The 57,193-nt window shown below is 67.2% G+C and carries 51 protein-coding genes and 1 pseudogene (1 of these 52 cut by a window edge); 34 read left to right on the top strand and 18 right to left on the bottom strand.

The window, feature by feature from the left end; translation table 11 throughout:
- From ilvD to H0X90_RS31750, 5 genes are all read right to left on the bottom strand, one after another.
- Positions 1-863, bottom strand: partial view of a dihydroxy-acid dehydratase gene (ilvD, locus tag H0X90_RS31770; RefSeq protein ID WP_012493271.1) — the beginning only. Its footprint begins 997 nt before the window's first position; 863 of the gene's 1,860 nt are visible here — the first part of the coding sequence; its start codon is at positions 861-863; its stop codon lies off the left edge, out of view.
- A 303-nt stretch (positions 864-1,166) separates the two neighbouring features.
- Positions 1,167-2,189 carry an Ldh family oxidoreductase gene (locus H0X90_RS31765; protein WP_006495060.1) on the bottom strand — a complete coding sequence of 341 codons (1,023 nt, stop codon included), beginning with the start codon at positions 2,187-2,189 and terminating at the stop codon, positions 1,167-1,169.
- The gene (locus H0X90_RS31760) at positions 2,182-3,774 is read right to left on the bottom strand and encodes an aldehyde dehydrogenase (NADP(+)) (protein ID WP_077190342.1); all 1,593 of its coding nucleotides are present in this window, start codon (positions 3,772-3,774) and stop codon (positions 2,182-2,184) included. Before H0X90_RS31760 ends, H0X90_RS31765 begins: the two co-directional genes overlap by 8 nt.
- Positions 3,775-3,844: 70 nt before the next feature.
- On the bottom strand, positions 3,845-5,470 hold the full coding sequence (locus H0X90_RS31755) for an APC family permease (RefSeq protein ID WP_059723214.1): 1,626 nt from the start codon (positions 5,468-5,470) through the stop codon (positions 3,845-3,847).
- Between the two features lie 226 nt (positions 5,471-5,696).
- The gene (locus H0X90_RS31750; protein ID WP_006484863.1) at positions 5,697-6,617 is read right to left on the bottom strand and encodes a dihydrodipicolinate synthase family protein; all 921 of its coding nucleotides are present in this window, start codon (positions 6,615-6,617) and stop codon (positions 5,697-5,699) included.
- Positions 6,618-6,868: 251 nt separating this feature from the next.
- Between H0X90_RS31750 and H0X90_RS31745 the strand changes: the two genes are divergently transcribed.
- The 4 genes from H0X90_RS31745 to H0X90_RS31730 all read left to right on the top strand — a co-directional run bounded on the left by H0X90_RS31745 (position 6,869) and on the right by H0X90_RS31730 (position 10,705).
- Positions 6,869-7,801 (top strand): 4-hydroxyproline epimerase, encoded by a 933-nt coding sequence (locus H0X90_RS31745; RefSeq protein ID WP_069352286.1) that lies wholly within the window; start codon positions 6,869-6,871, stop codon positions 7,799-7,801.
- Positions 7,798-8,925, top strand: coding sequence for an FAD-binding oxidoreductase (locus tag H0X90_RS31740; protein ID WP_006495056.1), 1,128 nt, complete (start codon positions 7,798-7,800; stop codon positions 8,923-8,925). Before H0X90_RS31745 ends, H0X90_RS31740 begins: the two co-directional genes overlap by 4 nt.
- Before the next feature lie 281 nt (positions 8,926-9,206).
- Positions 9,207-9,440 carry a 2Fe-2S iron-sulfur cluster-binding protein gene (locus H0X90_RS31735; RefSeq protein WP_006495055.1) on the top strand — a complete coding sequence of 78 codons (234 nt, stop codon included), beginning with the start codon at positions 9,207-9,209 and terminating at the stop codon, positions 9,438-9,440.
- A complete protein-coding gene (locus H0X90_RS31730) occupies positions 9,437-10,705 on the top strand; it encodes an FAD/NAD(P)-binding oxidoreductase (protein WP_077190344.1) in 1,269 nt (422 codons plus the stop codon). The genes H0X90_RS31735 and H0X90_RS31730 overlap by 4 nt, the downstream gene beginning before the upstream one ends.
- A gap of 50 nt (positions 10,706-10,755) precedes the next feature.
- Here the strand turns inward: H0X90_RS31730 and H0X90_RS31725 are convergent, their stop codons facing one another.
- A complete protein-coding gene (locus tag H0X90_RS31725) occupies positions 10,756-11,700 on the bottom strand; it encodes a LysR substrate-binding domain-containing protein (protein WP_006495053.1) in 945 nt (314 codons plus the stop codon).
- A gap of 166 nt (positions 11,701-11,866) precedes the next feature.
- Here H0X90_RS31725 and gtdA point away from each other — a divergent pair, with 166 nt between their 5' ends.
- The 8 genes from gtdA (at position 11,867) to H0X90_RS31685 (ending at position 18,353) form a co-directional block, all read left to right on the top strand.
- A complete protein-coding gene (gtdA, locus tag H0X90_RS31720; protein ID WP_077190345.1) occupies positions 11,867-12,910 on the top strand; it encodes a gentisate 1,2-dioxygenase in 1,044 nt (347 codons plus the stop codon).
- Between the two features lie 87 nt (positions 12,911-12,997).
- Entirely contained in the window at positions 12,998-13,696 is a 699-nt protein-coding gene (locus H0X90_RS31715) for a fumarylacetoacetate hydrolase family protein (RefSeq protein ID WP_006488722.1), read from the top strand.
- A gap of 34 nt (positions 13,697-13,730) precedes the next feature.
- Entirely contained in the window at positions 13,731-14,372 is a 642-nt protein-coding gene (gene maiA, locus H0X90_RS31710; RefSeq protein WP_077190346.1) for a maleylacetoacetate isomerase, read from the top strand.
- 32 nt (positions 14,373-14,404) lie between these two features.
- Positions 14,405-15,613 carry a 3-hydroxybenzoate 6-monooxygenase gene (locus tag H0X90_RS31705; RefSeq protein WP_034202470.1) on the top strand — a complete coding sequence of 403 codons (1,209 nt, stop codon included), beginning with the start codon at positions 14,405-14,407 and terminating at the stop codon, positions 15,611-15,613.
- An 80-nt stretch (positions 15,614-15,693) separates the two neighbouring features.
- Entirely contained in the window at positions 15,694-17,055 is a 1,362-nt protein-coding gene (locus H0X90_RS31700; RefSeq protein WP_058903010.1) for an aromatic acid/H+ symport family MFS transporter, read from the top strand.
- Positions 17,056-17,154: 99 nt separating this feature from the next.
- On the top strand, positions 17,155-17,505 hold the full coding sequence (locus H0X90_RS31695) for a metalloregulator ArsR/SmtB family transcription factor (protein WP_034202469.1): 351 nt from the start codon (positions 17,155-17,157) through the stop codon (positions 17,503-17,505).
- Positions 17,495-17,929, top strand: coding sequence for a YeeE/YedE family protein (locus tag H0X90_RS31690; RefSeq protein WP_077190347.1), 435 nt, complete (start codon positions 17,495-17,497; stop codon positions 17,927-17,929). The genes H0X90_RS31695 and H0X90_RS31690 overlap by 11 nt, the downstream gene beginning before the upstream one ends.
- 1 nt (position 17,930) lies before the next feature.
- Entirely contained in the window at positions 17,931-18,353 is a 423-nt protein-coding gene (locus H0X90_RS31685) for a DUF6691 family protein (RefSeq protein ID WP_077190348.1), read from the top strand.
- Between the two features lie 108 nt (positions 18,354-18,461).
- Here H0X90_RS31685 and H0X90_RS31680 read toward each other — a convergent pair whose 3' ends face one another.
- Positions 18,462-18,812, bottom strand: a complete 351-nt coding sequence (locus H0X90_RS31680) for a hypothetical protein (RefSeq protein ID WP_006488712.1) — start codon at positions 18,810-18,812, stop codon at positions 18,462-18,464.
- 212 nt (positions 18,813-19,024) lie between these two features.
- On the opposite strand from H0X90_RS31680, the gene H0X90_RS31675 reads away from it, so the two are divergent.
- Positions 19,025-20,509 carry a PLP-dependent aminotransferase family protein gene (locus H0X90_RS31675; RefSeq protein WP_006488713.1) on the top strand — a complete coding sequence of 495 codons (1,485 nt, stop codon included), beginning with the start codon at positions 19,025-19,027 and terminating at the stop codon, positions 20,507-20,509.
- Between the two features lie 84 nt (positions 20,510-20,593).
- Here H0X90_RS31675 and H0X90_RS31670 read toward each other — a convergent pair whose 3' ends face one another.
- The 3 genes from H0X90_RS31670 to H0X90_RS31660 all read right to left on the bottom strand — a co-directional run bounded on the left by H0X90_RS31670 (position 20,594) and on the right by H0X90_RS31660 (position 23,814).
- Positions 20,594-20,872, bottom strand: coding sequence for a hypothetical protein (locus tag H0X90_RS31670; protein ID WP_006488718.1), 279 nt, complete (start codon positions 20,870-20,872; stop codon positions 20,594-20,596).
- 96 nt (positions 20,873-20,968) lie between these two features.
- Positions 20,969-22,354 (bottom strand): cytochrome-c peroxidase, encoded by a 1,386-nt coding sequence (locus H0X90_RS31665; protein WP_077190349.1) that lies wholly within the window; start codon positions 22,352-22,354, stop codon positions 20,969-20,971.
- The gene (locus H0X90_RS31660; protein WP_077190350.1) at positions 22,351-23,814 is read right to left on the bottom strand and encodes a metallophosphoesterase; all 1,464 of its coding nucleotides are present in this window, start codon (positions 23,812-23,814) and stop codon (positions 22,351-22,353) included. Before H0X90_RS31660 ends, H0X90_RS31665 begins: the two co-directional genes overlap by 4 nt.
- 165 nt (positions 23,815-23,979) lie before the next feature.
- Here H0X90_RS31660 and H0X90_RS31655 point away from each other — a divergent pair, with 165 nt between their 5' ends.
- Positions 23,980-24,840 (top strand): class I SAM-dependent methyltransferase, encoded by an 861-nt coding sequence (locus H0X90_RS31655; RefSeq protein WP_077190351.1) that lies wholly within the window; start codon positions 23,980-23,982, stop codon positions 24,838-24,840.
- An 82-nt stretch (positions 24,841-24,922) separates the two neighbouring features.
- On the opposite strand, the gene H0X90_RS31650 is transcribed toward H0X90_RS31655, so the two are convergent.
- The 5 genes from H0X90_RS31650 to H0X90_RS31630 form a co-directional block, all read right to left on the bottom strand.
- A complete protein-coding gene (locus tag H0X90_RS31650; protein ID WP_077190352.1) occupies positions 24,923-25,234 on the bottom strand; it encodes a hypothetical protein in 312 nt (103 codons plus the stop codon).
- Positions 25,231-27,252: a BCCT family transporter gene (locus H0X90_RS31645; RefSeq protein ID WP_059723251.1), complete on the bottom strand. Its 2,022-nt coding sequence runs from the start codon at positions 27,250-27,252 to the stop codon at positions 25,231-25,233. Before H0X90_RS31645 ends, H0X90_RS31650 begins: the two co-directional genes overlap by 4 nt.
- A 322-nt stretch (positions 27,253-27,574) precedes the next feature.
- Complete coding sequence (locus H0X90_RS31640) at positions 27,575-28,762, bottom strand: porin (RefSeq protein WP_077190353.1); 1,188 nt, start codon at positions 28,760-28,762, stop codon at positions 27,575-27,577.
- 114 nt (positions 28,763-28,876) lie between these two features.
- Positions 28,877-31,297 (bottom strand): glycoside hydrolase family 31 protein, encoded by a 2,421-nt coding sequence (locus H0X90_RS31635; protein WP_077190354.1) that lies wholly within the window; start codon positions 31,295-31,297, stop codon positions 28,877-28,879.
- 27 nt (positions 31,298-31,324) lie between these two features.
- Positions 31,325-32,596 (bottom strand): MFS transporter, encoded by a 1,272-nt coding sequence (locus H0X90_RS31630; protein WP_006482633.1) that lies wholly within the window; start codon positions 32,594-32,596, stop codon positions 31,325-31,327.
- Between the two features lie 471 nt (positions 32,597-33,067).
- On the opposite strand from H0X90_RS31630, the gene H0X90_RS31625 reads away from it, so the two are divergent.
- The 9 genes from H0X90_RS31625 to H0X90_RS31585 all read left to right on the top strand — a co-directional run bounded on the left by H0X90_RS31625 (position 33,068) and on the right by H0X90_RS31585 (position 43,370).
- A complete protein-coding gene (locus H0X90_RS31625) occupies positions 33,068-34,012 on the top strand; it encodes a MurR/RpiR family transcriptional regulator (protein ID WP_006482638.1) in 945 nt (314 codons plus the stop codon).
- Complete coding sequence (locus H0X90_RS31620; protein WP_006482631.1) at positions 34,009-35,007, top strand: isoaspartyl peptidase/L-asparaginase family protein; 999 nt, start codon at positions 34,009-34,011, stop codon at positions 35,005-35,007. Before H0X90_RS31625 ends, H0X90_RS31620 begins: the two co-directional genes overlap by 4 nt.
- 25 nt (positions 35,008-35,032) lie before the next feature.
- Positions 35,033-36,937 carry a dipeptide ABC transporter ATP-binding protein gene (locus H0X90_RS31615; protein ID WP_006482637.1) on the top strand — a complete coding sequence of 635 codons (1,905 nt, stop codon included), beginning with the start codon at positions 35,033-35,035 and terminating at the stop codon, positions 36,935-36,937.
- Positions 36,938-37,039: 102 nt separating this feature from the next.
- A complete protein-coding gene (gene gsiB, locus H0X90_RS31610) occupies positions 37,040-38,602 on the top strand; it encodes a glutathione ABC transporter substrate-binding protein GsiB (RefSeq protein ID WP_006482639.1) in 1,563 nt (520 codons plus the stop codon).
- Positions 38,603-38,669: 67 nt separating this feature from the next.
- Complete coding sequence (gene gsiC / locus H0X90_RS31605) at positions 38,670-39,590, top strand: glutathione ABC transporter permease GsiC (RefSeq protein ID WP_006482634.1); 921 nt, start codon at positions 38,670-38,672, stop codon at positions 39,588-39,590.
- 7 nt (positions 39,591-39,597) lie between these two features.
- Positions 39,598-40,491, top strand: coding sequence for a glutathione ABC transporter permease GsiD (gene gsiD, locus H0X90_RS31600; RefSeq protein WP_006482629.1), 894 nt, complete (start codon positions 39,598-39,600; stop codon positions 40,489-40,491).
- Positions 40,491-41,573 (top strand): P1 family peptidase, encoded by a 1,083-nt coding sequence (locus H0X90_RS31595; RefSeq protein WP_006493176.1) that lies wholly within the window; start codon positions 40,491-40,493, stop codon positions 41,571-41,573. Before gsiD ends, H0X90_RS31595 begins: the two co-directional genes overlap by 1 nt.
- Complete coding sequence (locus tag H0X90_RS31590) at positions 41,570-42,397, top strand: M55 family metallopeptidase (RefSeq protein ID WP_077190355.1); 828 nt, start codon at positions 41,570-41,572, stop codon at positions 42,395-42,397. The genes H0X90_RS31595 and H0X90_RS31590 overlap by 4 nt, the downstream gene beginning before the upstream one ends.
- Before the next feature lie 193 nt (positions 42,398-42,590).
- The gene (locus tag H0X90_RS31585) at positions 42,591-43,370 is read left to right on the top strand and encodes a helix-turn-helix domain-containing protein (RefSeq protein ID WP_006489688.1); all 780 of its coding nucleotides are present in this window, start codon (positions 42,591-42,593) and stop codon (positions 43,368-43,370) included.
- A gap of 467 nt (positions 43,371-43,837) precedes the next feature.
- Here the strand turns inward: H0X90_RS31585 and pcaG are convergent, their stop codons facing one another.
- The 3 genes from pcaG to H0X90_RS31570 all read right to left on the bottom strand — a co-directional run bounded on the left by pcaG (position 43,838) and on the right by H0X90_RS31570 (position 45,984).
- The gene (gene pcaG, locus H0X90_RS31580) at positions 43,838-44,431 is read right to left on the bottom strand and encodes a protocatechuate 3,4-dioxygenase subunit alpha (protein ID WP_077190356.1); all 594 of its coding nucleotides are present in this window, start codon (positions 44,429-44,431) and stop codon (positions 43,838-43,840) included.
- A 3-nt stretch (positions 44,432-44,434) separates the two neighbouring features.
- Positions 44,435-45,142, bottom strand: a complete 708-nt coding sequence (gene pcaH / locus H0X90_RS31575) for a protocatechuate 3,4-dioxygenase subunit beta (protein WP_006489685.1) — start codon at positions 45,140-45,142, stop codon at positions 44,435-44,437.
- 275 nt (positions 45,143-45,417) lie between these two features.
- The gene (locus tag H0X90_RS31570; RefSeq protein WP_077190357.1) at positions 45,418-45,984 is read right to left on the bottom strand and encodes a YiiX/YebB-like N1pC/P60 family cysteine hydrolase; all 567 of its coding nucleotides are present in this window, start codon (positions 45,982-45,984) and stop codon (positions 45,418-45,420) included.
- Positions 45,985-46,104: 120 nt separating this feature from the next.
- Here H0X90_RS31570 and H0X90_RS31565 point away from each other — a divergent pair, with 120 nt between their 5' ends.
- The 11 genes and pseudogenes from H0X90_RS31565 to H0X90_RS31515 form a co-directional block, all read left to right on the top strand.
- The gene (locus H0X90_RS31565; protein WP_077190358.1) at positions 46,105-46,842 is read left to right on the top strand and encodes a helix-turn-helix transcriptional regulator; all 738 of its coding nucleotides are present in this window, start codon (positions 46,105-46,107) and stop codon (positions 46,840-46,842) included.
- Positions 46,843-46,919: 77 nt separating this feature from the next.
- Positions 46,920-47,906 carry a pca operon transcription factor PcaQ gene (pcaQ, locus tag H0X90_RS31560; protein WP_006495024.1) on the top strand — a complete coding sequence of 329 codons (987 nt, stop codon included), beginning with the start codon at positions 46,920-46,922 and terminating at the stop codon, positions 47,904-47,906.
- Between the two features lie 132 nt (positions 47,907-48,038).
- Positions 48,039-48,398: a type II toxin-antitoxin system RelE/ParE family toxin gene (locus H0X90_RS31555; protein WP_060212316.1), complete on the top strand. Its 360-nt coding sequence runs from the start codon at positions 48,039-48,041 to the stop codon at positions 48,396-48,398.
- Between the two features lie 74 nt (positions 48,399-48,472).
- Complete coding sequence (locus H0X90_RS31550; protein ID WP_012493280.1) at positions 48,473-48,769, top strand: XRE family transcriptional regulator; 297 nt, start codon at positions 48,473-48,475, stop codon at positions 48,767-48,769.
- 559 nt (positions 48,770-49,328) lie between these two features.
- Positions 49,329-50,744, top strand: coding sequence for a TolC family outer membrane protein (locus tag H0X90_RS31545; RefSeq protein ID WP_227739708.1), 1,416 nt, complete (start codon positions 49,329-49,331; stop codon positions 50,742-50,744).
- Positions 50,744-52,540 carry a type I secretion system permease/ATPase gene (locus H0X90_RS31540; RefSeq protein ID WP_077190360.1) on the top strand — a complete coding sequence of 599 codons (1,797 nt, stop codon included), beginning with the start codon at positions 50,744-50,746 and terminating at the stop codon, positions 52,538-52,540. The genes H0X90_RS31545 and H0X90_RS31540 overlap by 1 nt, the downstream gene beginning before the upstream one ends.
- An 8-nt stretch (positions 52,541-52,548) precedes the next feature.
- Positions 52,549-53,916 carry an HlyD family type I secretion periplasmic adaptor subunit gene (locus tag H0X90_RS31535; RefSeq protein WP_227739707.1) on the top strand — a complete coding sequence of 456 codons (1,368 nt, stop codon included), beginning with the start codon at positions 52,549-52,551 and terminating at the stop codon, positions 53,914-53,916.
- Between the two features lie 190 nt (positions 53,917-54,106).
- Complete coding sequence (locus H0X90_RS31530) at positions 54,107-54,520, top strand: hypothetical protein (RefSeq protein ID WP_125346381.1); 414 nt, start codon at positions 54,107-54,109, stop codon at positions 54,518-54,520.
- Positions 54,521-54,528: 8 nt separating this feature from the next.
- Complete coding sequence (locus H0X90_RS31525) at positions 54,529-54,843, top strand: hypothetical protein (RefSeq protein WP_125346383.1); 315 nt, start codon at positions 54,529-54,531, stop codon at positions 54,841-54,843.
- Between the two features lie 172 nt (positions 54,844-55,015).
- Positions 55,016-55,234 carry a hypothetical protein gene (locus H0X90_RS31520; RefSeq protein ID WP_125346386.1) on the top strand — a complete coding sequence of 73 codons (219 nt, stop codon included), beginning with the start codon at positions 55,016-55,018 and terminating at the stop codon, positions 55,232-55,234.
- Between the two features lie 634 nt (positions 55,235-55,868).
- Positions 55,869-57,193 (top strand): annotated as a pseudogene (locus H0X90_RS31515) (hypothetical protein); the annotation flags it as partial.

The following is a 57,193-nucleotide window of genomic DNA, read 5'->3' as shown; positions in this document are numbered from 1 at the left end:
AGGATCGTGTTGGTCGAGCCGCCCATCGCGATGTCGAGCGTCATCGCGTTCTCGAACGCCTTGAAGCCGACCGAGCGCGGCAGCACGCGTTCGTCGTCCTGCTCGTAGTGCTGGCGCGTCAGTTCGACGATGCGGCGGCCCGCGCGCTTGAACAACTGTTCGCGATCGGCGTGCGTGGCGACCACCGTGCCGTTGCCGGGCAGCGACAGGCCGAGCGCTTCGGTCAGGCAGTTCATCGAGTTCGCGGTGAACATGCCCGAGCACGAGCCGCAGGTGGGGCAGGCCGAGCGTTCGACTTCGGCGACGTCGGCGTCCGAATACGACTGGTCGGCCGCGATCACCATCGCGTCGACGAGGTCGAGCTTCTTCAGTTCGACGGTCTTGGTGACCGGGTTCGCGAGGCGCGTCTTGCCGGCTTCCATCGGGCCGCCCGACACGAAGATCACCGGAATGTTGAGGCGCATCGCGGCCATCAGCATCCCCGGCGTGATCTTGTCGCAGTTCGAGATGCACACCATCGCGTCCGCGCAGTGCGCGTTCACCATGTATTCGACCGAGTCGGCGATGATGTCGCGGCTCGGCAGCGAGTACAGCATGCCGTCGTGGCCCATCGCGATGCCGTCGTCGACCGCGATCGTGTTGAATTCCTTCGCGACGCCGCCGGCGGCCTCGATCTCGCGCGCGACGAGCTGGCCAAGATCCTTCAGGTGCACGTGCCCGGGCACGAATTGCGTGAACGAGTTGACGACCGCGATGATCGGCTTCGAGAAATCGTCGTCTTTCATGCCGGTGGCGCGCCACAGCGAGCGCGCACCTGCCATGTTGCGGCCGGCGGTAGAGGTTTTGGAGCGGTAAGTGGGCATGGTGATGGCTGAAGAAATATCGCGGGAAAAGGGTGGAGGCACGGGAATAAAGGCCTCTCTCGCGCCCGTGCGAACAACCTCTTGAGCTGCGCCCTGGGCAAACTCCGCGATTATCCCACAGCCGACGGGCCTGCGGCGCCGGCGGAAGCGGGCGGGCGGCGGGGGCGTGAGCCGGGCAGCGGCCGCGTGCGCCAAGCGCGCCGGGCCCGAAACGGGACGCAGGCCATCTTCAGCGCAGCCGGACGGCGGCTTCCTCGCCCGTCCTGCCGACGATGAAGCCGCGCCGTGCCGCTCGAGCGTGCGTCAGTCGAGCAGCGTCAGGATCTCGTCGTACAGCGGCTTCGGAATCCGCACGCCGTTCGCGATGCTGCGCGCGCGGGCGTCGAAGCGTCGTTGCGACGGCAGCCGCGCGCCCTGCGCGACGATCGATTCGAACATCCGCTCGCCGCGCGCGAGCCCCGTGTCGAGCTCGTCGCCGAGAAATACCTTCGGATCGAACGCGATCACGAGTTCGCCGTGGCACGGCGTCGCGCCGACGCCCTCGTCGAAGTCCATCGATTCCCGGCTCGTCATGTCGCCGATCAGCGCGCCGCCGAGCAGCTCGACCATCGCCGCGAGCGCCGAACCCTTGTGGCCGCCGAACGTGCGCATCGCGCCTTGCAGCGCGGCCTTCGGGTCGGTGGTCGGCTGACCGTCCGCGTCGATCGCCCAGTGCGACGGAATCGCCTTGCCTTGCTTCGCGTGCAGCTCGATGTCGCCGCGCGCGATCGCGCTCGTCGCGAAATCGAACACGAACGGCTCGCCGCCCGGGCGCGGCCACGCGAACGCGATCGGGTTGGTGCCGAACACCGGTTCGCGGCCGCCTTCCGGCGCGACCCAGCTGTGGCTCGGGTTCATCGCGATGCCGACCAGCCCTTCGGCCGCGATCGCCTCGACCTCGGGCCACAGCGCGGAGAAGTGATAGCAGTGGTTGATCGCCATCGCGGCGATGCCGTGCTGCTTCGCCATCTCGACCAGCACGGGCAGCCCGGTCTCGAAGCTCAGCAGCGAGAAGCCGCGATGCGCATCGACCGCGACGATCGACGACGACAGCCGGCGCAGCGTCGGCACGGCTTGCGGATCGACCTTGCCTTTCTTCAGCGACCGCACGCAGACGAGCAGCCGGTACACGCCGTGCGAATGGCATTCGTCGCGCTGGCCCTGCGTGATCACGTTCGCGATGGCGCGCGCATGCGCGTCGGACATCCCGTGGTGCGTCAGCACGCGCAACGCGAGCGCGTGGACTTCATCGAGCGACAGGACGACTTCGGTGGTGTGGTCAGCCATGGTTCACCTCGCGCGGGGCGGGCACGCCGTCGATGCGTTGCGGCACGTGCAGCGGATTGCTGCTGCGGATCGCGTCCGGCAGCAGCGCGTCCGGCACGTCCTGGTACGACACGGGCCGCAGGAAGCGCTCGATCGCGCGCGCGCCGACGGACGTCGTGCGCGTGTCGGACGTCGCCGGGAACGGACCGCCGTGCACCATCGCATGGCCGACCTCGACGCCCGTGCCGAAGCCGTTGACGAGAATGCGGCCGGCCTTGCGTTCGAGCGTCGGACGCAGCGCGGCGAACAGCGCCGCGTCGCCGTCGGCGATGTGTGCGGCGATCGTCAACTGGCCTTCGAGCGATTTCAGCACACGATGCAGCGTGTCGGTGTCCGGGCAGCGCACGATCAGCGACGCGGGACCGAACACTTCGTCGCGCAATTCGGGGTGGGCGATGAATGCGTCCGCAGAGGTTGCGAGCAGCGCCGCGCGCGCCTGATGGCGGCCGCCTTCGACGCCTTCGGCCAGCAGCGCGACGGCCGAGTGATCGCGCAGCGCCGCGACGCCTTGCGCGTAGCTCGCATGGATGGGCGGTGTCAGCATCGTCTGGGCGGCGACGGCGCGCACGGCGTCGGCCGCTGCGGCTTCGAACGCGCGCAGCGCGGGGCCGTCGACCGCCAGCACGAGGCCCGGGTTCGTGCAGAACTGGCCGGCGCCGAGCGTGAGCGACGCGACGAACTGCGGCGCGATCGCATCGTGACGTGCGTCGAGCGCGGCGGGACACAGCAGCACCGGGTTGATCGAGCTCATTTCCGCATAGACGGGGATCGGCTCGGGGCGCGCAGCCGCGATATGCATCAGCGCGACGCCGCCGCGACGCGACCCGGTGAAGCCGACCGCCTTGATGCGCGGATCGGCGACGAGCGCCTGGCCGATCTCGCGCGATGCGTCGAACAGCAGCGAGAACACGCCGGCCGGCATCCCGCATTCGCGCGCGGCCTGCTGGATCGCGCGACCGACGAGTTCCGACGTGCCCGGATGCGCGGAATGCGCCTTGACGATCACCGGGCAGCCGGCCGCGAGCGCCGACGCCGTGTCGCCGCCGGCCACCGAGAACGCGAGCGGGAAGTTCGACGCGCCGAACACGGCCACCGGCCCGACCGCGACGTTGCGCAGGCGCAGGTCGACGCGCGGCAGCGGCTTGCGTTCGGGGCGCGCCGGGTCGATGCGGGCGTCGAGAAAACCGCCGTCCCGCACGAGCGACGCGAACAGCGCGAGCTGGCCGACCGTGCGGCCGCGTTCGCCTTCGATGCGCGCGCGCGGCAGCCCCGTTTCGACGACGCAGCGCTCGATCAGGTCGTCGCCGAGCGCCATGATGTGGCGGCCGATCGCGTCGAGGAACGCGGCGCGTGCGTCGAGCGACGTTTCGCGATAGGTGTCGAACGCGTCGTCGGCGAGTGCGCACGCCGTTTCCAGATCGTGCAGGCTCGCGCCGCCGAACGCCGGTTCGAGCGGTTCACCGGTGGCAGCGGCGATCGCATGGAGAGTGCCGTTCTGTCCGGCGACGGCCGACTGGCCGATCAGGAGCTGACCTGTGAGTTGCATGGTTTTCCTCGGAAAAAAGCCGGGCCGGGCGTGCTGCGCCCGGCCGCTGGAAGGGAGAAGGGCGCGCGCGTCAATCCTCGTCGTCGTCGAGTTGCAGCTTGTCGGTGCGCACGCCGGTGTTTGCGCCCCAGTAGTAGATGACGAGCGCGACGGCCGCGACGACGACCGTGTCGTACGGATGCGCGAGCCGGCCCGTGCCGCCGAAGCCGCCGAGATACGACAGCACGATCATCGCCGCATAGAACGCGATCAGCCACGCGGACGAACGCACCTGCTCGGCGAGGCTCAGGTGCGCGGTCGGCACCCAGCGGCGGCACGCGAGATAGATCGCGAACATCACGATCTGCAGGCCGAGCAGCCAGGACACCGTGCTCCAGCCCGACCAGTAGACGATCAACGCGGCGATCACGAACGACGCGGGGCCGGTGAGGCCGAACGCGCTGGCGCGGAACGGCCGCGGCAGGTCGGGCGCGGTGCGGCGCAGCGCGGCGACCGACACCGGGGCGACCGCATAGCTGAGCACCAGCGCGGCCGACACGATGTTGATCAGCGCTTCCCACGACGGGAACGGCAGCGTCCAGAAGATCGCGAGGCCGAACGTGAGCCACAGGCCCGCGCGCGGGATGCCCGACGCTTCGTCGACGCGCGTGAACACCTTGAAGAAGGTGCCCGTCTTCGCCCAGCCGTAGACCACGCGCGGCGTCGCGTTCATGTAGATGTTGCCGCAGCCGCTCGGCGAGATCATCGCGTCGGCGACGACCATCACCGCGAGCCAGCCGACGCCGAGCGCGAGGGCGATGTCGCGGTACGGCAGCGAGAACGCCTTGCTCACGTCGTGCCAGCCGGCGGCGAGCATGGCCGTCGGGATGCTGCCGATGAACGCGAGTTGCAGCAGCACGTAGATCAGCGTCGACAGCAGGATCGACAGGATCAGCGCGATCGGGATCGTGCGCTGCGGATTGCGCACCTCGCTCGCGACCGACACGATCGGCGTGAGCCCGAGATACGCGAAAATGATGCCGCCGGCCGACACGGCCATCTCGATGCCCGGCATGCCGAACGGCGCGAAGCCGCGCACGGTCAGGTTCGCGGGCTTGAAGAACGTGAACAGCACCGCGATCACCGACAGCGGCACGATGAACTTGAAGATGCTGATGATGTTGTTCGCCTTCGCGAACGTCTTCACGCTCGAATAGTTCAGGTAAAAGAAGAAGCAGAGCAGCGCGGCCTGCACGAGCCAGCCGAGCGTGGTGGGGTCGCTCGATCCTTCGACCGTCAGCCCCGGAAACCATGCGGCCGCGTACTGGCGCGCGGCGACGACTTCGATCGCGATCAGGCTCGAGAACGCGATCAGCGTGATGAAGCCCATCAGGTAGCCGAGCAGCGGGCCGTGCGAGAACACCGGGTAGCGCACCACGCCGCCCGCGCGCGGCAGCGCGGCGCCGAGTTCGCAGTAGACGATGCCGAGCAGCAGCACCGCGAAGCCGCCGAGCAGCCACGAGAAGATGCCGGCCGGGCCCGCGATCGTTGACACGTGACTCGCGGCGAACAGCCACCCCGAACCGAAAATGGCGCCGAGACCGATGAACGTGAGATCGGTCAGCGACAGCTGTTTCTTGAACTTGCCGTGACCCGCGCCGGGGTGCGCGGAACGGGAAAGCGGGACAGACGGGTGTGCGTTGCCTTGGCCTGGCATGGGCTTGTCTCCTGGGGAATGTCGGTGCAGGCGCGCGTGGCGCGCTCCGACGGAGCAGCGCGCACGCCTGCCGGCCGGCGTCGCCCGGTTCGAACGACCGGGGCGGGCCGCGACCCGTTCACCGGCGGCGCGGGCTGGCGCCGCCGGTGAACGGGCCCGCAGGCCATGCCGGACCGCGGACGGCGACGAACAGGGGCAAGCCCGCGCGCCGCCGCAGGGGCGTCGATCAGAGACCGACGTCGGGCAGCGCCGGGCGCGTTTCGAGCGCCTTCGCGACGATGGCCTTCACTTCCGCGAGCGTGTCGCCTTGCAGCGCGAGGCGCGGCGGGCGCGTGATCGCGCTGCCGCGGCCGACCAGCTCTTCGCACAGCTTGATGCACTGCACGAGGTCGGGGCGTGCGTCGAGGTGCAGCAGCGGCATGAACCAGCGATACAGCGCGAGCGCTTCGTCGAAGCGCTTCTGCTTCGCGAGGCGGAACAGCGTCTCGCCTTCCTTCGGGAACGCGTTCGACATGCCCGACACCCAGCCTTCCGCGCCGACCGCGATGCTCTCGACCACGACGTCGTCGAGGCCCGCGAACAGCACGAAGCGATCGCCGACCGCATTGCGCAGGTCGATGAAGCGGCGCGTATCGCCCGACGAATCCTTGAAGCAGACGATGTTCTCGCAATCCTGCAACGCGATCAGCACGTCGGGCGTCACGTCGTTCTTGTAGATCGGCGGGTTGTTGTAGACCATCACCGGCAGGTCGGTGCTCGTCGCGACCGCGCGGAAGTGCGCGGCGGTTTCGTGCGGCTTCGCCGAGTAGACGAGCGCGGGCATCACCATCACGCCGTCGACGCCGACGCGCTGCGCTTCGCGCACCGTGTTGCGCGCGAATTCGGTCGTGAATTCGGCGATGCCGGCGATCACCGGAATCTTGCCGCCGGCCGCGTCGCGTGCGGCCTCGATGACCTGCAGCTTCTCGCTCGTCGACAGCGACGTGTTTTCGCCGACCGTGCCGCAGACCACGAGGCCCGACACGCCGTCGTTCACCAGGTTCTTGACCACGCGGTGCGTGGCGTCGATGTCGAGGGAAAAGTCCGGCTTGAACTGGGTGCTGACGGCCGGGAAAACCCCGGTCCACTGAATGGCGTTTCGGCTCACTGAAATCTCCTACGTTCGTATCGGTCGGCCGACGGGTGTGTCGGTGTGGCAACCAGTATCGCCGCGCAAACGCCCATCACGCTTGAGTCGTATCGCGGAGCAAAATGACGAAATCGGCACAGCGGCCGGCAGGGGCGGGAGGGGCGCATCGCACTATGCCGATTTCGTCGTCGTCCTCATCGAAAAGCCACAAGCGGACGGACGCGCGACGGAGGAAGCTATGCTCCTTTCCCCACTTCGGACGGCTCATGATGAAGCGCATCCAGATCATCGATTCGCACACGGGCGGCGAACCCACTCGGCTCGTCGTGTCCGGCTTTCCGTCGCTCGGCGACGGCACGATGGCCGAGCGGCGCGACGTGCTCGCGCGCGAGCACGATCGTTACCGCACCGCGTGCATCCTCGAGCCGCGCGGCAGCGACGTGCTGGTCGGCGCGCTGCTGTGCGACCCGGTAGCGCCCGACGCGGCAGCCGGCGTGATCTTCTTCAACAATAGCGGCTATCTCGGGATGTGCGGGCACGGCACGATCGGCGTCGTGCGCACGCTGCATCACATGGGACGCATCGCGCCGGGCGTGCACAGGATCGAGACGCCGGTCGGCACCGTCGAGGCGACGCTGCACGACGACCTGTCGGTCAGCGTGCGCAACGTGCCCGCGTATCGCCACGCGCAGGGCGTCGCGCTCGACGTGCCGGGATACGGCCCCGTGAAGGGCGACATCGCGTGGGGCGGCAACTGGTTCTTCCTGATCAGCGACCACGGGCAGCGCGTCGCCGGCGACAACGTCGCGGCGCTCACCGCGTATACGTCGGCCGTGCGCGAAGGGCTGGAACGCGCGGGCATCACCGGCGCGAACGGCGGCGAGATCGATCACATCGAGCTGTTCGCCGACGATCCCGAGCACGACAGCCGCAGCTTCGTGCTGTGCCCGGGCCTCGCGTACGACCGTTCGCCGTGCGGTACCGGCACGAGCGCGAAGCTCGCGTGCCTCGCGGCCGACGGCAAGCTCGCGCCGGGCGCCGTGTGGCGACAGGCGAGCGTGATCGGCAGCGTGTTTCACGCGAGCTACGAGCGGGCCGACGGCGGCATCGTGCCGACGATTCGCGGCAGCGCGCACCTGAGCGCGGAAGCGACGCTGCTGATCGAGGAAGACGATCCGTTCGGCTGGGGCATCGGGTCGTGAGCGAAACGAAGACCGACGTCGTCGTGATCGGCGCCGGCATCGTCGGCGCGGCGTGCGCGCACGAACTCGCGCAGCGCGGGCTGCGCGTGCTCGTCGTCGACGACGCGAGCGGCGGCGCGACCGGCGCGGGCATGGGACACCTCGTCGCGATGGACGACAACGCGGCGGAGCTCGCGCTGAGCCATTACTCGATCGAACTGTGGCGCGCGTTGAGCGGCGAGATGCCCGACGGCTGCGCATACCGCAACTGCGGCACGCTGTGGCTCGCGGCCGATGCGCACGAGATGGATCTGGCGCGCGCGAAGCAGGCGACGCTCGCCGCGCACGGCGTGGCCGGCGAGCTGATCGACGCGGCGGCGCTCGCGCAACTGGAGCCGATGCTGCGCGCGGGCCTCGGCGGCGCGCTGAAGATTCCGGGCGACGCGATTCTCTACGCGCCCGTCACCGCGAACTGGCTGCTGCAGCGCGCGCCGCGCGTCACGGTGCGCCGCGAGCGGGCCGTCGCGGTCGATGGCCCGAGCGTGACGCTCGCGAGCGGCGACGTGCTGCGCGCGGAGCGCGTGGTGGTCGCGAACGGCGTCGCGGCGCGTACGCTGCTGCCCGAACTGCCGCTGCGCCCGAAAAAGGGGCATCTGCTGATTACCGACCGCTATCCGGGCCACGTGTCGCACCAGCTCGTCGAGCTGGGCTATGCGGCGAGCGCGCACGCGAGCGACGGCACGTCGGTCGCGTTCAACGTGCAGCCGCGGCCGACCGGTCAGTTGCTGATCGGCTCGTCGCGCCAGTTCGACACCGAGGACGCGCAGGTCGAGCCGCCCGTGCTCGCGCGCATGCTGCGCCGCGCGGTCGGCTATCTGCCGGCGCTGGCCGACCTGAACGGCATCCGCGCCTGGACCGGCTTTCGCTCCGCGAGTCCCGACGGCCTGCCGCTGCTTGGCGAGCATCCGGCGCGGCCGGGCGTATGGCTCGCGGTCGGGCACGAAGGGCTCGGCGTGACGACCGCGCCGGGCAGCGCGCGGCTCGTCGCCGCGCTGATGGCCGGCGAGCGGCCGCCCATCGAGATCGAACCGTATTTGCCGGGACGCTTCCTGACCGCGTCCCCCGTAGCTGGAGCGCTGACATGAAACGACCCCCACGCTTACTTCGTTCGCCGTCGGCCGGCGTTGGCGCTTCAGCGCTTACGCCGGTCCATGCAAGGCGCCCCCGGCGCGGGCCGTCAGCCGCCCACGGCCGGCTTTGCAAAGCCGGCCGGCTACGCAGGCGCAGAGCGATGCGCTGCGAATTCCCTGCTACGCCCTTGCGGCGGCCCGGTGGAGGCTGAGATGAAACGACCCCCACGCTCACTTTGTTCGCTGCCCCCCGCGGGGGCGGTCAGCCTCCTTGGGGCGGCCCGGCGGAGGCTGACATGATCATTCATCTGGACGGCCGCGCGCTGACGGTGGCCGACGGCGCGACCGTCGCGGCCGCCGTTGCGGCGAGCGGCGACGACATGACGCGCGTGTCGTGCACGGGGGCGACGCGTGCGCCGTTTTGCGGAATGGGCATCTGCCAGGAATGCCGGATGACGATCGACGGCCGGCGCCGGCTGGCGTGTCAGACGCTGTGCCGCGACGGCATGCAGGTGGAGCGCACGCGATGAATCAGGAACGATTGAGCGTCGACGTCGCGATCGTCGGCGCGGGCCCGGCCGGGCTGTCGGCCGCACGAGCCGCCGCGCGCAGCGGCGCGACGGTTGCGATCGTCGACGACAACCCGCGCGCGGGCGGGCAGATCTGGCGGCAGCCGGCAGCGTCCGCACCGACGCCGGCCGCCGCCGAACGCCTGGCCGTGCTGCGGCAGCCGAACGTCACGCATCTCGCGGCGACGCGCATCGTCGCCGAAACGCAGCCGGGCACGCTGCTGCTCGAAGACGACGAACGCGGGCTGCTGCTCGATTTCCGGACGCTGATTCTCTGCTGCGGCGCGCGCGAGCTGCTGCTGCCGTTTCCGGGCTGGACGCTGCCGGGCGTGACCGGCGCCGGCGGCTTGCAGGCGCTGATCAAGTACGGGCTCGACGTGCGCGGGCAGCGCACGGTGATCGCGGGCAGCGGGCCGCTGCTGCTGGCGAGCGCGGCGACGGCCCGGCAGGCCGGCGCACGCGTGTCGCACGTGCTCGAACAGGCCGCATGGGGCGACGTCGCTGGCTTCGGCGCGGGGCTGTGGCGCTGGCCGTCGAAGCTCGCGCAGGCCGCGAAGCTCGTCACGGCTGCTTATCGGCCGGCTGCGTACGTCGTCGAGGCATTCGGCGACCAGCGGCTCGAACGCGTGCGGATTCGCCAGGGCGATCGCGAATTCGACGTCGACTGCGACCGGCTCGCGTGCGGCTTCGGCCTCGTGCCGAATACCGTGCTGCCGCGTCATCTCGGCTGCCGGATCGAGCACGGCGCGGTGGCGGTCGACGCACACCAGCGCACGAGCCGCGACGGGTATTTCGCGGCCGGGGAGTGCACGGGGGGCGGCGGCAGTGAGTTGGCGATGGTCGAAGGCGAAATCGCCGGGTACGCAGCGACCGGGCAGACTGCACGACTGGCCGCGCGGGTCGCGCGGCGCGCGCACTGGCAGGCTTTCGCGGAGGCCGTACGCGAGCGCTTCGCGATCCGGGAGCCGATCCGCCGGCTCGCGCGGCCCGACACGCTGCTGTGTCGTTGCGAAGACGTGCGGTTCGATGCGGTCGCGCGGGAACCGGGCTGGACGGCCGCCAAACTGCAGTCGCGTTGCGGGATGGGCGCGTGCCAGGGCCGCGTGTGCGGTGCAGCCGCACAGACGCTGTTCGGCTGGACGCCGCCGGCGCCGCGCACGCCGCTCGTGCCCGCGCGGGTCGGCACGCTGATGCTCGACGGTACGGGGCCCTGCGACGGCGCATGATGCGTGCGGCGTCGCGGTGAAGCGGTCCGGTTCGCGCCGGGCCGCGCCTTTCATTCCACCTTCACTTTCTCCCATCCGCCAACCTGCGGCGCCGCACAGGCGCGCAGGCACTCGATCGTCGCGGCCACGGCCGCGCGGTTCGCGCTGTCGGGGTGCCAGTACATCGATACCGCGCCCTGGCCCTCGAGTTCCATCGGCAGGATGCGGATCGCGTTCAGTTGCGCGAAGCGCCGCGCGGCGCGGTGCGATGCGACGCCGAGCAGGTCGGTGTTGTTCAGCAGCGTGAGGTTGAGAATCGACGAATTCGATTCGACGCAGTGCGGCGGCTGCACGCGGCCGGCGGCGTGCAGCGCGGCTTCCAGCGCATTGTGGACGGGCGTACCCGCCGGCCACACGATCCACGGATAGGCGAGCACGTCGTCCCAGCCGAGCGACGTCGCGCCGGCGAGTGCGTGGTCGGGCCGCGCGACGAACACGACCGGATCGACGTACAACGCTTCGGCATGCAGCAGCGGATCGACGGACGTCGAACCCGAACGGCCGACGACGATATCGAGTTCGCTGCGCGCGAGCTGCGGCATCAGCTGGTTCATCGTGCTTTCGGTGAGCCGCACCTGCGCGCGCGGCATGCGTTTCAGCAACTGCGACACCGCGAACGGCACCGTGTCGGCCGCCGCGACGCCCGACGTGCCGATCGTCACGAGGCCGCTGCCGCCTTCGCGCAACGCGGCCATGTCGTCGCGCGCGATGTCGAGCTGCGCTTCGACGCGGCGCGCGTGCTCGATCAGCGCTTCGCCGTAAGGCGTCGGCCGCAGCCCGCGCGCATGCCGCTCGAACAGCGGCAACCCGACATCCTCTTCCAGCTCCTTCAGCCACTTCGACAGCGCCGGCTGCGTGGTCGCGAGCGCGACCGCCGACTGGCTCAGATTGCCGGTGCCGGCCAGGCTCAACAGTACCTGCAGATGCCGCAGCCGCAGCCGGTGGGTCCAGTCCATTGCATGCCTCGTTGCAGGTAGGTATATCCAGAAATATATGGATTAGATGATTTGACCATTTTACCGGGTATGTCTGCGTCGAATATAAATCTGCTGACGGACTGCCGCACGGTCCCCACCCGACAGACATAGCGCCGACCCGATCGGCCGACCCGCAGGAGACATCATGACGACTCATCCGGACGCGACGCGCGCCGCTTACTACGCACGAATCGCCGAGCAGCGCCTGGCGCCGCTGTGGGAATCGCTGCACAACCTCGTGCCGACCTCGCCGCAGCCGGCCGCGCAGGCCGCGATCTGGAAGTACGCACAGGTGCGCGACCTCGTGATGCAGGCCGGCAGCGTGATCAGCGCCGAAGAAGCGGTGCGTCGCGTGCTGGTGCTGGAGAACCCGGGGCTGCCGGGCAAGTCGAGCATGACGCCGAGCCTGTACGCGGGGCTGCAGCTGATCCTGCCGGGCGAGATCGCGCCGAGCCACCGTCATACGCAGTCGGCGCTGCGTTTCATCGTCGAAGGGCGCGGCGCGTGGACGGCCGTGAACGGCGAGCGCACGACGATGCATCCGGGCGACTTCATCATCACGCCGTCGTGGGCGTGGCACGACCACGGCAATCCGTCGGTGGAAGACGGCGGCGAGCCGGTCGTGTGGCTCGACGGCCTCGACATCCCGCTGCTCGCGCACCTCGACGCCGGTTTCGCGGAGAACTTCCCGGAAGCCGTGCAGCCGGTGAATCGTCCGGAAGGCGACAGCTTCGCGCGCTTCGGTCACAACATGGTGCCGGTGCGGCATCGCGTGAGCGATCCGACGTCGCCGGTGTTCAGCTATCCGTATGCGCGCAGCCGCGAGGCGCTCGACGCGCTGTACCGGAACGGCGAACTCGATGCGTGGGACGGCGTGAAGCTGCGCTACGTGAACCCCGCGACGGGCGGCTGGCCGATGCCGACCATCGCCACCTTCATGCAGTTCCTGCCCGCGGGCTTCGACGGCCGCACGTATCGCAGCACCGACGCGACGATCTATTGCGTCGTCGAAGGCAGCGGCGCCGCGCTGATCGGCGACCAGACGTTCGCGTTCGCGCCGCACGACATCTTCGTCGCGCCGTCGTGGGCGCCGGTGCGGCTCTCGGCGTCGTCCGACAGCGTGCTGTTCAGCTATTCCGACCGGCCCGTGCTGTCCGCGCTGAACCTGCTGCGTGAAGCGCGCGACTGACGCCGGCGGCCGTCCACGATCCGTTTTCCGCGCGCCGCCGAAGTCGCGGCGCGCGCCCCTTCATTCATGTCTACGCTGGAGCCGTTCATGACTTTCGTATTCCCGCCCGAAGCGCCGGTAGCGCTGCCCGTTGCCGGCAGCGATGCCCGATTTGCGGTTCGCCGCGTCTATTGCGTCGGCCGCAACTACGCGGCCCATGCGCGCGAGATGGGCTTCGATCCCGATCGCGAGCCGCCGTTCTTCTTCTGCAAGCCCGCCGATTCGATCGTGCCGGTGGCGTACGGCGAGACGCTCGATCTCGCGTATCCGTCGCAGACGCAGAACTATCACTACGAAGCCGAACTCGTCGCGGTGATCGGCAAGGGCGGTTCGGACATTCCGCTCGAACGCGCGCTCGACCACGTGTGGGGCTATGCGGTGGGCCTCGACATGACGCGCCGCGACCTGCAGATGAAGATGCGCGAGATGGGGCGGCCGTGGGAAATCGGCAAGGCGTTCGACCGTTCGGCGCCGCTCGGGCCCGTGCATCGGGCGAGCGACGTCGGACATGTCGAGCAGGGCGGCCTGTGGCTGACCGTCAACGGCGCGACCAGGCAGAAGAGCGACGTGTCGCACCTGATCTGGTCGGTCGCGGAAACGGTGGCCGACCTGTCGAAGTTCTTCCGCCTCGAACCGGGCGACGTGATCTTTACCGGCACGCCCGAAGGGGTCGGGCCGGTGGTCGCGGGCGACGTGATGAAGGTCGGCGTCGAGCGTCTCGGCGAGCTGACCGTGCGTGTGGTCTGACGCCCGTTCGTCGCTTTCCTCGAAAGGTCACATCGTGCAACTGCATAGCTTCTTCAACAGTTCGACTTCCTACCGGGTGCGCATCGCGCTCGCGCTGAAAGGGCTGCCGTACGACACGCTGCCGGTGAACATCCGCACCGGCGAGCATCGCGACGCCGATTACATCGCGCAGGTGAACCCGTCGGCCGCGGTGCCGGCGCTGACCGACGGCGATTTCCGTCTCGGCCAGTCGCTCGCGATCCTCGATTACCTCGACCAGATCCAGCCGACGCCTCGGCTGATTCCGCTCGAACCTCGGCGCCGGGCGCGCGTGCTGGAACTCGCCGCGCTGATCGCGTGCGACATCCATCCGGTCAACAACCTGCGCGTGCTGCGCTATCTCGACAGCGAGCTGAAGGTCACGCCGCAACAGAGGAGTGCGTGGTACCGGCACTGGGTCGCGGAAGGAATGGCCGGCGTCGAGCGGCTGCTGGCCCGCGCGAACGCGGGCCCGTGGTGTTTCGGCGATGCGCCGACGCTGGCCGACGTGTGCCTGGTGCCGCAGGTCGCGAACGCGTTGCGGATGGATTGCGACCTGAGCGCGTATCCGCGCTGCCTCGCGGTGGTCGAGCACGCGCGGCACGAACCGGCGTTCGAGGCCGCGCAACCGCAGCGGCAACCGGACTACGTCGCGTAATACGAATCGCGTCATAGACGCAGGAGACGAACATGGGCGAGACAATCAACAACGGCCGGCGCGTACTCGTGATCGGCGGCGGTATCGGCGGGCTCGCGACGGCGCTGGCGCTCGCGCGTCAGGGCATTCGCGTGAAGCTGCTCGAGCAGGCCGAACGGATCGGCGAGATCGGTGCGGGCATCCAGCTCGCCGCGAACGCGTTCAACGCGCTCGATGCGCTGGGTGTCGGCGAGGCGGCGCGCGGTCGCGCGGTGTTGACCGACTGGCTGCAACTGATGGATGCGATCGATGCACGCGAGGTCGCGCGCATCGATACGGGCGCCGCGTATCGCGACCGTTTCGGCAATCCGTATGCGGTGATTCATCGCGCGGACATTCACCTGTCGATCTACGAGGCGGTCAAGGATCACCCGCTGATCGAATTCCGGACGAGCACGCAGGTGTGCGGGTTCGAGCAGGACGGCAACGGCGTGACCGTGATCGACCAGCACGGCGAACGCTATCGTGCCGACGCGGTGATCGGCTGCGACGGCGTGAAATCCGCGATCCGTCAGGCGCTGATCGGCGATGCGCATCGCGTGACGGGCCATGTCGTGTATCGCGCGGTGGTCGAGGTCGACAACATGCCGAAGGATTTGCAGATCAATGCGCCGGTCGTATGGGCCGGCCCGCATTGCCATCTGGTTCACTATCCGCTGCGCGGCGGGCGCCAGTACAACCTGGTCGTCACGTTCCACAGCCGCGAGCAGGAGACCTGGGGCGTGCGCGACGGCAGCAAGGAAGAAGTGCTGTCGTACTTCGACGGCATCCATCCGCTGCCGAAACAGATGCTCGACCGGCCGACGTCATGGAAGCGCTGGGCGACCGCCGACCGCGATCCGGTCGAGCGCTGGAGCGCGGGCCGCGCGACGGTGCTCGGCGACGCCGCGCATCCGATGACGCAATACATCGCGCAGGGCGCGTGCCAGGCGCTCGAGGACGCGGTGACGCTCGGCGCGGCCGTTGCGCAGACCGACGGCGATTTCGAGGCCGCGTTCGCGCTGTACGAACGCGTGCGGATTCCGCGCACCGCACGCGTGCTGTATTCGGCGCGCGAGATGGGGCGGATCTACCACGCGAAGGGCGTCGAGCGGCAAGTGCGCAACGGGCTGTGGGTCGGGCGCACCGACGCGCAGTTCTACGACGCGCTCGACTGGCTGCACGGCTGGCGTGCGGAGGATTGCCTGAAGACGGCCGCATAGCGCACCCGTTCAGCCCGATTCCGGCGGCGCGCATTTCAACGACAGACGACGCGCGCCGCCTTCCTGGAGGAGACACCATCATGGCCGATACGCTGTCCATCGACGTCAGCGAATGGATCGACCGGCATCGCATTGCGCCGTTTCAGGCCGCGATCGTCGTCCTGTGCTTTCTGATCGTCGCGATCGACGGATTCGATACCGCGTCGATCGGGTTCATCGCACCCGTCATCCGCGCGGAATGGGGCTTGTCGCCCGCGCGGCTCGCGCCGGTATTCGGCGCGGGGTTGGCCGGGCTGATGGCCGGCGCGCTCGTGTTCGGGCCGTTCGGCGACCGGTTCGGCCGCAAGCGCCTGCTGCTCGCATGCGTCGCGTGCTTCGGCATCGCGAGTGCCGCGTCGGCGAGCGCGGGTAGCCTGACCGAGCTGATCGTGTGGCGCTTCGTGACCGGGCTCGGGCTCGGCGGCGCGATGCCGAATGCGATCACGCTGACGTCCGAATACTGCCCGGCGCGCCGTCGCTCGCTGCTCGTGACGACGATGTTCTGCGGCTTCACGATCGGTTCCGCGCTCGGCGGGCTCGCGGCCGCGTCGCTGATCGAGCACCACGGCTGGCGCGCGGTGCTGGTCGTCGGCGGCGCAGCACCGCTGCTGCTCCTGCCGCTGCTCGCGTGGCGACTGCCGGAGTCGGTGCGCTATCTCGTCAACCAGGGCGCGCCGTCTGCGCGGATCGCGACGATGCTCGGCCGTATCGCACCGGATCCGCATCTCGCGCATGCGTCGTTCATCGCGCCCGCCGGAAAGCCGGCCGGGTCGCCGCTCGGCCGGCTGTTCGCCGCCGACCTGCTGCGCGGCACGCTGCTGCTGTGGCTCACGTTCTTCATGAGCTTGCTGGTCATTTACCTGCTGTCGAGCTGGCTGCCGACGCTGCTGCGCACGACTGGCGCGACGCTGCAGACGGCCGCGCGCGTGACCGCGATGTTCCAGGTCGGCGGCACGCTCGGCGCGATCATTCTCGGCTGGCTGATGGACCGCTTCGATCCGCATCGCGTGCTGGCCTGCAGCTATGCGGCGGCCGGTGCGTGCGTCGCGGCGATCGGCGTGTTCGCCGCGTCGCCGTGGGGTGCCGCGCTCGCGGTGTTCGCCGCCGGCTTCTGCGTATCCGGCTCGCAGGTGGGGGCGAACGCGCTATCGGCCGCGTTCTATCCGACCGAGTGCCGGACGACCGGCGTGAGCTGGGCGAACGGGATCGGTCGCGGCGGCTCGGTGGTCGGCTCGATGGCGGGCGGCGCGATGCTGGCGATGGGCGTGCCGCTGTCGACCGCGTTCGCCGTCGTTGCCGCGCCATGCGTGATCGCGGCGCTCGCGGTACTGGCGCTCGGCGTGGTGCGCGCGGGTGTGGTATGCGCGGCGGCCGCGGACGGGATGGCGGGCAGGCAGGCCTGATCGAAGGAGGGGCGGCCGGATTGCCGGTCCGGCAAGCAGCGGGATACAACATTATATAAATGGATATAATGTTCATTCCTTAATCGTATTCCCGCTCCGATGAACGACGATCTCCCCGCCGGGCTGCCCGCGCCCGATCAGATGCGCGCCGCCGCCGAATCGGCCTGCGCGCTCCTCAAGGTCATGTCGAATCCCGACCGGCTGCTGCTGCTGTGCGAACTGTCGCAGGGCGAGTGCTGCGTGAGCGATCTCGAGGCGCGACTGGACATCCATCAACCGACGCTGTCGCAGCAGCTCGGCGTGTTGCGCGACAACGCGCTGGTTCGTACCCGCCGGGAAGGCAAGACCATCCGCTATTCGCTCGACAGTCCGGCCGTGGTCGCGGTGATGGGCGTGCTGTACGAGCAGTTCTGCGGGGCGACCGCGAAGGAGGCGCGCGATGCAGATTGATGCGCTTCATTTCACGCCGTGGCTGTCGCTGGCCGGTGGCGTGCTGATCGGGCTCGCGGCCGCGTGGCTCGTCGCGTTCAACGGCCGGATCGCCGGCATCAGCGGGATCGTCGGCGGCTTGCTCACCGCGGGCGGCGCGGAGCGCGGCTGGCGCGTCGCGTTCATCGCCGGGATGATCGTCGCGCCCGTTGCGATGCACGTCGCCGGGCGCAGCCTGACGCCCCGGATCGACGCCGGTTGGCCTGAACTGCTCGCGGCCGGGCTGCTGGTCGGGATCGGCACGCGGTACGCGGGCGGCTGCACGAGCGGTCACGGCGTATGCGGGATGTCGCGCGGGGCGCTGCGTTCGGTGGTCGCGACGGCGACTTTCATGGTCGCGGGCTTCGCGACCGTCTTCGCGCGGCTGCACGTGGCGGGAGGCTGACATGCAGGCAGGATTCGCATTTCTGGCGGGGTTGCTGTTCGGCGTCGGCCTGATCGTGTCGGGCATGGCCAATCCGCAGAAGGTGCTCGGTTTTCTCGACCTGGCGGGCCGCTGGGATCCGTCGCTCGCGTTCGTGATGGCGGGCGCGACCGGTGTTGCGGTGTTCGCGTTCGCGTGGGCGAAGCGCCGGACCCGCTCTTGGCTCGGCCTGCCGATGCAACTGCCGGCGGTGCGGACGATTACCGTGCGCCTGGTCGCGGGAAGTGCGGCGTTCGGCATCGGCTGGGGTATTGCCGGGTTCTGCCCGGGGCCCGCGATCGTGTCGATCGGCTTCGGGTCGGCCAAGGGGATCGGGTTCGTCGTCGCGATGCTGGCCGGGATGGCGTTGTTCGAGTGGATCGAGCGCTGGCGGAACGGGCGGTGACGCGCGGGACGTTCGCTTGGCACGATTGCTCGGAACATCACGGGTTCATCGGTCACCGCGATGATGCGGTGACTTTCCGGTGTGGCTCACGGCGGGCAAGCCGCGATGTCAGACATGCTCGTTCACGTGCCGGCCGCCGTGCAGTCGCCCGGCCAGTCGGCGCAGGATGTCGCGCCATACCGCGAGCATGCTGCTTCGGCCCGACGGGGCCACGATCGCCGTGCTGACCACGCCGCGGCCGCCAGCCGACAGCGCGACGTGACCGGCGGTTTCGAGCGTCAGGCATTCGCCCTCGTCGAGTTCGCGGCGAATGTATTGCGGTGCATCGGGCAGCCAGTCGAGCCCGCCGTGGCGCAGCGTGACCGCCAGCGCGCCATCCAGCACGATCAGCTGACTGCCCTTGTCGAACCACGCAAAGTGGCTTTGCCCGGCGTCGAGCCGGAGGTGTTGCGTCCGCATGGCGATTCCTTTTCCCGGTTGCTCCGGTTGCGCGGCCTCGCGACGACGAGGCGACAGCGTGCAATCAGGTTAGGGAAACGGACGCGCGCACGACAGATTCAGGGGACGGGAATCTGTTGCGGTGCAGGCGGTGGTTTCGCGCTGCTGTATCGGTGGGTTTCCCTCGAATCTGTATCTGGCGTGCGCGATGGGGCACGGGCACGATGGTCCGCATGACGCCTTTCGCCGACGCTTCCCGTACGCCTTTGCCGATGGACGGCGAGCCGCTTTACGAACGGCTCGCCGAACATTACCGCCGCATCATCGCGGCCGGCACGCTGTCGCCCGGCGACCGGATGCCGTCGGTCCGTGCGTGCATGGCGCAGCACGGCGTGAGCCTGTCGACCGCGATCCAGGCGTTCCGGCGGCTCGAGGATACGGGCTGGTGCGATGCGAAACCGCGTTCGGGTTACTTCGTGCGCCGCCGCGCGGCGGCCATGCTCGACACGCTGCCGGAAAGCGACGGGCCGCCGCTGAGCGTCGAGCCGCCGTTCGCGGGGCTGCACGAACGCGTCTCGCGCGTGATCGACCGTGCGAACGCGGCGACCGATGCGCTGAATCTCGGCGGCGCCTCCGCGCATGCCGCGCTGTATCCGACCGAGCGTCTGCAGGCGCTGGCGATCCGGCTGCTGCGGCGCAAACCCACGTTGCTGACCGATGCGGGGCCCGTCGGCGGTTCGCCCGAATTCCGGCAGACGATGGCCAAACGCGCGTTGTCCTACGGTGTGACGCTGACGCCGGACGACGTGATGTCGACGAGCGGCGGCGTCGACGCGGTGAATCTCGCGTTGCGTGCGGTCGCGCGGCCCGGCGACACGATCGCGATCGAATCGCCGGCCTTCTTCGGGCTGATCCAGCTGCTCGAAAGCCTCGGCCTGCGGGCACTCGAAATCCCGGCAAGCCCGACGACGGGCCTGTCGATCGAGGCGCTCGACGTGGCGCTGGCAGCCTATCCGGACATCCGGGCCGTGGTCGTCGTGCCGAACCTGCAAAACCCGCTCGGCTGCGTGATGCCCGACGAGCGCAAGGCCGCGCTCGTCGCGCTGTGCTCGCGCCACGGTGTGGCCGTGATCGAGGACGAGCCTTATCGCGAGCTCGTCGAGGCGCCGCACGCGGTCAGGCCGGTCAAGGCATGGGATTGCGACGGCACGGTGATCTACTGCCCGTCGTTCAACAAGGTGCTGGCGCCCGGGATGCGGCTCGGCTGGATGAGTGCGGGCCGCTGGCATGCGCGCGTGAGGATGCTGAAATTCGCGCACAGCCGGCACAACGCCGCGCTGCTGCAGGCCGTGGCGGCCGAATTCGTGGGTTCGGGCGCGTTCGATCGGCACCTGCACCGGTTCCGCGAACAGCTGCGCGTGCAGCGCGACGTGACGATCGACGCGATTGCGCGGCATTTCCCGGCCGGCACGCGGATGAATCAGCCGCCGGGCGGGATGCTGCTGTGGATCGCGCTGCCGGAAGGCGTGCGCTCCGATGCGCTGTTCGACGCCGCGCTGGCACATGGCGTCAAGATCGCGCCCGGTTCGATCTTCTCGAATTCGGACCGTTTCGACGGCTATATCCGGCTCGCCTGCACGCGCGTATTCGATGCGGTGCACGAGGCAGCGTTCGACACGCTCGGCCGCCTCGTACGGGAAGCCATGGCGGCCGCGTAAGCGCGACGGCGGCGGCCGGCCGGACTTGCGAATACGCGAGTGCGCCGGCCGGACGCGGGACCGAAGCGGCGAGCCGCCGCCATTTCATCGGCCGACCGTGTGCGTGGCGAGGTGCTGGCGAATCAGCGACAGGTAGCGATCGCCCACCGAGAAATCGCGTGCCGCGCGCGGCCGGGCGGCGGCAGGCCGCAGCGTGGCCGGCGCGCTCATGCCCAGATATCGGCACACGGCCGACGGAAAGGGCTTGCGCGTATGCCCGAGCTGACGTGCCGCGCGCTCGACGCGGGCATCGCCGACCTGGGCACGCAGCCACGCCAGCACTTGGCGATCGGTGTCGTTGACGATACGGACCAGATGTTCCATCGCGCACCTCACTGTTCATAAATACAGTACTGTAAATATAACCAGTGTTTGCGGTAACCGCAAGCGGGCGCGCGTCGGCTGGCCGTTCGGCCAGGGTCAGCGCACCGTCGCGGCGGTGCGCGTGATCCGGGCGGCAGGGGCGGTCGGGGCGGCGCGGCCCGTATAGCGCGCGTCGGTCAGCGTGCCGAGGAACGCGACGATGTCGTCGATTTCCGCGTCGGTCAGCGCGGGCGGCGTGCCGGGCCGACGGTTCATCGGCGTCGAGTTGACGTTGATGTTGCCGCGATAGGCGGCCGGCACGTCGTCGAACGTCTTGGCGCCGTGATACCAGAAGCCGGGATTGGTCGAGCGCGTGTTGTAGAACGCGACCGCGTCGCGCAGCGTCGTGAACACGCCGTTGTGCATGAACGTCTGCTTGACCGCGACGTTGCGCAGCCCGGGCGTGCGCAGGTAGCCGCACCATTGCGTCGGTTCGGGCCAGCGCAGCCGCCGCGCGGTGTCGCATAGCCCGTTGTCGAAATGGCGCGGGTCGCGGTTCGCCGGCAGCGCGCGGTTGCGCGGCACCGCGATCGCGTCGTAGCCGAAATCGGTGAACAGCGAGCGTTCCGGGCGGCTCGACGTGTCCGACAGCGTGTGGCAGGTCATGCAATTGCCCTTGTCCGGGTTTCTGAACAGCGCGAGGCCGCGCATCTCGGCCGGCGCGAGCGGCTGGCGCGTGCGCAGGAACGCATCGAAGCGCGACGTGAACGGCGCCATTTCGTCGCTCTGCAGGTAGGCTTCGACGGCCGAGCCCAGCGCACGCACCAATTGTTCGGGATCGCGCCGCACCGGCGCGCCGAAGCGCGCGGCGAGATCGGGCGCGAGCTCGGTCGCGTTGACCTTGCGCAGCAGCGCGGCCGGCGACCGGTTGTTCATCTCGTTCGGATCGAACAGCGGCCCGCGGATCTGCTCGGCGAGCGTATCCGCGCGACCGTCGCTGAACAGGCCGCCGAACGGCGACGGCGCGGGCGCGTCGTCGTCCTGGTAGAAGTGGCGGCGCGGCACGTAGCGCACATACAGCAGCGACGGCGCATTGCGCTGGCTGAAGCGCCCGGGCCGGCTGCCTTCCGGCACGCCAGGCCCCGCCAGCGCCGCGGCCGACAGCGTCGGCGCGAACGCGCGGCCCGGGTCGTGGCAACCCGCGCAGGACATACCGCGCGGCTCGGACAGCCGCGGGTCGAAGAAGATCCGGCGGCCGAGCGCGACGAGCATCGGGTCCGGCGCGAAGCGCGCGGTGGCCGCGTCGATCTTGCCGGTCACCTGCGGCGTGCCGTTGCCGATCGTGTCGACGACGCGCGACGGCGGTGCGCCCGGAAGCAGGACCGTTTCCGCAGGCGCGGCGTGGGCCGTGAGCGTCAGGCCGGCGAACAGGGTGGCGGCAAGCGCGTGCAGCGTCCGCCGGCCACGTACGCCGTGGCCTTCACATCGCACTGCTTTACTCACGGCGCGATGAATCCCGTCTTGTCGCAGGCGAGCGTCGTGCCCGACTGGTTGCACGATGCGAGTAGCTTGCCGGCCGCCGAATACGCATGGAACACCCAGCCCGTCGCCGGTGCCGCGTTGCGCTCCATGATCAGGAAACCGAAGCTGTTGTTGTGCGACAGCCGCTCGATCACGGTGCCCGGCGCGGGCGTCAGGCCGGCCGGGAACGGGTCGGGCAGCGCGACGTCGAGGTTGTCGCCGCCGTTGCCGGACACGATCGTCGCCGGGTGCCCGGACGAGAAGTTGATCGCCTGGAAATCATGCACGTGGCCATGCAGCGCGACGTGCACGCCCGGCGGGTAGTACGCCTGCGCGTTGAGGCTCGACATCACCGATTGCAGCGCGAGGTTGCCCGGCGCGGGCGTGCTGCCGGCGATCGGCGCAAACGCGAGGATCGGATGATGGTTCGTGAAGATCGTCGTCGTCATGCCGGCCTTCGACGCGAGCGATGCGACCGTCTGGAATTGTTTCTGGTAGATGCCGAACTGCGCGTCGGTCGTCTTGAGCGGCGTGCGGCCGACCTTCGCGGTGTCGAACACGATCACCTGCGAGCCGCCGCCGAGCGACACCGCATAGGGTTCCGAATAGTTCGCGTTGTTGTCGTTGGCCGGATCGTCGCACGAGCGGGCGGCCGAATACGGGCGCGGGTCGAGGAAGCGGAACCAGCCCTGGCCGGCTCGCGCGCATTCCTCGTGATTGCCGCGCACGACGACCCACGGCGCCTTCGCGAGCAACGGCGCGGCCGGGCGGAACAGGTCGGCCTGCCACGTATCCCAGCCGTAGCCCCACGGGCTGTCCTTGCAGCCGGCGATGTCCGGCGGGCATGCGTTTTCGCGATAGTGGTAGTCGCCGACGTGCAGCACGAGATCCGGCGACAGCTTCGCGACGCTGGCCGCGATGGTGTCGAGCGGCCAGACCGCGGCATCGTTGCACGCCTGCCAGGCGTTGTCGGCCTTCTTCATCCGGCAACCCGTGTCGGCGATGATCGCGACGCGCTGCGGCTGCGCTTTCGGCAGCGGCAGCGTGCGGCCCGCGACGCTCGCCGCCTGCGCGCCGGCCGGCAGCGTCGCCTCGCAGACGGACACCGGGAAGCTCGATGGTTTCGAATCGGCCGGGTCGCTGGCGGTCGGCCGCTGGGCGACGGTCGCGGCGGCTGCGCGCAGCGTCATGCGCGACAGCTTGCCGTCGACGGTCAACTGCGGGCACAGCGGATCGCTGGCCGACGCGGGCGTGTAGTTCGTGATGACGCGCGCGATCGCCTGGTTCGCATCGCCGATCTCGACCCATGCGGCCTGGACGTTGGCAGACGCGCTGGCCGGATCGTCCGGCGTATCGATGTGATTCGAGCACGCGGACAGCGCGGCGAGGGCAACCAGAGGGGCGCAACGTACGAGCAGCGCGCGCGTGAGGAATCGTCGCATGGGAGGGGAGGCACCGTAGGAAAGTCGTCAACGATACGCAGCGCGAATGTAAGAAATATGAAAAAACGGGGCGCGACGCAGGCGCGCACGGGCCGGCCTTGACTTCAAGCCGGCTTGAAGCAGCACAGTCCGGTTCGTCATCAATGAATCGGAAGGGGATCGACGATGGAAACCAACCGGCCCAACGCAGCGCAAGCCGCGCTCTGGAATGGTCCGTCGGGGCGCGCGTGGGTCGATGCGCAGGCGCTGCTGGACCGGATGTTCGAGCCGTTCGAAACGCTGCTGGCGGCGGCCGCGGCCGCGTCGTCAGCCACGCGCGTGCTCGATGTCGGCTGCGGCACCGGCGCGGTCACGCTCGCGATCGCGAGGCGGCTCGGTGCGAGCGCGCAGTGCACGGGCATCGACATTTCGGCGCGGATGATCGACGCCGCGCGGGCGCGTGCCGAACGCAGCGGCCTGCCTGCCCGGTTCGTGTGCGCGGACGTGCAGACGCATGCATTCGAGCCGGCGAGCGTCGACCTGATCGTGTCGCGTCTCGGCGTGATGTTCTTCGACGATCCGGTGCGGGCGTTCGCGAACCTGCGGCAGGCGGCGCGGCCCGCCGCGCAGATGCGGTTCGTCGCGTGGCGCGGCGCGGCCGACAACCCGTTCATGACGACGGCCGAGCGGGCGGCCGCGCCGCTGCTGCCGAACCTGCCCGCGCGGCAGCCCGGCGCGCCGGGGCAGTTCGCGTTCGGCGACCGCCAGCGGATCGCGTCGGTGCTGGCGGACAGCGGCTGGGCCGACGTGGCAATCGAGCCGGTCGAGCGGTCATGTGTGCTGTCGGAATCGGCGCTGGACGACTACGTTGCGCGGCTGGGCCCGGTCGGCCTGGCGTTGCTGGAGACGGACGAAGCGACGCGGCGGCGCGTGATCGATACGATGCGCGCGGCGTTCGAGCCGTACGTGCACGGCGCCGAGGTGCGCTTCGATGCGGCGTGTTGGCTCGTGACGGCGCGTGCGCCGTCCGCATGGCGCGTCGCGTGAAAGCAGCGGATCAGGGAAGGGGCGACGGCTCGTTCGCCCCACATGCTGCGGTGTGCGCGTGACGAAGCGGGGCCTGCGGGTATCAGCGTTTGCGCGCGCGCAGCATCAGCCACGCGCAACCACCGGCCACCAGCGCGAGGCCGAGCAGCACGGCCTCGGCGCCGAGCGCGAAACCGGGCGGCATCTCGCCGCTGTTCGGCACCGGCGACAGGTTGCCGCCCATCGCGACGGCGCCGCCGGCGAGCAGCGCCGCGCAGACGCTCCAGTAGACCTTGCCGAGCGGCGTCGCGGCGCGGATCCGCCACAGCGCGAGGCCCGCGCCGCCGAGGTACAGCACGGCGAGGGTGCCGAGCGCGATGACGTCGGCCGCGCGGCTGTGCAGCAGCCCGCTCATTCGGCCTCCGTCGCGTGTCCCGGAGCCCGGCTCAGCAGGTGCGTGCGCTTGTCCGCGGCCAGCGACACGTAGCGTTCATATTGGCGCAGCACGTCGGCGATCACTTCGTCGCCGCGCAGGTATTCGACGTCGTAGCCGAGCCGGCCGTCCTCGAAGAACGTGACGATGCCATACACGTGCGCACGCGCTTCGTCGGGTTCGGCCGCCTCGCGCACCAGGAACGCGGCCGCGGATTTCGCGGTGACGCGCACGCCGTACACGAAATCGCGGTGTTCGGCGGTCGGCACGGTGAGCCGCACCGCATCGTCGCCGTCGCGCTGCACGTGCGCATCGACGCCGCTCGCGCGCAACTCGTCGGCGACCTTGCGCAGCGCGGGTTCAACCGTTTCCGCGACGAACTGGCGCGCCTCGGCCTCGGTCGTCTGCCGCAGGATGTGCGTCAGGCGATGGCGCCAGTGCTGGCCGGTCCAGAAGCTCGTTGCAGGCGCGACGTCCTGCGAATAGTGCGCGCGATCGGCCGCGAGCCCGCGCCACAGCCCGTAGCAGAGCGCGAGCATGATGATGGCCACCGGCAGCGCGGCGATCAGCGTCATCGCCTGCAGCGCGCCGAGCCCGCCCGCGACGAGCAGGACCGCGGCCGTCACGCCGAGCAGCGCGGCCCAGAACAGCCGCTGCCAGACCGGCGACTGCGCGCTGCCGCGCGTCGCGATCTGGTCGATCACGAACGCGCCCGAATCGGCGGACGTGACGAAGAACACCGCAATCAGCACGATCGCGACGATCGACAGCAGTTGCGGCAACGGCAGGAAATCGAAGAAGCGGAACAGCAGCGCATCGACGTTGGTCGCCGTCTGCGCGAGCGCGCCGGCCGCGCCGTGCGTATCGAGCCAGATCGCGCTGTTGCCGAACACGGTCATCCACACGAGGTTGAACGCGGTCGGCACCAGCAGCACGCCGATCACGAACTGGCGGATCGTGCGGCCGCGCGAGATGCGCGCGATGAACATGCCGACGAACGGCGACCACGACACCCACCATGCCCAGTAGAGGATCGTCCAGCCGCCGAACCAGCCTTCCTCGCGCGGCGGCGCATACGCATAGGTGCGGAACGACAGGTCGACGAGGCTCGACAGGTACTGGCCGATGTTGTCGCCGAGCGCGCGCAGCAGGAAGGCCGTCGGGCCCGCGACGACCACGAAGGCGAGCAGCAGGAACGCGAGCAGCAGGTTCAGCTCGGACAGCCGGCGCACGCCCTTGTCGAGGCCGGTCGCGGCCGACACGCCTGCGAGGATCACGACCACCGCGACGAGCCCGATGCGGAACAGGTTGCTGCCCGTGTCCCACCCGGCGACCGTATGCAGGCCCGCGCTCAGCTGCATCACGCCGTAGCCGAGCGTCGTCGCGATCCCGGCGACCGTGCCGACCAGCGCGAACGCATCGACGGTATGGCCGATCCAGCCGTTGATGCGCTCGCGCAGCACCGGATACAGCCCCGAGCGCAGCGTCAGCGGCAGGTTGTAGCGGAAGCCGAAGTACGCGAGCACGAGCCCCATCAGCCCGTAGATCGCCCACGCATGGAAGCCCCAGTGGAAGAAGGTCATCAGCATCGCCTCGCGCGCGGCGGCAGGCGTGCCGGGGTCGACCGTCGGCGGCTTCAGGAAGTGCTGCATCGGCTCGCCGACGCCGAAGTACATCAGGCCGATGCCCATGCCGGCCGCGAACAGCATGGCCGTCCACGACACGAAGCTGAATTCGGGTTCGGCATCGTCGGGGCCGAGCCGGATATTGCCGAAGTCGCTGGCGGCGATCAGCACGAGAAACACGAGGAAGCCGGTGACGGCGAGCACGTAGAACCAGTCGAAACGTGCGATGACCCATTGCTGGCCGGCGGAGAATAGCGCACCGGCTTCGCTCGGGTGCAGTGCGCATACGACGAGTAGTGCGCCGATGACGGCGAGCGCCGGCAGGACGACCTGCGGCTTGAATGTCGTGCGGGGCATGGGACGGGAATCCGGCATGGTGGGCATCCAGTTGTGGGCGCAACGAGGCGCGACGCCGCCCGGCGCGCCTGTGGCGCGTCGGACCCTGATACGGCGTGCGTCGAGTGTACCGCGGTGTCAGGACTGCAAGAAGGGGGCATGCAGAAGGGGTAAACCTGACGAATTGTAAGATATCGCGGCGATCGAGAAAACCCGCGCGGTGTGCGTGGCGGGCCGGCGGGGCGGGGAAAACAGCGGCGCGAAGGCAGCGGCGAACGCGGATCGGGCGCCCGGACGGGCACGCACGGCATGCGTATCGTCCGGGCACAGGCGGCGCGCCGAAGGCGCCGCCGGGCGGGTTTCAGAACGTGACGGCGATCCCGGCCATGCCGACGAACTGGCCGTGCGTGGTCGACGGCGTGAGCTGCTGCGAATCGCCGACGATCGGGGCCGCGTCGACGATGTGGCCGGCGCCTTGCGCGCCGAGCGTCTGCCCGCTCGAATGCGTGTACGCCTGCAGCGCGTAGAGCGTCGTGCGTTTCGACAGGCTGTACGACTCCTTCAGCGAATATTGTTGATAGCGGGCCGCGCTCGCGACACCGTTTGCCTTCGATGCGAGCGTGTACGCGAATGCGCCGGCCACCGAGAACGTCGGCGTGAAACGGTATGCGGCAAGCGCGCCGTAGGTGTTGAACACGGCCGTGTCGGTGAGCGCCGAGCCGTTGCCGGGCAGGTACTTCACGTTCGAATAGTTGAGCCCCAGCGTCAGGTCGCCGAGCGTGTAGTTGCCGGCCGCCGCCACCTGTTCGACCGCTTTCGCGCTCAGGTAGCCCTGGTTCAGCACAGACACGGCGAAGCTGCCCGACGACGCGGTGGCCGGATTCAGGAAGCCGGCGGACGAGCCCGAGCTGTTGATCCGCAGGTAGCCGGCCGCGATGCCGACCGGCCCGTTCGCGTAGCGCAGCGCGGCGCTGAACGTGTTGCCCTTGCCGGTCGCGCCGGCAATGCCGCCGAACGCGTACATTGCGCTCGCGGTCAGCCCGGCGAAGGTCGGGGACGTATAGGTAACCGAATTGTTGACGCGGATCGTCGTGTCGAGGCCGTCGATGTCGCCCGGATGGGCCCCGGTGGCGCCGGTCAGCCAACTGCTCGACGCGTACGGACCGACCAACAGGAAGTAGGGGGTGTACTGGCGGCCGGCCGTGACCGTGCCGTAGCTGGCGTTGCGCAGGCCGACGAAGGCCTGGCGATTGAAGATTGTGCCGGCGGCGGCCTGCGCGCCCGTATTCAGGTTGAAGCCGGCCTGGAGGTCGAAGATCGCGTGCGTGCCGCCGCCGAGATCCTCGTCGCCGCGCAGCCCGAACTTCGACGCGTACAGGTTGCCGTCGCGCATGTAGACGTTCGAATGTCCCTGCTGGTTGTTCACGTACGCGAGCGAATCGTCGACGACGCCGTACAGCGTCACGCTGCTCTGCGCATGAGCGGCGGTCGTACCGAGCGACGCGGCCGATAAAATGAGGATTGCATAACGGTTGACGGGTGCTTTCATTGTCGATCTCCGGGGTGCTTCATCTTTTCAAGGGGAGGTTGAATGCCTCCTCTGTGGCAGGCGGCGGGCCGCGCGAACGGCCCGCCTGATCGGGGCTGCTTGCGATTCAGTGGTTCAGCGGTCGAACGCGACGACGAGGCGGCGCCATGCGCCGTCCCGCGCATCCTGCTCGACACGTGCGCCGCGCACGGCCACCGGGCCTTGCAGCGACGCGGGCAGCAGGATCTCGACGCGCTCGGCCGGGCGCGCCGGGCGGCCGTCCCAGCGGACCGACACGCCGAGCACGCCGGACGCTTCGCGCCCGGTCTCGATGCGCCACAGTCCGTATTCGCCGTCGCGCCATGCTTCCGTCTCGCCGTCGTCCTCGACGCATTCGCCATACGCGACGCCATCCTCGATCCGTGGTGCGACGAGGAAGCCGCGCGTGTCGGCGCGCGCCCCGAAATGCTGTTCCGCGACGTTCAGCGGCAGCACGCGGCCTTCGCGCAGCAGCATCACCGGCGTGTCGAGCGGTGCGGGCAGCGTCACGCTCGCGCCGCCGTCGAACGACTGCGCACTCGCGCAGCAGGTCCAGCGTGCGCCCGACGGCAGATACACCGTGCGCTCGGTCTGGCCGGGCTCGACGACCGGCGCGACCAGCAGCGCGTCGCCGAGCATCATGTCGTCGCACGCGTCGTAGCAGCGCGCATCGCCGGGGAAATCGGCGAGCGTCGGCCGCAGCACGGGCTCGTAGCGCGTCGTCGACAGCCACAGCAGGTGATAGAGGTACGGCAGCAGCCGGTAGCGCTGCTTGATCAGCGACGCGATCTGCGCGGCGATCTCCGGGTACATCCACGGTTCGTTGACGGTGCCGTCGTCGTTCCACGAATGGATGCTGAAACGCGGCATGAAGATGCCGAACTGCACCCAGCGCAGCAGCAATTCGGGCGACGGCGCGGGGCCGGAGAAGCCGCCGATGTCGTGGCCGATGTTCGACACGCCCGACAGCGCGAGCCCGAGGCCCATCTTCAGGTTGTAGCGCAGCGTTTCCCACGACGTGTAGTTGTCGCCGGACCACGTCTGCACGTAGCGCTGCATGCCCGCGCCGCCGGAGCGCGACACGAGGAACGGCCGCCGCGCCGGCGCATGCGCGCGCTGCGCGTCGCGCGACGCACGCATCATCAGCATCGTCTGCAGCACCTTCGCCTCGCGCGCCGGGAACGGCTGGCCGAAGCCGTGCGCGATCGCGTCGGGCGACCAGATCTCGTATTCGTTGTTGTCGTTCCAGGTCGATTCGATCCCGTATTCCAGCAGCGCCGACGTGACCTGCTCGTGCCACCAGCGGTATGCGTCCGGCTGCGTGAAGTCGAGGTACGCGCCGACTTCGTCCCAGAACTGCACCCACGCGGGCTCGCCGGACGCCGAGCGGATCAGCAGCCCGCGCTGCGCGGCGTCGTCGAAGGCCGGATGGTCGCGCAGCAGGCACGGCTTGATGTTCGCGCACAGGCGGATGCCATGGTCGCGATAGTGCTGCACGAAACCTTTCGCATCGGGAAACTTGTCGCGGTTCCAGTTGAACACGTAGCGCTTCGCGCCGATCGACGTATAGCCCGACGACAGGTGGAACGAATCGCACAGGATGTCGTGCGCGTCGCACTGCTCGACGAACTGGTTCATCTGCTGCTGCGCGTCCGGCGCATCGGTGTAGCTCATCGTCGAGCCCGAATAGCCGAGCCCCCATTTCGGCGTGCGCGCGGGGCGCCCGGTCAGCCACGTGAAGCGCCGCGTGGCCGCGAGCGGCGTATCGGGCGACGCGATGAAGTAGTAGTCGAGATCGCCGTGCTCGGCGACGAAATAGCGGTACGGGCCGTGATAGTTGTCGAGTTCGCGGCCCATGTCGAACGAGCAGTCCGACAGCGTGTCGTAGAACAGCCCGAAGCCCTGGCATGCATCGGGCGACCACGTGATGTAGAACGGGATGTGCTTGTACAGCGGATCCGTGTGTTTCGCGCTGTAGCCCATCGCGTCGATGTTGCGCATCTCGAAGCGTGTGCCCGTGCGGTCGAGTTCGCCCGCGCGTTCGCCGAGGCCGAAGACCTGGTCGCCGCGCTCGCGGGCGACGTAGTGATACACGCGGTCGTCCCACCAGCCGAAGTTGTACGCCTGCGTCGCGCGGTCGGCGAGTGCGACGCGCCATGCGCCATCCGCGCCGCGCATCGACCACGTGCAATGGCCGCCTTGACGGCGCACCGCGAGCCGGATCCGCGCGGTTTCGATGCGCACGCCGTCGTCGTCCTCGGTCAGTTCGTACCCGGGCAGCGTGAAGTCGCTCAGGTCGAGGCGGTCGCGGCCGTCGAGCGGCACGTCGTCGAGACCGGGCGCGATGGTCCACGTGCGCGGGTTGCGCGCGGTCGCGTCGGGCAGCACGCGCACCCGCACGATGTCGTCCTCGAGCACGAAGATTTCGACGGTGGCGCCCGTATCGGACGCGAGCAGCACACGGTTCGCGTGGTGGCTGTCGACGCGGAACACGGGCGGATGAAGAAGCGAAGTCATGAATGCGATTCCTGGTAAAGGCGGAGATCAGGCGTGCTGCGCGAGCAGGCGTTCCTGCTTCGACTGGCCGCGGATCAGCACCGCGAGCAGCGTGACGCCGATGATGTCGAACAGGCCGAGGCACGCGAACAGCGGCGCATAGCCGATCTTGTCGGCGAGCGCGCCGACCAGCAGCGAGAAGCCGAGGCCGCCGATCCACGCGGCCATCCCGGCGAAGCCGCTCGCGGTGCCGACTTCCTCGGGGTCGAACACGTCGGCCGACAGCGTGTTGACGAGCGCGGAGATCATCTGGTGCGCGAAGCCGCCGACGCAGAAGAGTGCGATCGCGGTGTACGGCGACGACGCGAGCCCGATCATCGCCGGCCCGAGCATCAGCAGCGCGCCGAGCGCGACGCCCGCGACGCGCGACCACACGAGCGGCAGCTTGAAGCGATTCGCGAGGTAGGGTGACAGGTAGCCGCCCGCGATGCCGCCCAGGTCGGCCGCGAGAAACGGCATCCACGCGAACACCGCGATCTGCGTGAGTGGCATGTGGCGCTCGGTCGCGAGGTACAGCGGAATCCAGAAGCTGAAAGTTTGCCACGCGGGTTCCGCGAAGAAGCGCGGCAGCGCGATGGCCCAGAAGCGCCGGGCGGTGACGACGTCGCGGATGCGGCGCGTCGACACGGGCGGCATCGTGGCCTGGCCGTCGCGGATCAGCGTGCGTTCCTGCGGCGTGATGCGCGGATGAGCGGCCGGCGAACGGTACTGCGTGTACCACAGCGCGGCCCACACGAACCCGAGCGCGCCGGTGGCCATGAACGCGGCCTGCCAGCCGAACCGCATCGACAGGAACACGACGAGCGGCGGCGCGATCGCGGCGCCGAGCGACGTGCCCGCGTTGAAGTAGCCGACCGCGACGGATTTCTCGCGATCGGGAAACCACTCGGCGACGGCCTTCATCCCCGATGGAATCGCGGCGGCCTCGAACAGGCCCAGCAAGCCGCGCAGGATGCCGAGCGACAGCCAGCCCGACGCGAAGCCGTGCGCGACGCCGACCACCGACCACAGCATCGCGAACAGCGCGAACCCGAGCCGCAGCCCGATCAGATCGACGATGAACCCGCATACCGGCTGCATGATCGTGTAGCCGATCTGGAACGCGCCGACGATGTACGAGTACTGCTGCGTCGAGATCGCGAACACCTGCTTGAGTTCGGGCGCGAGCACCGCGAGGGAATTCCGTGCGAGGTAGTTGAGGATCGTGCCGAGACACACGAGCACGATGATCCACCAGCGCAACGCCTTGACTGTCTTCACTGCTGTCTCCTGTCAGGCAGGGCGGGCGCGCGGCGCCTGCCCGGTCCGTGAGGGCCATCCATTCGAGATGGCTCGTTTCGTTTATTCGTACGATGTCCGATCTTGATGCGCGCCGGTTTTACCCGGTTTATATCGAAATCACGGTGTTCGAGCGAACATTCCGCCGTCATCAAACTGCAATGTTATCTGACGACTGATCATTTTCGAACATCCTATGTTCGAATGCGAATCCGGTCAACGTGAATCTGCATTCGAACGAACCTGCTTGGGGTTTTCCCGATGGCGGACGGCAAGCCGATGAGCGGCGACACCCGGCGCTCGGCCGCCAGAGGCCCGTGCGGCGGGGCCGGGCGATCTTCCGGACGGTCGATGGACACCCGGCGGGGCGTGACAACCCTGATGAAAATTTATTTCTTTTTTCGAGATAGATTGTGTAAATTGATTTTCATCCACCTTGCAACGACCCTTCGCATGACGCCTCTCGTTCCGCACGATGTCAGTCACGACGAACCCGCGATCGCCGAGCGGATCGCGTCGGCGATGCCGTTGATGACGCCGATTCACCGGCGCATGGGCGAGTTCGTGCTCGCGAACCCGTTTCGCGCGGCGACGATGCGGATCGACGAGCTCGCGCAGGCCGTGAATGCATCGATCGCGACCGCGAACCGCTTCGCGAAGGCGCTCGGTTTCGACGGCTATCCGGCGATGCGCGCCGCGCTCGTGCGCGGCTTCGAGGCCACGCTCGGACCGGTCGAACGGCTGCGTTCCGCGCAGGAGCAGGAGTCCGGCGTGCGCGGCGCCGCGTGGATCGACGCGGTATTCGACCAGGCTGCCGCCAACATCGAGAACACGCGTGCGCAACTGGACGCGGCCGATGTCGAGGCGGCGGTCGAGGCGATCGTCGGCGCGCGGCGCGTGCTGATTCTCGGCGCCGGGTCGAGCGCGTTTCTCACCGGCCTGATGGAGCACGGACTGTCCGTCTGCCATGACAGCGTGCAGTCGCTCGCGCTGCTCGGCGGCCCGTCGCACGCGGCGCGGCGCCTGTACACGGCCGATTCGCGCGATCTCGTGATCGCGCTCGCGTTTCCGCGCTACGTGAAGGACACGATCGAGCTGGCCCGTCGCGCGGCGGCGCGCGGGGCGCGCGTGCTCGGCATCTCCGACGGCCCGCAATCGCCGCTCGCGCCGATCGCGTCGCTGAACCTGTACGTCAAGGCCGAACGGCGTTTCGCGGCCACGTCGGAAGCCGCCGTGCTGACGATGATCGAGGCGCTGATCGATGCGGTCGCGCTGCGCACGCACCGGTCCGCGAAATCCGCCGCCGAGATGACCGAATTCCTGCTGCCGTGGCTCGTGCAGCCGCAAGCGGCGCTGCCGGCCACCAACCCTTCTTCCCCACGTCCGAAAAAATCATGACTTCACCCGCGATCGTCGCGATTCACGGCGGCGCAGGCACGATCCTGCGCGAAGCGATGGATACCGACACCGAACGTCGGTACCGCGCCGAACTCACCGCGATCCTGCAGGCCGCGCAGCGCGTGCTGGCCGATGGCGGCAGCGCGCTCGACGCCGTCACCGTCGCGGTGCGGATGCTCGAGGACTGCCCGCTGTTCAACGCCGGGCGCGGCGCCGTGTATACGGCCGAAGGCAAGCACGAACTCGACGCGGCGGTCATGGACGGCGCGACGCTCGGCGCCGGTGCGATCTGCTGCGCGACCCGCGTGCGCAACCCGGTGCTCGCCGCGCGGCGCGTGATGGAGGCGAGCGAGCACGTGCTGTTCGCCGGCGCGGGCGCCGATGCGTTCGCCGCCGCGCAGGGGCTCGAACTCGCGGAACCCGGCTACTTCGACACCGAATCGCGGCATGCGCAGTGGGTGAAGGCGCGCGCGGCGGCCGGCGCGATGCTCGATCACGATGCGGCGACGTTCGTGTTCGGCCAGTCGCAGCAACAGCCGCAACCGGCCGAGCCGCTCGATCCGGACCGCAAGCACGGCACGGTCGGCGCGGTCGCGTGCGACCTGAACGGCCACATCGCGGCGGCGACGTCGACGGGCGGCATCACGAACAAGCAGCCGGGGCGCGTCGGCGATTCGCCGATCATCGGCGCCGGCTGCTACGCGGACGACGCGACCTGCGCGGTCTCGTCGACGGGCACCGGCGAGATGTTCATGCGGCTCGCGACGGCCTACGACGTCGCCGCGCAGATCGCGTATCGCGGCGCGTCGCTCGCCGACGCCGCGCACGACGTCGTGATGAACAAGCTGCCGCGTCTCGCGGGCCGCGGCGGGATCATCGCGGTCGACGCACAGGGCAACGTCGCGATGCCGTTCAACACCGAAGGGATGTACCGCGGCTACGCGCGCGTCGGTGAAGCGCCGGTCGTCGGCATCTACCGCGACGACGCGGCCTGATTCCGGATCGCACGAGGAGACACGCATGACTTCGAGCCGTAACCCGTCGCCGCTGGCGCTGCCCGAGCAGCGCGTGGTGGCCGTCGACGACCTGTCGGTCACGTTCCGCCGCGAAGGCGCGACGTTCGACGCGGTGCGCAACGTGTCGTTTCACGTCGATCGCGGCGAGACGCTCGCGATCGTCGGCGAATCGGGCTCGGGCAAGTCGGTCACGTCGCTCGCGCTGATGCGCCTCGTCGAGCACGGCGGCGGCGAGATCACGAGCGGACGGATCGCGTTCCGGCGCCGTGGCGGCGCGCTGGTCGATCTCGCGCAGGCGAGTGCCGCGACGATGCGCGGCATCCGCGGCGCGGACATCGCGATGATCTTCCAGGAGCCGATGACGTCGCTGAACCCGGTGTTCACCGTCGGCGACCAGATCAGCGAGGCGATCGCGCTGCACCAGTCGAAGGGCACGGCCGAAGCGCGCGCGGAAGCGCTGCGGCTGCTCGATCTGGTGCGCATCCCGGAAGCGCGCCGCGTGTTCGCGCGCTATCCGCACCAGTTGTCGGGCGGGATGCGGCAGCGCGTGATGATCGCGATGGCGCTGTCGTGCCGGCCCGCGCTGCTGATCGCCGACGAGCCGACGACCGCGCTCGACGTGACGATCCAGGCGCAGATCCTGCAACTGGTGCGCGGGCTGCAGGACGAAATGAACATGGGCGTGATCTTCATCACGCACGACATGGGCGTGGTGGCCGAAGTCGCCGACCGCGTGCTCGTGATGTACCGCGGCGAGAAGGTCGAGGAGGGCGAGTCGGACCGCATCTTCGCGACGCCCGCGCATCGCTACACGCGCGCGCTGCTCGCGGCCGTGCCGCGGCTCGGCTCGATGGAGGGCACCGACGCCCCCGAGAAATTCCCGCTGCTGAAGGTGGACGGCACCAGCGCGACGGCGCCGGCCCCGACCACGGCGTCCGCCGCGAACGACACGCAGCCGCCCGTCGATCATGCCGCGCCGCCGATCCTGCGCGTGCGCGATCTCGTCACGCGCTTTCCGGTGAAGAGCGGCGTGTTCGGCCGCGTGTCGCAATACGTGCATGCGGTCGAGCGCGTGAGCTTCGAGTTGCGCGCGGGCGAGACGCTCGCGCTCGTCGGCGAATCGGGCTGCGGCAAGTCGACCACCGGTCGTTCGCTGTTGCGCCTCGTCGAATCGCAAAGCGGCTCGATCGAATTCGACGGCCGCGACATCAGCGCGTTGAAGGGCCCGGACCTGCAGGCGCTGCGCCGCAACATCCAGTTCATCTTCCAGGACCCGTTCGCCTCGCTGAACCCGCGCCTGACCGTCGGCTTCTCGATCATGGAGCCGCTGCTCGTGCACGGCGTCGCGAGCGGCGCCGAGGCGCAGGCGCGCGTCGACTGGCTGCTCGACAAGGTCGGCCTGCCGCCGGAAGCCGCGCGCCGCTATCCGCACGAATTCTCGGGCGGCCAGCGCCAGCGGATCGCGATCGCGCGTGCGCTCGCACTGAACCCGAAGGTCGTGATCGCCGACGAGTCGGTGTCGGCGCTCGACGTGTCGGTGCAGGCGCAGATCGTCAACCTGATGCTCGACCTGCAGCGCGAGCTCGGCGTCGCGTACCTGTTCATCTCGCACGACATGGCGGTGGTCGAGCGCGTCAGCCATCGCGTCGCGGTGATGTATCTGGGCCAGATCGTCGAGATCGGCCCGCGCCGCGCGGTGTTCGAGGCGCCGCAGCATCCGTACACGAAGAAGCTGATGAGCGCGGTGCCGGTCGCCGATCCCGCGCGCCGGCATGCGCCGCGCCAGCTCGCGGCGGACGAGATTCCGAGCCCGATCCGCGCGGTCGGCGACGAGCCGGTCGTCGCGCCGCTCGTCGCGGTCGGTCCCGATCATTACGTCGCGACGCATCGCGTCGGCGGCGCGTATTGAGTGGTGGAGTCGTGCGCCGCGATGACGGCGCGCGAATCAGCAGGCAGTCGAAACCGAAACGCCCGTGAGGCGTCACCGATTCACCGATAGGAGCCCAGCAAAATGACCCAGCAGCATCCGTTTCCGATGTTTCGTCCGCGCGCCTGCTTCGTCGCGCTCGCCGGCGCGTTCGCGCTGTCGGCCGCGCTGCCCGCGTTCGCGCAGCAGACCGCGGTGATGGCGGTGGATTCGACCTTCACGACGATGGACCCGTACGACGCGAACGACACCGTGTCGCAGGCCGTCGTCAAGTCGTTCTACCAGGGGCTGTTCGGCTTCGACAAGGACATGAAGCTCGTCAACGTGCTCGCGACCGGCTACGAGGCCAGCCCCGACGCGAAGACGTACACGATCAAGCTGCGCCCGGGCGTGAAGTTCCACGACGGCACCGATTTCAACGCGGCGGCCGTGAAGGCCAACTTCGACCGCGTGACCGATCCCGCGAACCACCTGAAGCGCTACAACATGTTCCGCGTGATCGAGAAGACCGAGGTCGTCGATCCGACCACGGTGAAGGTCACGCTGCGCGAGCCGTTCTCGGCGTTCATCAACACGCTCGCGCACCCGTCGGCCGTGATGATCTCGCCGGCCGCGCTGAAGAAGTGGGGCCGCGACATCGCGCTGCATCCGGTCGGCACCGGGCCGTTCGAGTTCGTCGAATGGAAGCAGACCGACGACCTGAAGGTGAAGAAGTTCGCCGGCTACTGGAAGAAGGGCTATCCGAAGATCGACGCGATCGACTGGAAGCCGGTGGTCGACAACAACACGCGCGCGGCGCTGATGAAGACGGGCGAAGCCGATTTCGCGTTCCGCATTCCGTTCGAGCAGGCGGCCGACCTGAAGGGCAACGCGAAGGTCGACGTCGTCGAGCGGCCGTCGATCGTGCAGCGCTACGTCTCGCTGAACATGCTGCAGAAGCCGTTCGACAACCCGAAGGTGCGCCAGGCGCTGAACTACGCGGTGAACAAGGAAGCGCTCGCGAAGGTCGCGTTCTCCGGTTTCGCGACGCCATCGACCGGCGTGGTGCCGCAGGGCGTCGATTACGCGACGAAGCTCGGCCCCTGGCCGTACGATCCGGCGAAGGCGCGTGCGCTGCTGAAGGAAGCCGGCTATCCGAACGGTTTCGAGACGACGCTGTGGTCCGCCTATAACAACTCGACGTCGCAGAAGGCGATCCAGTTCGTGCAGCAGCAGCTCGCGCAGGTCGGCGTGAAGGTGCAGGTGCAGGCGCTGGAAGCCGGCGAGCGCGTCGCGAAGGTCGAGAGCGCGCCGGATCCGGCGAAGGCGCCGGTGCGGATGTACTACATCGGCTGGTCGTCGTCGACGGGCGAAGCGAACTGGGCGATCACGCCGCTGCTGGCCGGCGCGTCGGCGCCGCCGAAGCTCGTCAACACCGCGTACTACAAGAACGACACGGTCGACGGCGACCTGACGAAGGCGCTCGAGACGGTCGACCGCACGAAGAAAGCCGAGCTCTACGCCGACGCGCAGAAGCAGATCTGGGCCGATGCGCCGTGGATCTTCCTCGTGCAGGAGAAGATCGTGTATGCGCGCAGCAAGCGGTTGCAGGGCGCGTACGTGATGCCGGACGGCTCGTTCAACTTCGACGAGATCTCGCTGAAATGACGGCGGTTTGCCCGCCACGCAGTGCCGGCGGCGCGAGCCGCCGGTGCGCTGATTCGATCGGTGTCCCATGCTGAATTTCCTCGTCAAACGCCTGTTCGGCCTGCTGCCCACGCTCGCGATCGTCGCGGTGCTGGTGTTCCTGTTCGTGCACCTGCTGCCGGGCGACCCGGCGCGGCTCGCGGCCGGTCCCGAAGCCGACGACGCGACGGTCGCGCTGGTGCGCGCCGATCTCGGGCTCGACCGGCCGCTGCCCGCGCAGTTCGCGAACTTCTTCACGAAGATCGCGCACGGCGATTTCGGCATGTCGACGCGCAGCAAGCGGCCGGTCTCGACCGAGATCGGCGAACGCTTCATGCCGACGCTGATGCTGACGCTCGTCAGCATGGTGTGGTCGACGCTGCTCGGCATGGCGATCGGGATCGCGTCGGCGGTCTGGCGCAATCGCTGGCCCGATCGCCTCGGGATGACGATCGCGGTGTCGGGCATCTCGTTTCCCGCGTTCGCGCTCGGCATGCTGCTGATGGAAGTGTTCTCGGTGAAGCTCGGCTGGCTGCCGGTCGTGCCGGACGGCTCGTGGAAGAGCTACGTGCTGCCGTCGCTGACGCTCGGCGCGGCGGTCGCGGCCGTGATGGCGCGTTTCACGCGCGCATCGTTCGTCGAGGTGCTGAACGAGGACTTCGTGCGCACCGCGCGCGCGAAGGGCGTGCACGAGCCGATGGTCGTGCTCAAGCACTGCCTGCGCAACGCGATGATCCCGGTCGTCACGATGATGGGGCTGCAGTTCGGCTTCCTGCTCGGCGGCTCAATCGTCGTCGAGGTCGTGTTCAACTGGCCGGGGCTCGGCCGTTTGCTCGTCGACGCGGTGACGATGCGCGACTACCCGGTGATCCAGGCGATCGTGCTGCTGTTCTCGCTGGAATTCATCCTGATCAACCTGACCGTCGACGTGCTGTACGCGGTCATCAACCCGACCATCCGGTTCAAGTGAGGCGCGCATGAACGCGACTGTCCAGACCGCGGCGCCGGCCGCACCGACCGCGATCCGCACGCCGTGGCGCGAATTCTGGCGCAAGTTCCGCAAGCAGACCGTCGCGCTCGTCGCGGGCGGCTTCGTGCTGGCGCTCGTCGTGCTGGCGTTCGTCGGCCCGCACATCGTGCCGTTCGATCCGGAGAACTATTTCGACTACGACGCGCTGAACGCGGGGCCGTCGGCCGTGCACTGGTTCGGCGTCGATTCGCTCGGCCGCGACATCTTCAGCCGGATCGTCGCGGGCACGCGCATCTCGCTCGCGGCCGGCTTCTTCTCGGTGGCGCTCGGCGCGGTGATCGGCACGTTCTTCGGGCTGCTCGCCGGCTACTACGAAGGCTGGTGGGACCGCATCACGATGCGCATCGCCGACGTGCTGTTCGCGTTCCCGGGCATCCTGCTCGCAATCGGCGTGGTCGCGATCCTCGGCAACGGGATGGTCAACGTGATCTGCGCGGTCGCGATCTTCAGCATCCCGGCGTTCGCGCGGCTCGTGCGCGGCAACACGCTGATGCTCAAGCACATGACCTACGTCGAGGCCGCGCGCAGCATCGGCGCGTCCGACTGGACGATCATCATGCGGCACATCCTGCCGGGCACCGTGTCGTCGGTCGTCGTCTACTTCACGATGCGGATCGGCACGTCGATCATCACCGCCGCGAGCCTGTCGTTCCTCGGGCTCGGCGCGCAGCCGCCGACGCCGGAGTGGGGCGCGATGCTCAACGAGGCGCGCGCGGACATGGTGACGGCGCCGCACATCGCGGTGTTCCCGAGTCTCGCGATCTTCCTGACCGTGCTCGCGTTCAACCTGCTCGGCGACGGGCTGCGCGACGCGCTCGACCCGAAGCTGGAGCGCCGTTGATGCGGGCTGCACCGATGTGGACGGCGACGCTGCCGGCCGGGCCGCGCGGCACGATCGCCGACGTGCCGGGGGTGACGGTCGGCCATTGCACGCTGGATGCCGGCAACGTGCAGACGGGCGTGACCGTCGTGAAGCCGCATCCGGGCGACGTGTACCGCAGCAAGGTGCCGGCGGGGGCCGCCGTGATCAACGGTTTCGGCAAGAGCGTCGGGCTCGTGCAGGTCGACGAACTCGGCACGCTCGACACGCCGATCGCGCTGACCAACACGTTCGGCGTCGGCGCGGTCGCCCAGGCGCAGATCCGCGCGGCGATCGCGGCGAATCCGCGGATCGGCCGCGACTGGTCGACCGTCAATCCGCTCGTGTTCGAGTGCAACGACGGTTACCTGAACGACATCCAGGCGTTCGCGGTCACCGCCGCGCATTACGACGACGCGTGCCGCGCGGCGTCGCGCGACGTCGCCCGCGGCGCGGTGGGCGCCGGGCGCGGGATGTCGTGCTTCGACCTGAAAGGCGGGATCGGTTCGGCGTCGCGCGTGGCCGTCGCGGCGGGCCGCCCCTATACGGTCGGCGCGCTCGTGCTCGCGAATTTCGGCCGGCTGCCGATGCTGACGCTCGGCGGCGTGCCGCTCGGGCGCATCGTCGCGCAACGGCGCGCGGCCGAAGCGGCGCACGCTGCGCCGCCCGAGCAGGGCTCGATCATCCTGTTGCTGGCCACCGATGCGCCGCTCGACGCGCGGCAGCTGTCGCGGCTCGCGCGTCGCGCGGGGGCGGGGCTGGCCCGTACGGGCTCCGTCTACGGGCATGGCAGCGGCGACATCGCGCTCGCGTTCTCGACCGCCTACACGATCGCGCACGATGCGTCGACGATCGCGCTGCCGGCCCTCGTCGCCGATGCGGCGCTCGATCCGCTGTTCATGGCCGCGGCCGAAAGCGTCGAACACGCGATCGCCGACGCCTTGCTGCAGGCGGTGACGGTCGCCGGGCGCGACGGCCACGTGCGGCAAGCGCTGCGCGACGCGGTGCCCGATCTCGACCGGCTGTTCAACGAAGACAACGAAGGACGTTCGACCCAGTCATGAAGATCCTGATCTCGACCGACATCGAGGGTGTCGCCGGCGTATTCGCCGTCGAGCAGACGCGCGCCGGCAATCCGGAATACGAACGCGCGCGCCGCTGGATGACCGCCGAGGCGAACGCGGCGATCGAAGGCGCGTTCGCGGGCGGTGCGCAGGCCGTCTGGGTCAACGATTCGCATGGCGGCTTTCGCAACCTGCTGCCCGACGGGCTCGATGCGCGGGCGCGCGTCGTGCTCGGCAAGCCGCGCACGCTCGGAATGATGGCGGGCCTCGAACAGCAGCCCGATCTCGTGTTCATGATCGGCTATCACGCGAAATCGCAGACGCGTGGCGTGCTCGCGCACACGATCAACAGCTTTGCGTTCACACAGGTGTGGCTGAATGGCGTCGAGCTCGGCGAGGCCGGCCTGTACGGCGCGCTGGCGCGCGAATATGGCGCGCATGTCGCGCTCGCGACCGGCGACGACGTATTCGCCGACGAAACGCAGCCGCTGTTTCCGGACGCGCGTTTCGAGACGGTCAAGACGGCCGGCGGCGCGTCGAGCGGCGAGACGCTGACGCCCGCCGCCTCGTGTGCGCGGATCGCGACCGCCGCGCGCGAAACGGTCGCGCGGGCGCTGTCGGCCGGCGTGCGCGCCGGCGCGCATCGACCGGCGCCGGCTGCGTGCACGCTGCGCGTGCAGACGGCCGCGCTCGCCGACCTGTTCTGCGTGCTGCCGTCGCTCGAGCGCGTCGATGCGGTGACGCTGCGTTTCGACGGGCCGTCGGTCGAGCACGTGGTGCGCACGCTGAACAGCCTGTCGGCGATGTCGTTCATGCTGCGGTGACGCGTGCCGTGATGATGTGCGCCGGCGCGCGGCCGAGCGCGACGCGATCGGGCGGGCCGTCGCGGCGAGCGGGAATGCTTCCATCGTCGCGGCCAGCGCGAGCGGGTTGTGTTGACCGGACGTGGAGCGGATCGTGGATCATTCGAAGGCGACCGGCCTTTGATATCGGATTATTGATGATGGAATTCGAGCCGTGAGAAATACGCTGCTAGATCCCTACGAACACATTCCCCGGAGCGTGGTCGTGCTCGCCAACGACTTCGCGGCGGGCACGACGTTTCCGGATCACGCGCACGTGCGCGGGCAATTCGCGTTCGCGTCGCGCGGCACGATCAGCGTGTCGACGCCGCACGGGCGCTGGCTGGTGCCGCCGCAGCGCGCGTGCTGGGTGCCGGCCGGCGTGCGGCACGAAATGACGATGGCCGGGCCGGTCACGATGCTTAACGCGTTCGTGTCCATCGATGCCGCGCAGGCGGCCGGCCTGCCGGCCCAGTGCGGCGTATATGGCGTGTCGCCGCTGCTGCGGCAATTGCTCGACGATGCGGTCGACCTGCCGGCGATGTACGACGTCGACGGCCGCGCGGGCAAGCTGATGGATCTGCTGGTCGCGGAAATCGCGACGATGCCGCGCCTCTCGCTGCATGCGCCGCTGCCGGCCGACGCACGGCTGGCGAAGGTGTGCCGCCACCTGTTCGCGGCGCCGTCGATCGACGCCGATCTCGACCGGGTCGCGGCCGACGCGGGCGTGAGCCGCCGCACGTTCACGCGGCAGTTCCGCGCGCAGACGGGCGTGAGTTTCGCCGCATGGCGCCAGCAGGTGTGCATGCTCGCGGCGATTGCCCGCCTGACCGACGGGCAGCCGGTGACGCGCGTCGCGCTCGATCTCGGCTACGCGAGCGCGAGTGCGTTCACGTCGGCGTTTCGCCGCATCCTGGGCGATACGCCGAGCCGCTATCTGGAGATGCGTCGCTAGGCGCCGCGACCCGGCGCAGGCTCTGCTGGTACGCGGGCCGCCGCGCCAAAAAAATACGCGTCCGCCACCTTCGGCCAGACGCGTTTAAAGGCACTCTGTCTGAAAAAATGCGCGGGCCGCCGCTTGGGCAGCGTCGCGCATGACGCATGCAATTATTTCTTATTACGATTTAATCCAGCCGGTGCGTTGCGAATAGCGAAGCATACGCCGTATAACGCGCAAACGATATCGTGTCGGCTCCATGATTGATGTGCTGTTGCAGCACGCGTTTCAATCGCGCGTTCGATATCGGGGCGGAAAGCCGATGGGGCAATCATCCGCAGCCGCGTCGGTCACGATGCGGCGCACCATCGAATGATCGCGACGGCGCATCAAAAACGCCGTGTGGCGCGATGCCTGTCGGGATCGCGCCACACGGCGATGCGGTGGTACCCGGTGCACGGAGCCGGCAAGCGCCGGCGCGTGCGTCAAACGTCGAAGAACACGGTTTCTTCCGGCCCCTGCATGCGGATGTCGAAGCGGTAGACGACCGGGCGGCCCGGCCGCGCATCGCGTTTCGCGACGAGCGTCGCGCGACGCTCGGCCGGCACCGCGTTGAGCACGGGGTCGACCGCGTTCGCGGCGGCTTCGTCGTCGAAGTACACGCGGGTGAACGCATGGGTGAGGATGCCGCGCATCATCACGGTCACGTTGATGTGCGGCGCCTCGTCGGCGGCGACGCGGCCCGGCTTCACCGTCTCGACGACGAAGCGCTGCTGCGGGTCGGTGCCCGTGCCGACCCGCGCGAAGCCCGTGAAGCCGGATGTCGCGATGTCGTCGCGCGACGCGGGGTAGCGGCCCGCGCCGTCCACCTGCGTGAATTCGAGCACCGCGTCACCGACCACGTTGTTGTCGCCGTCGAACACCTGCCCGACCAGCAGCACATGCTCGCCTTCGGCGTGCGCCGCGGCGATCGTCGGCGTGAACAGGCTTTTCAGGTCGTAGTCGTATTGCTGCGGGCACAGGCCGTACGCGAAGTACGGGCCGACCGTCTGCGAAGGGGTTTGCTTCAGCGTCGTCATGGTTCAGCGCTCCATCGGGGTGGCGTCGCGGCCGCGCAGCACGATGTCGAATTCGTAGCCGAGCGCATAGCCTTCTTCGGTGATGTCCATCGAGAAGCGCGAGATCAGCCGATCGCGCGCGGCTTCCGGCGTGCCCTGGAAGATCGGGTCGTACGCGAGCAGCGGATCGCCGGGGAAATACATCTGCGTGACGAGACGCGAGCCGAAGTAATCGCCGAACAGCGAGAAATGGATGTGATTCGGGCGCCACGCGTTCGGATGGTTGCCCCACGGATACGCGCCGGGCTTGATCGTCAGGAAGCGGTAGCGGCCTTCGTCGTCGGTCAGGCAACGGCCGGCGCCGAGGAAGTTCGGGTCGAGCGGCGCGTCGTGCTGGTCGACCTTGTGCACGTAGCGGCCGGCCGCGTTGGCCTGCCACACCTCGACGAGCGTGTTGCGCACGGGCTTGCCGCCTTCGTCGAGCACGCGGCCGGTGACGACCATCCGCTCGCCGAGCGGCTCGCCGTTCTTCACGGCGTTCTTCGTCAGATCGTGGTCGAGCGCGCCGAGATCTTCCGCGCCGTAGACGGGCGCGTACTGGTCGCGCAACTTCTCCTTCAGCGGGATCAGCGGGCGGGTCGGGCCGCGTTTCACGGACGAACGGTACTCGGGATGGACATAGGCCGGATGCGACGGCCAGTCGCGCGGCGTGAGGATCGTGGGGGAATCCATCGGGCGTCTCCTGATAGGTATTTCGCGAAGTGGATGGCCACGACTTTAGCCAATCCGGAAAGTTATGCAAAATGACCTTTTTTCGCGAATCGCATAACCGTTCGTTATGTTCGTCCCGGCAATGAAAATTCCGCCGGACAGGAAGCCTGTCCAGCGGAAAAAACGATCGGGCTTCGCGTCGTCGGTGACGACCCCGTGCACGGCCCTCCAGCCAGCCCGTCGCTGTTTTTTCTTTTGTTCTCGTTGTTATCCGGTCTCCCTGAGCGTGCCCGTCGTCATGGCTGGCGGGGGTCGAACACGATCCCGTCGAATTCGAGCGCCAGCGTGCCGCTGCGCAGCAGGGCCGACGGTGTCGCCGCGTGGCCGGCGCCGAGCACCTCGGCCACGTATTGCGCGCAGAAGCCGCGCCGCGCGCGCAGGTTGAAGCGACTGCCGAGCAGCGCATCGATTCGCCGTTCGGCCAGCGCGTGGACGTGGCGTTGCGCGTCGGCCGATGCCGCCGCGACGCGGCGCGCCAGGGCGATGCGTCCGCCGTCGGTCCGGGCGACGAAACGCGACAGCGGCGTGAGCGTCGTCCATCCGAACGCCGTCGACTCCGCGATCGCCGGTTCGTCGCCCGACGTATCGACGACGATGCCGAAGCGGTTGGCCCATGCGCCGGCCGCGCCCGTCGCGGCATCCGGTGCACCGGCTCGCTCGCGGATGAACACGAGATCGCCGACGTGGGCGCCGGCCGCCAGCGTGCGTACGGTGGCGAGCGGCATCGTGCGATCGGTGGCGCGTGCATCGCGCGGGGCGGCGTGGTGCGGTTCGCAGGCGGCTGTGTCGATTCGGGCGGTCATTTCGGCTCCGTCGTTGCATGACAGGACGGAGCGGATTATGCAGACAAGTATCCAAAAGTGCTGATGCGGATACGCGAGTAGCCTAATATCCGACCACGAGCATCATTTTTCGATACCAACATGACCGAGACTGCCCAACTCATCGAAACGCTGAAGCGCCAGCTGAAGGCGCAGGGAATGACTTACCGGGACGTCGCGCGTGCGCTCGACGTCTCCGAGACGAGCGTGAAGCGGCTGTTCGCGAGCGGCCGCTTCACGCTGGAGCGCGTCGTGGAGATCGCGCAACTGCTCGGCTATACGCTCGCCGAGCTCGTGCAGGAAGCGTCGGCGTCCGCGCCGCGCCTGCGCGTGCTGACCGAGGCGCAGGAGGCGTTGCTCGTGTCGGACGAGAAACTGCTGCTCGTCGCCGTCTGCGCGATCAACTACTGGACCGTGCAGGACATCGTGTCGGCCTATCGGCTCACGCAGGCCGAGTGCGTGAAATATCTGCTGATGCTCGATCGGATGAACGTGATCGCGCTGTTGCCCGGCGACCGGATTCGCGTGCGCGTCGCGCGCGATTTCGACTGGCTGCCGGGTGGCCCGATTCGCCGCTACTTCCATGCGCACGTGCTCGACGACTTTCTCGGCAGCCGCTTCGACGGCCCGGGCGAGACGATGACGTTCCTGCAGGGGATGCTGACCGACGCGGCTGCCGCGGAGCTCGAACAGGAACTGCGGCGGCTCGCCAGCAAGGCGGCGGCGCTGCATGCCGAGTCGTCGTCTGCGCCGCTCGGGCAGAAGCACGGCACGGCCCTGCTGATCGCGAAACGGATCTGGGAGCCGACCGGATTTCACGCGCTGCGGCGCCATGGGTGACGTCGTCCCGAACACTTGGGCCTGTCCGGAAAGTTATGCAAAATGGCAATTCATCGTCATTCGCATAACCACCCGTTATGAATAACCGTATCGCCGACGGCCGTGTCAAATTCCGGCACCTGCAGTGTTTTCTCGCGGTCGCGCAGTTGGGCGGCGTGCAGAAAGCGGCCGAAAGCCTGTCGATCACGCAACCGGCCGTGTCGAAGACGATCGCCGAGCTGGAGGCGATCCTCGGCGTGAAGCTGTTCGAGCGCGGCCGGCACGGCGCGCAGCCGACCCGCGAAGCGCAACTGTTCATGCCGCACGCGAATGCGTGCGTGCTGGCGCTGCGTCAGGGCGTCGGGCTGCTGGCGCGCGAGGGCGGGGCCGCCGCCGCGACGCTGGAAATCGGCATGCTGCCGACCGTCGCGGCCTCGCTTGCGCCGGCCTTGATGAAGGCGTTGACCGCGCGCTGGCCGCGTATCGTCGTGCGGATCGCGACGGCCGCGAACGCTGAGTTGCTCGAGCGTCTGAAATCCGGGGCCATCGAATGCGCGATCGGCCGGCTGTCGGAGCCGGAGCGAATGATCGGGCTCGCGTTCGAGCAGTTGTACAACGAGCCGCTCGTCGCGGTCGTGCGCGCCGGGCATCCGCTGCTCGCGAGCGTGGCGCCGGCCGCCGAGCTGGCGCGCTATCCGGTCGTGCTGCCGCCGTTCGGCACGTTGATCCGCCAGTCGGCCGAGCAACTGCTCGGCGCATGCGGCGCGCCGCCGCTGGATTCGTTCATCGAGGTGCTGTCGGTATCGGTTGCGCGCGCGCTGGCGCTCGAGAACGACGCGGTCTGGTTCGTGCCGCTCTATGCCGCCGAATACGATCTGTCGGCCGGTGCGCTCGCGCGCCTGCCGCTGCCGTCTGCGGGCACCGACGAGCCGGTCGGGCTCGTGCTGCGTACCGATGCGCAGCCGTCGCCGGTCGCGCGGACGCTGATCGACGCGGTGCGCGACATCGCTCGGTCGCGGTTCGGCGATGCGCGCCCGCACCGGGCGCCACGCACGGCGCGCAAGCCTGCTCGCGGCAAGCGTTGATTCATCGGGCCTGGCGATGCGCCGGACCCGATCTCCTTTCTCTTTCTTGCTGCGGGACTGGCCATCCGGTCAGTAGCCGTCATCGGGTGCTTGGCATATCGTACCGTTTTTGATACGATTGGCGACAAGACGATGGCGAGACAGCAGATTCAGGTCACGCTCGGCGTGCGGTTCTTCCGGACGGCCCGCGGCCACGAGCCGGTGCGCGAATGGCTCAACGCGCTCGGGCGAGTGGAGCGAAGGGCGATCGGCGAAGAGATCAAGACCGTTCAACTCGGCTGGCCGCTCGGCATGCCGCTGGTCCGGAAGAGGGCGAAGGATCTGTGGGAGATCCGCGTGACGGTGCCGGGGCGAAGCGCACGCGTGCTGTTCACGGTCGTCGGCGACACGATGGTGCTGCTGCACGGCTTCTTCAAGCAGTCGCGGGCCACGCCGTCGGACGATCTCGACGTCACCGTCGCGCGCCTGAAAACGCTGACGCGCGCCATCTGAATTCCCCGGTTACGCTGGAGCACACCGTCTTCGACGGTCGGGCAGCCGGCGACGCCATGCACCTGGAGTACGACATGACGACCACGAACAATCCGTATATCGGCAGCGATTTCGACGCCTTCCTCGAAGCGGACGGCAATCTCGAAGCAGCCACCGCCACCGCGATCAAGCGCGTGATCGCGTGGCAGATCGGGCAGGAAATGAAGGCGCAGCAGATCACGAAAACGGCGATGGCCGCGCGGATGAAAACCAGCCGCGCCGCGCTCAACCGTCTGCTCGACGAAACCGACACGAGCCTCACGCTGGCGACGCTCGCGAGCGCGGCTGCCGCGCTCGGCAAGCGGCTCAGTTTCGAGCTGGTGCCGGCCTGACGTGTGCCCGTTGAACCGGCGGGCAGCCGATTTCCGATGGAGGCTTGCGTTATTTTCCGGTGAGTCCCATGGAGGGCGCGGCGGCTTACCGGTTCGCGGTGTCGTTCATTTCCGCTGTCGTGGTGCAAATTGATTGGATTGAAGACTCAAATTGCTCCAGCACAGCGCACCCTCCCGTGGTTATTCAAACCACTATAGAAAATCACTGTTACCCGACATACCTAATGCGCCTTCAGCGCGATCCCGGCGGTCGGGTGGCGATATCCGAGGCCGCTTACCTTTTGGGCGATGTCCAAGGACGGTCGATTGCATGTTAATCGGGTGCGACTGACGTTCGAATTTCTTGGATTTTCAGACTCTTTCTAGTGAAGCGCTAAAGGAGTTCGGACTCGTTCTATTTTTACCAATTAATGTTTTTCATACACTCGAAAAGATCTGCAATGTGATGTGCAACTGCGCTCAGTAAGACAAACGTTTGCGCTCGACTCAACTGCAGTGGATGCGCGAATAAAGGAAAACGATGAGCAACTGCAGTCGGCACAGTCGAACAGATGGGGGCATGTCACGAGAGCCCAACCGCAAGGTCGGGCATCCTCGGTACGCTGCGCGCAATGCGCTAAAGGCAATCTCCTGCTTTCTTGTGGTCATATCGGCTACACATGCCAACGCGTCGAGTCTGGCGAATCTCGCCAGCGAGGCGCTCGCCCAAGATGCCACGTTCAGGAGCGCCGAAGCTGCGTGGCGTGCGGGGATCGAAAAATCCCCGCAAGGGCGAGCGGGACTGTTGCCGCAAGTCGGTATCCAGCAGGTCATCTATCGCAATGGCGTGCGGATTCCCGGCCAGACCATACCCGGCTATTCGACAAATGGCTTCACCTTGACGCTGAGCCAGCCACTCTTCAATTGGGCCGCCTGGGAAAACTGGCAGCAGGGCCAGCTGCTCGCGATGGATGCCGATCTGGCGTTGGCGCAAGCGAAGCAGGAATTGCTCCTTCGTCTAGCTCAGGCCTATCTGGCCGCACTGAATGCGCAGGACGACCTCGCGCTTGCCATCGCTCACCGCAAGGCCGTCGCGGAACAACTGGCGCTCGCGAAGCGCCGCTTCGCACTGGGGGATGCGACCATCGTGGATACGAACGAGGCATTGGCCGGCTTCGATGCTGCACGGGCCGATGAAGTCGCCGCGCAAACGCAGCGCGATACCAGCTACGCGGCGCTCCAGAAGATTGTCGGTCATCCTGTCGACAGTGTAGACGGATGGCGTGACGGTGCGCGTCTTCCGCCCGTGGCGCCCGCAGACCTGCAACAGTGGATGGGCACGGCCGCCACCGCAGATTACGGAGTGCGTCGAAAAATGATCGCAATCCAGCTTGCCAGCCGCGAGCGAAGCAAGGCGCGCGCCGGTGACTATCCCACCGTCTCGCTGGTCGGCAATGCCAGCAACGGCAACGCGGCGTTTATCAATGGACAGACGAACTTCTACACCGGTGCGAGCCGCGGCAGCTCCGGCTACGTCGGCATCCAGATCTCGTTGCCGCTGACCGACGGGCTGATGACCCGCAGCAAGATTCGCGAAGCGCTCGCGCTGGAAGACAAGGCTCGCGAAGATCTGGACGACGCCCAGCGTAGTGCCCGGCTCACGGCCCACGACGCGTATTCGAGCGTCACACGGGGACTGGCGCAGACCGATGCGCTGGCGAGTGCGGTGCGGTCCGCCACGGTCGCGTTGCGCTCGAATCAGACCGGCTACCGGGTCGGCGTTCGCGTGAACGCTGATGTGCTCGACGCAGGCGACAAGCTCTACCGGGCCCAGCGCGATTTCGCGCGCGCCCGTACGGAAACGCTCGCCCAAGCGCTGAAGCTGAAAGCCAGCACCGCCGACTTGGACGAGGCCGACCTTGCGGCACTCGATACGATGTTGGTCGAGCGCCCGCTCGCCCGTATCGCGAGCTCCGGCGCATCGGGAGGACGCTGATGTATCAACTCATCAGGCGCCATCTGGTGATCGCGGCCGCGTTCGGTATCGCGTCAAATTTGCTGCTGCTGACGCCGACCATCTACCTGCTGCAGGTCTACGACCGCGTGCTACCGAGCCAGAGCATTCAAACGCTGCTGATGTTGATGGCCTTCATGGCGATCGCACTCGGGATGAATATCGGCGTCGATATTGCCCGCAGCCGGATCTTGTCGGACCTGGGCGTGCGAATCGGCAACCGGCTCGAGCGACTCGCGTTGCAGGCGCAGATTTCCGCTCACGCCTATCGGCTGCCGTCACGCGCGCTCGCGAGCCAGGGTGACATCAATACGCTGCGGGCGTTTCTCGCAGGGTCGGGCGTGATCGCGTTTTTCGATGCGCCTTGGTTGGTGGTCTACGTGGTGGTCATCGGCTTCTTTCACTGGTCCTTGGCGCTGATTGCAGTGCTCAGCGCGCTGCTGTTGGTGAGTGTCGCACTGGTCAACGACCGGCTCACGCGCAAGGGCATCGAGTCTTACCTCGCCCGGCAGCGGGAGGGGGATACGTTCTACCAGCACCTCATCCGCAATGCCGAAGTCATGACCGTGCTCGGCATGACGGATAACCTGGTGGGCGCTTGGGATGTGCGCAAGCGCGACTACATCGCCGCGCAGCGCGACGTGTCGGATCGCAGTGCGTTTTATCGCGACTTGACGAAGGGGCTGCGGCAGGCGATCCAGGTGATCATGATGGCGGCTGGCGCATGGCTCGTGATTTCGGGCCATGCGACGCCGGGCGTGATGCTGGCCACAACCATCCTGCTCGGCAAGGCGTTGGCGCCGATCGAACAGTTGATTGGCAACTGGAGGCAGGCCGGCGAGCTGCGCGAGGCATGGCCTCGCCTGGAGGCACTGCTGGTCAGTCAGACCGAGGCCGAACCGATCGCGTTGCCACCGCCCACCGGCGAAATTCGGGTCGAGCAGATCGCGTTCAGCGTGCCGTCGCGAACGCCAGGCCTGGGACGGCTGCTGCTGCGCGGTATCAATTTCACGCTGGCCGCGGGCCAGACGCTGGTGATCACGGGGCCTAGCGCATCCGGTAAATCGACGTTGCTGCGGGTCATCGCGGGATTGTGGCGACCGCAGGCAGGTGCGGTGCGGCTGGACGGCGCTGACATGGCGCAGTGGCCCCGATCTTCCCTGGGCCGGTATCTCGGATACGTGCCGCAGGACGTCGAGCTGTTCGCAGGCACCGTCGCGGAAAACATCGCCCGGACCGCGAAGCCGCTCCCGCTCGATTCGGCCGCAATCGTGCGCGCGGCGAAGCGGGCGGAGGTTCACGAGATGATCTTGAATCTCCCCGATGGATACGAGACGCTGATCGGTGACGCGGGAGAGCTGTTGTCCGGCGGCCAGCGTCAGCGCATCGCCCTCGCGCGTGCCTTGTACGGCGAACCAGCCGTGCTGCTGCTGGACGAACCCAATGCGAGCCTCGACACGATGGGGGAAGCCGCGCTCGAACGCGTGCTGCGCCATCTGAAAGCCGATGGAATGACTATCATTGCGGTCACCCACCGGCCGTCGCTGCTCGCACTGGCTGACCGGATATTGCGGCTGAAAGATGGCCAAGTGGAACGGCTTGAAATGCCACTTGGACTGGAGCAGGCCGATAGCGGCTCGTGCACGGCGAATGGGCAAACCGACGACGCCAGCGGCTCACCGCAGGGAATCGATTTCGCTGCATTGCAGGCAAGCCGGTCTTCGTTGCAGGCCGCCCGGGTGCCAACGCTTGATCCGGCGATGGAAGGCAACCGATGAGAACATCCATGGCATTACATCGTGTGAGCGAAAGTCTGAAACGCTGGTGGCCCGCTTCCGTGGCGTCCGACGACAGCATGCTGCCGTTGCCGCGCCGGTTGATCGGCGCCAGCGTCGGCGGGGTTGTCGTCGGTCTGGGCTTGATGTGGGTGTGGGCCGCGCTCGCGCCGATTTCTGGCGCCGTCGTCGCAGAGGGCTCGGTGCGCACCGAAGGCGAACGCAAAACAGTGCAGCACCTGGAAGGCGGGATCGTGAAGCAAATCCTGGTCCGGGATGGCGACCGTGTGAAGGCGGGCCAAGTGCTGGTTGTGCTGGACAACGTGAGTCCGGCGGCCGAATTGTCGGCGTTGCAGGCGCAATCCGACGCGGAACAAGCGAAGATCGCACGCCTTTCCGCCGAGCGCGAACTGAAGGAAACGCTGGCGTTCCCGGCAGCGCTGGAGAAACAGCGCGACGATCCGCGCGTTGCCGAGTTGCTGGCACGCGAGTCTTCGCTGTTCATCGCGCGCCGGCGTGCGTTCGTCGACCAGAGCACGATGCTGCGCACCGAACTGGCACAGACCCGCCAGGAAATCGCGATCAGTTCGCAGTTGATTCAGACGATGAACCGCAGCTACGACATGGCGCGCCAGCAGCGGCGGACCAACGAAACGTTGCAACAGGAAGGTTTCGTTGCTGAAACGAAGGTGCTCGATTTGCGGCGGGCCGAGGCTGATGCACTGTCGCGCGTCCAGTCAGGCGCCGCTGATCTGAGCCGCGCGAAGCAGCGGCAGACTGATCTCGAACTCCGAATTGCCGGGCTGCGTCACGACTATGTGAAGGCGGCTGACGATGAGCTTAAGGAAGCCACCACACGCGCAGTCCAGATCGGTGAGCGACTTCGTCCAGTCCGCGATCAGTCGGCCCGGAGCCGTGTGACCGCACCGGTCGCGGGCGTGATCGTTGGTTTGAAGGTGCATACGATCGGGGCTGTGGTTGCGCCTCGCGAGCCCATCGTTGACGTCGTTCCCGAAGGGGCGCCGTTGATCGTGGAAGCGAACATCCGTCCGGACGACGTTCGCGAGATCGCACCCGGAAGCCACGCCGACGTCCGGTTGACGGCCTACAACTCGCGCACCACACCGATGCTCGACGGCAAGGTCACATACGTTTCGGCAGACGCGCTGACCGACAGCGATAAGCGCACGCGCTTCTACGTGGTGCGGGTTGAGGTGCCGGCGCAAGCACTGGAGAAGGCCAACCGTCTCGCCAAGGAACCGGTCGCACTCGGGCCAGGGCTCCGGACCGAGGTGTATATCCGCACGCATGCGCGCTCGGCCTTCGATTATCTGCTCGAACCGGTTAAGGACGGGATTCGGAAATCGATGCGGGATTGATTCAATGGGGCATCGGATCGACTCCAGGACTTTTTATATGTGGATTTTAGCGGGCAGGATGATGAGGGGTGCAGCTCTAGTTGTCGTAGTGGCTACCGCAACCGCGAGCACTAGTTATGCGCAGGTCGCACCCGCGTCCGACGCGTCGGCTACGGTGCCGTGCAGTCAGCATTCTGGACAACGCAAATACGTGTATCAACCGCATACTTCATGGAAAAGCTATCTGGGGTTTACGGAAGAGTTAGATTCAATCATTGTCAGATTAATTTGCTCGAAAGAGGGTGGAGGGGCGACGAAAATGACATCCAGGCCGAAAAATGCTGTCGATTTGGTCGGGAATTTTAAGGTGATTTTTGATGGAGATCTCCTGCTTCAGGATAAATTTTATAAAATTGAAAATATGAAAGATATTTTCAACCTAGAAATGGTAAGTGTAATCGAGCAGCGCGATGGAGCTGGGCGCGATATTTCGATTTCGGGGAACGTGTCGGATTCAGTATTTCAGAGAATAAAGACATCGGAGTTCTTTGGAGGATCGGCACCGGGTGCTCGATTTGGGGGCGGGAAAACGATTCATCAATCAGGTATGGCACAGCAGCCCTGAATTTTGGAATGTCCAAAGGTGGCCCGGATTTCGAGGCGACCTTGAAAATATTCGCGAAGAGATTTGTTCTTGTTCCGCCGCAGCCATCTCCCCACGGTGGTCCAGGTGCACCAACGGTACCTCATGGAAACCGGACGTTGCAGTACCAGCAGGTAGATGATCAAATCGAGAAGACAATTGCGGTTGGATTCAATCAGAATGCCGAGCTTTCTAGTGTTCTTATTGAGATTAAGAGAAATAAAAATGATGATGAGACGGAGGGCCAACGAAAACTGCGCTATGAAAGTTTCGTTTCTGAAACGAAGGCGCTCGGTTTACGATGAACTGAGGCCGACGCACGCGCGTACGTCCAGTCGGGTGCTGCCGATCTGAGTAGCTCGAAGCGGTGGCCGAAGATATAACCTATTTGGCAAGGTGTTTTTTCATGAATTCGGGGTCTGTTAGATCAATCCCGTAATCTGATAACTGAGTGATTTTTTAAAAGGGGTAAGGTTTATGAAGGCTGTGAAAGTGGTCGGTATTGAGGGTGCGGTGGTGGTAAGTAATATCGATTTTGCCCAGCCGGAGGTTTCTTCTGCTCACCTGATAAGTAGTCTGCACCATGCGCAGTCAGATGCGTTTCCGGGAATTTCACCTGCAATGACGAGTCGCCTTAGCTTCGTTAAGCTGGAAAATCCGATGGCAATGTATCCGGATTCAGTCGATTCTAATTAATCGACCTGATGGGATCTCCAATTATAAATGCCAAATCAATTGGTCTTGATTAAAGGGCTTGGTGTCAAATGAGGAAGATTTCACTTTTCTTGCTCGCGTCGGGAATCGTCGCTCTCACGGCATGTGCGAATTACAAGGTGGGCTCGGCGCCGGTTCGTTCATCACGCGACATTCTACGTGACATTAAGACTGTAGCGGACTCGAACGATTTGACCGACGTGGACTTTGTTGGAAAGCGATTGCAGATTGACCTTGTAAAGGGGCCTGAGACGCCAGTCTATGAAAGTACCGACCAATTAATTCTCGGCTACGGAAGTGAAGTCAAACAAAGGGGAGGTGCAAAGGAATATCGACTGGAGGATTTTCGATATGGAATATTTCGACCCCGCGACAGAAATTTCGAGAACGTCATAATTTCCGTGTCAATGAATACGACGGCGATTTGCATTAATCCAATTGATCTAAAAGATGTATTTCGTAAAGTTGATCGATCTGTAAACCCACATGCTTCGTGGTCGTCCTTTTCTTACGATAGTCCGAAGGTAAAGGGTATCAGGGCTTACTTTCGGTTTGGAGAGGACGAGTGTCTTCGTGATTTTGGATTTTTTCAAAATAGTAAAATGGAATAAATAATATGTCAGTTATTACCGGCAAAGAAGCGATGTTTGTCAACATCAAGATAACTCAGGATGAACTCGATCTGATCAATCGGAGTCCAGCGCTTGTGGATCAATTGTTGAAATACAATAGCGATGTTTTGAAAGACGAGGTTCGCCCTATTCAGGTCAGTGCGGACGGGAATGGTATGATCTGGGATACCAAAATAAAGACCATTCAATTCGGGAAGTATGGCAATAAGACCTATGATCAGCTCGACCCGCGAGTCTTTGTCGGAGTGTTGAGTCATGAAATCGGGCACTATATCAATGATGCACGTGATGCGGCGGTTGACCGCCAATATGCTTCTGCTATGCAGAATGATTTTGATCTTGCGGCAATCATTGGCGTGACCAAGGAAGCAGAGGCTGCCTATAACAACTGGCTGGTGGCGCGAGAAATCATCCAGCGTGGCGGACCGCAAATCACCGTGCTGGGTGATCGACCGGACTACGCCACAATGCCAGGATATGACATCTATAATATGCTGACCAAGATTTACAATGCAAATGTTGGCAAGATGTCGGATGATATCCTGAAGCAAGCGATGATCGAGGTCGCGGGTAGCTATTTGGCACAGACAAGTCCGGGGGCGAATCTGAACGAGACATATTACGGTTACTACGGAAAATCGCACGGCGCATCCTCAAAACATCTCGTCCAAGCTCCTATTGTTTCTCTGGAATATTCATTTGATTTGTTCGGTAGGGCCGTTAAATCCATTGCCATCACATTTTCGACTGGGGAGAAGCAGGCGAACCGATATGAGGATCTCGCATTAAGTACGGCAACGCTGTACGGTGCCAACGGACAAATCGTGGAGTATGCGAAGTATGCCGCCAACGGTTTCAAAACGCTGGACATCTTCTACGGTGCCGATGGCAAGGTGACGCAACAATACAACTTCAACCTCGACAAGAGCTACACGAAGTACGACTTCGCCGCCGATGGTTCTCAGACTGCCTCGCTCTACGGCACGGCCGGCCAGATGACCGAGTACGCGAAGTTCAACGCGAACGGTTTCAAGACGCTGGACATCTTCTACGGTACGGATGGCAAGGCCACGCAGCAGTACAACTTCAACCTCGACAAGAGCTACACGAAGTACGACTTCGCCGCCGATGGTTCGCAGACTGCCTCGCTCTACGGCACAACTGGCCAGATGACCGAGTACGCGAAGTTCAACGCGAACGGTTTCAAGACGCTGGACATCTTCTACGGTACGGATGGCAAGGCCACGCAGCAGTACAACTTCAACCTCGACAAGAGCTACACGAAGTACGACTTCGCCGCCGATGGTTC

It is taken from the genome of Burkholderia sp. 9775_39 (assembly GCF_015712225.1).
Lineage (GTDB): Bacteria > Pseudomonadota > Gammaproteobacteria > Burkholderiales > Burkholderiaceae > Burkholderia > Burkholderia cenocepacia.
Note: the sequence above shows the minus strand (reverse complement) of the source record. Positions and strands in the feature narration are given on the sequence as shown.

Excerpts from the sequence above, each read along its gene's own strand:
- H0X90_RS31765 (WP_006495060.1), bottom strand. The coding sequence starts at position 2,189 with ATGGCTGACCACACCACCGAAGTCGTCCTGTCGCTCGATGAAGTCCAC.
- H0X90_RS31760 (WP_077190342.1), bottom strand. The coding sequence starts at position 3,774 with ATGCAACTCACAGGTCAGCTCCTGATCGGCCAGTCGGCCGTCGCCGGA.
- H0X90_RS31755 (WP_059723214.1), bottom strand. The coding sequence starts at position 5,470 with ATGCCAGGCCAAGGCAACGCACACCCGTCTGTCCCGCTTTCCCGTTCC.
- H0X90_RS31745 (WP_069352286.1), top strand. The coding sequence starts at position 6,869 with ATGAAGCGCATCCAGATCATCGATTCGCACACGGGCGGCGAACCCACT.
- H0X90_RS31735 (WP_006495055.1), top strand. The coding sequence starts at position 9,207 with ATGATCATTCATCTGGACGGCCGCGCGCTGACGGTGGCCGACGGCGCG.
- H0X90_RS31730 (WP_077190344.1), top strand. The coding sequence starts at position 9,437 with ATGAATCAGGAACGATTGAGCGTCGACGTCGCGATCGTCGGCGCGGGC.
- H0X90_RS31725 (WP_006495053.1), bottom strand. The coding sequence starts at position 11,700 with ATGGACTGGACCCACCGGCTGCGGCTGCGGCATCTGCAGGTACTGTTG.
- gtdA (WP_077190345.1), top strand. The coding sequence starts at position 11,867 with ATGACGACTCATCCGGACGCGACGCGCGCCGCTTACTACGCACGAATC.
- H0X90_RS31715 (WP_006488722.1), top strand. The coding sequence starts at position 12,998 with ATGACTTTCGTATTCCCGCCCGAAGCGCCGGTAGCGCTGCCCGTTGCC.
- H0X90_RS31705 (WP_034202470.1), top strand. The coding sequence starts at position 14,405 with ATGGGCGAGACAATCAACAACGGCCGGCGCGTACTCGTGATCGGCGGC.
- H0X90_RS31700 (WP_058903010.1), top strand. The coding sequence starts at position 15,694 with ATGGCCGATACGCTGTCCATCGACGTCAGCGAATGGATCGACCGGCAT.
- H0X90_RS31695 (WP_034202469.1), top strand. The coding sequence starts at position 17,155 with ATGAACGACGATCTCCCCGCCGGGCTGCCCGCGCCCGATCAGATGCGC.
- H0X90_RS31690 (WP_077190347.1), top strand. The coding sequence starts at position 17,495 with ATGCAGATTGATGCGCTTCATTTCACGCCGTGGCTGTCGCTGGCCGGT.
- H0X90_RS31685 (WP_077190348.1), top strand. The coding sequence starts at position 17,931 with ATGCAGGCAGGATTCGCATTTCTGGCGGGGTTGCTGTTCGGCGTCGGC.
- H0X90_RS31680 (WP_006488712.1), bottom strand. The coding sequence starts at position 18,812 with ATGCGGACGCAACACCTCCGGCTCGACGCCGGGCAAAGCCACTTTGCG.
- H0X90_RS31675 (WP_006488713.1), top strand. The coding sequence starts at position 19,025 with ATGACGCCTTTCGCCGACGCTTCCCGTACGCCTTTGCCGATGGACGGC.
- H0X90_RS31670 (WP_006488718.1), bottom strand. The coding sequence starts at position 20,872 with ATGGAACATCTGGTCCGTATCGTCAACGACACCGATCGCCAAGTGCTG.
- H0X90_RS31660 (WP_077190350.1), bottom strand. The coding sequence starts at position 23,814 with ATGCGACGATTCCTCACGCGCGCGCTGCTCGTACGTTGCGCCCCTCTG.
- H0X90_RS31655 (WP_077190351.1), top strand. The coding sequence starts at position 23,980 with ATGGAAACCAACCGGCCCAACGCAGCGCAAGCCGCGCTCTGGAATGGT.
- H0X90_RS31650 (WP_077190352.1), bottom strand. The coding sequence starts at position 25,234 with ATGAGCGGGCTGCTGCACAGCCGCGCGGCCGACGTCATCGCGCTCGGC.
- H0X90_RS31645 (WP_059723251.1), bottom strand. The coding sequence starts at position 27,252 with ATGCCGGATTCCCGTCCCATGCCCCGCACGACATTCAAGCCGCAGGTC.
- H0X90_RS31640 (WP_077190353.1), bottom strand. The coding sequence starts at position 28,762 with ATGAAAGCACCCGTCAACCGTTATGCAATCCTCATTTTATCGGCCGCG.
- H0X90_RS31635 (WP_077190354.1), bottom strand. The coding sequence starts at position 31,297 with ATGACTTCGCTTCTTCATCCGCCCGTGTTCCGCGTCGACAGCCACCAC.
- H0X90_RS31625 (WP_006482638.1), top strand. The coding sequence starts at position 33,068 with ATGACGCCTCTCGTTCCGCACGATGTCAGTCACGACGAACCCGCGATC.
- H0X90_RS31620 (WP_006482631.1), top strand. The coding sequence starts at position 34,009 with ATGACTTCACCCGCGATCGTCGCGATTCACGGCGGCGCAGGCACGATC.
- H0X90_RS31615 (WP_006482637.1), top strand. The coding sequence starts at position 35,033 with ATGACTTCGAGCCGTAACCCGTCGCCGCTGGCGCTGCCCGAGCAGCGC.
- gsiB (WP_006482639.1), top strand. The coding sequence starts at position 37,040 with ATGACCCAGCAGCATCCGTTTCCGATGTTTCGTCCGCGCGCCTGCTTC.
- gsiC (WP_006482634.1), top strand. The coding sequence starts at position 38,670 with ATGCTGAATTTCCTCGTCAAACGCCTGTTCGGCCTGCTGCCCACGCTC.
- gsiD (WP_006482629.1), top strand. The coding sequence starts at position 39,598 with ATGAACGCGACTGTCCAGACCGCGGCGCCGGCCGCACCGACCGCGATC.
- H0X90_RS31595 (WP_006493176.1), top strand. The coding sequence starts at position 40,491 with ATGCGGGCTGCACCGATGTGGACGGCGACGCTGCCGGCCGGGCCGCGC.
- H0X90_RS31590 (WP_077190355.1), top strand. The coding sequence starts at position 41,570 with ATGAAGATCCTGATCTCGACCGACATCGAGGGTGTCGCCGGCGTATTC.
- pcaG (WP_077190356.1), bottom strand. The coding sequence starts at position 44,431 with ATGACGACGCTGAAGCAAACCCCTTCGCAGACGGTCGGCCCGTACTTC.
- pcaH (WP_006489685.1), bottom strand. The coding sequence starts at position 45,142 with ATGGATTCCCCCACGATCCTCACGCCGCGCGACTGGCCGTCGCATCCG.
- H0X90_RS31570 (WP_077190357.1), bottom strand. The coding sequence starts at position 45,984 with ATGACCGCCCGAATCGACACAGCCGCCTGCGAACCGCACCACGCCGCC.
- H0X90_RS31565 (WP_077190358.1), top strand. The coding sequence starts at position 46,105 with ATGACCGAGACTGCCCAACTCATCGAAACGCTGAAGCGCCAGCTGAAG.
- pcaQ (WP_006495024.1), top strand. The coding sequence starts at position 46,920 with ATGAATAACCGTATCGCCGACGGCCGTGTCAAATTCCGGCACCTGCAG.
- H0X90_RS31555 (WP_060212316.1), top strand. The coding sequence starts at position 48,039 with ATGGCGAGACAGCAGATTCAGGTCACGCTCGGCGTGCGGTTCTTCCGG.
- H0X90_RS31550 (WP_012493280.1), top strand. The coding sequence starts at position 48,473 with ATGACGACCACGAACAATCCGTATATCGGCAGCGATTTCGACGCCTTC.
- H0X90_RS31545 (WP_227739708.1), top strand. The coding sequence starts at position 49,329 with ATGTCACGAGAGCCCAACCGCAAGGTCGGGCATCCTCGGTACGCTGCG.
- H0X90_RS31540 (WP_077190360.1), top strand. The coding sequence starts at position 50,744 with ATGTATCAACTCATCAGGCGCCATCTGGTGATCGCGGCCGCGTTCGGT.
- H0X90_RS31535 (WP_227739707.1), top strand. The coding sequence starts at position 52,549 with ATGGCATTACATCGTGTGAGCGAAAGTCTGAAACGCTGGTGGCCCGCT.
- H0X90_RS31525 (WP_125346383.1), top strand. The coding sequence starts at position 54,529 with ATGTCCAAAGGTGGCCCGGATTTCGAGGCGACCTTGAAAATATTCGCG.
- H0X90_RS31520 (WP_125346386.1), top strand. The coding sequence starts at position 55,016 with ATGAAGGCTGTGAAAGTGGTCGGTATTGAGGGTGCGGTGGTGGTAAGT.